The organism is Methanonatronarchaeum thermophilum, from assembly GCF_002153915.1.
In the GTDB taxonomy this organism is placed as follows: Archaea; Halobacteriota; Methanonatronarchaeia; order Methanonatronarchaeales; family Methanonatronarchaeaceae; genus Methanonatronarchaeum; species Methanonatronarchaeum thermophilum.
On record NZ_MRZU01000003.1, the window covers coordinates 57,204 to 114,874 of the forward strand.

61 protein-coding genes and 3 tRNA genes (2 of these 64 cut by a window edge) are annotated in these 57,671 nt (G+C 36.5%); 26 read left to right on the forward strand and 38 right to left on the reverse strand.

Annotation, left to right across the window (positions count from 1 at the left end; translation table 11 throughout):
• The 3 genes in view from AMET1_RS07970 to AMET1_RS01435 are tightly spaced (at most 58 nt apart) and all read right to left on the reverse strand, a layout consistent with a single transcriptional unit that may run on beyond the window.
• Positions 1-591 carry the 5' portion of a DNA-directed RNA polymerase gene (locus AMET1_RS07970; protein ID WP_086636712.1) on the reverse strand. 327 nt of this gene lie to the left of the window's left edge, so only the first 591 of its 918 coding nucleotides appear in the window; its start codon is at positions 589-591; its stop codon lies beyond the left edge, outside the window.
• 16 nt (positions 592-607) lie between these two features.
• The gene (locus AMET1_RS01430; protein WP_143406797.1) at positions 608-1,075 is read right to left on the reverse strand and encodes a type II toxin-antitoxin system VapC family toxin; all 468 of its coding nucleotides are present in this window, start codon (positions 1,073-1,075) and stop codon (positions 608-610) included.
• A gap of 58 nt (positions 1,076-1,133) precedes the next feature.
• Positions 1,134-2,360: a translation initiation factor IF-2 subunit gamma gene (locus tag AMET1_RS01435; RefSeq protein WP_201721232.1), complete on the reverse strand. Its 1,227-nt coding sequence runs from the start codon at positions 2,358-2,360 to the stop codon at positions 1,134-1,136.
• Positions 2,361-2,603: 243 nt separating this feature from the next.
• On the opposite strand from AMET1_RS01435, the gene ilvD reads away from it, so the two are divergent.
• Positions 2,604-4,247, forward strand: coding sequence for a dihydroxy-acid dehydratase (gene ilvD / locus AMET1_RS01440; RefSeq protein ID WP_086636715.1), 1,644 nt, complete (start codon positions 2,604-2,606; stop codon positions 4,245-4,247).
• Positions 4,248-4,282: 35 nt separating this feature from the next.
• Positions 4,283-5,128 carry a methanogenesis marker 8 protein gene (locus tag AMET1_RS01445; protein ID WP_086636716.1) on the forward strand — a complete coding sequence of 282 codons (846 nt, stop codon included), beginning with the start codon at positions 4,283-4,285 and terminating at the stop codon, positions 5,126-5,128.
• Positions 5,129-5,202: 74 nt separating this feature from the next.
• On the opposite strand, the gene AMET1_RS01450 is transcribed toward AMET1_RS01445, so the two are convergent.
• Positions 5,203-5,400, reverse strand: a complete 198-nt coding sequence (locus AMET1_RS01450; RefSeq protein WP_201721233.1) for a hypothetical protein — start codon at positions 5,398-5,400, stop codon at positions 5,203-5,205.
• Between the two features lie 332 nt (positions 5,401-5,732).
• Between AMET1_RS01450 and AMET1_RS01455 the strand changes: the two genes are divergently transcribed.
• The gene (locus tag AMET1_RS01455) at positions 5,733-6,281 is read left to right on the forward strand and encodes a hypothetical protein (RefSeq protein ID WP_086636718.1); all 549 of its coding nucleotides are present in this window, start codon (positions 5,733-5,735) and stop codon (positions 6,279-6,281) included.
• Positions 6,282-6,519: 238 nt separating this feature from the next.
• Positions 6,520-7,659 (forward strand): tRNA (guanine(10)-N(2))-dimethyltransferase, encoded by a 1,140-nt coding sequence (locus AMET1_RS01460; RefSeq protein WP_086636719.1) that lies wholly within the window; start codon positions 6,520-6,522, stop codon positions 7,657-7,659.
• 5 nt (positions 7,660-7,664) lie between these two features.
• Here the strand turns inward: AMET1_RS01460 and AMET1_RS01465 are convergent, their stop codons facing one another.
• Positions 7,665-9,890: an amino acid permease gene (locus AMET1_RS01465; protein WP_086636720.1), complete on the reverse strand. Its 2,226-nt coding sequence runs from the start codon at positions 9,888-9,890 to the stop codon at positions 7,665-7,667.
• 586 nt (positions 9,891-10,476) lie between these two features.
• On the opposite strand from AMET1_RS01465, the gene AMET1_RS01470 reads away from it, so the two are divergent.
• From AMET1_RS01470 to AMET1_RS01480, 3 genes are all read left to right on the forward strand, one after another.
• A complete protein-coding gene (locus tag AMET1_RS01470) occupies positions 10,477-11,088 on the forward strand; it encodes a hypothetical protein (RefSeq protein ID WP_086636721.1) in 612 nt (203 codons plus the stop codon).
• 36 nt (positions 11,089-11,124) lie between these two features.
• Complete coding sequence (hxlB, locus tag AMET1_RS01475) at positions 11,125-11,685, forward strand: 6-phospho-3-hexuloisomerase (protein WP_201721234.1); 561 nt, start codon at positions 11,125-11,127, stop codon at positions 11,683-11,685.
• Between the two features lie 61 nt (positions 11,686-11,746).
• Positions 11,747-12,868 carry a pyridoxal phosphate-dependent aminotransferase gene (locus tag AMET1_RS01480; protein ID WP_086636722.1) on the forward strand — a complete coding sequence of 374 codons (1,122 nt, stop codon included), beginning with the start codon at positions 11,747-11,749 and terminating at the stop codon, positions 12,866-12,868.
• Between the two features lie 166 nt (positions 12,869-13,034).
• On the opposite strand, the gene AMET1_RS01485 is transcribed toward AMET1_RS01480, so the two are convergent.
• A tRNA-Gln gene (locus tag AMET1_RS01485) sits at positions 13,035-13,107 on the reverse strand.
• Positions 13,108-13,231: 124 nt separating this feature from the next.
• The gene (locus AMET1_RS01490) at positions 13,232-13,957 is read right to left on the reverse strand and encodes a hypothetical protein (protein ID WP_086636723.1); all 726 of its coding nucleotides are present in this window, start codon (positions 13,955-13,957) and stop codon (positions 13,232-13,234) included.
• 161 nt (positions 13,958-14,118) lie between these two features.
• Here AMET1_RS01490 and hemG point away from each other — a divergent pair, with 161 nt between their 5' ends.
• The gene (hemG, locus tag AMET1_RS01495; protein WP_086636724.1) at positions 14,119-14,658 is read left to right on the forward strand and encodes a menaquinone-dependent protoporphyrinogen IX dehydrogenase; all 540 of its coding nucleotides are present in this window, start codon (positions 14,119-14,121) and stop codon (positions 14,656-14,658) included.
• Positions 14,659-14,707: 49 nt separating this feature from the next.
• On the opposite strand, the gene AMET1_RS01500 is transcribed toward hemG, so the two are convergent.
• The 15 genes from AMET1_RS01500 to AMET1_RS01575 form a co-directional block, all read right to left on the reverse strand.
• Entirely contained in the window at positions 14,708-15,733 is a 1,026-nt protein-coding gene (locus AMET1_RS01500) for an NAD(P)/FAD-dependent oxidoreductase (RefSeq protein ID WP_086636725.1), read from the reverse strand.
• Positions 15,734-16,167: 434 nt separating this feature from the next.
• Entirely contained in the window at positions 16,168-16,509 is a 342-nt protein-coding gene (locus AMET1_RS01505; protein ID WP_086636726.1) for a hypothetical protein, read from the reverse strand.
• A gap of 88 nt (positions 16,510-16,597) precedes the next feature.
• Positions 16,598-17,209, reverse strand: coding sequence for a 7-carboxy-7-deazaguanine synthase QueE (locus AMET1_RS01510; protein WP_086636727.1), 612 nt, complete (start codon positions 17,207-17,209; stop codon positions 16,598-16,600).
• A gap of 7 nt (positions 17,210-17,216) precedes the next feature.
• On the reverse strand, positions 17,217-17,552 hold the full coding sequence (locus tag AMET1_RS01515) for a 6-pyruvoyl trahydropterin synthase family protein (protein ID WP_086636728.1): 336 nt from the start codon (positions 17,550-17,552) through the stop codon (positions 17,217-17,219).
• Positions 17,553-17,595: 43 nt separating this feature from the next.
• Complete coding sequence (locus AMET1_RS01520) at positions 17,596-18,240, reverse strand: 7-cyano-7-deazaguanine synthase (protein WP_161490710.1); 645 nt, start codon at positions 18,238-18,240, stop codon at positions 17,596-17,598.
• 298 nt (positions 18,241-18,538) lie between these two features.
• Positions 18,539-18,748 carry a TRAM domain-containing protein gene (locus tag AMET1_RS01525; protein WP_086636730.1) on the reverse strand — a complete coding sequence of 70 codons (210 nt, stop codon included), beginning with the start codon at positions 18,746-18,748 and terminating at the stop codon, positions 18,539-18,541.
• Positions 18,749-18,930: 182 nt separating this feature from the next.
• Positions 18,931-19,015: transfer RNA gene (locus AMET1_RS01530), tRNA-Ala, on the reverse strand.
• 7 nt (positions 19,016-19,022) lie between these two features.
• A complete protein-coding gene (truD, locus tag AMET1_RS01535) occupies positions 19,023-20,339 on the reverse strand; it encodes a tRNA pseudouridine(13) synthase TruD (RefSeq protein WP_086636731.1) in 1,317 nt (438 codons plus the stop codon).
• Between the two features lies 1 nt (position 20,340).
• Positions 20,341-20,688: a peptidyl-tRNA hydrolase Pth2 gene (pth2, locus tag AMET1_RS01540; RefSeq protein WP_086636732.1), complete on the reverse strand. Its 348-nt coding sequence runs from the start codon at positions 20,686-20,688 to the stop codon at positions 20,341-20,343.
• A gap of 137 nt (positions 20,689-20,825) precedes the next feature.
• Positions 20,826-21,242, reverse strand: coding sequence for a DUF126 domain-containing protein (locus tag AMET1_RS01545; protein ID WP_086636733.1), 417 nt, complete (start codon positions 21,240-21,242; stop codon positions 20,826-20,828).
• Positions 21,232-22,401, reverse strand: a complete 1,170-nt coding sequence (locus AMET1_RS01550; RefSeq protein WP_086636734.1) for an aconitase X — start codon at positions 22,399-22,401, stop codon at positions 21,232-21,234. The genes AMET1_RS01545 and AMET1_RS01550 overlap by 11 nt, the downstream gene beginning before the upstream one ends.
• Positions 22,392-23,690: a UbiD family decarboxylase gene (locus tag AMET1_RS01555; RefSeq protein WP_161490711.1), complete on the reverse strand. Its 1,299-nt coding sequence runs from the start codon at positions 23,688-23,690 to the stop codon at positions 22,392-22,394. Before AMET1_RS01555 ends, AMET1_RS01550 begins: the two co-directional genes overlap by 10 nt.
• Positions 23,687-24,253 carry a UbiX family flavin prenyltransferase gene (locus AMET1_RS01560; RefSeq protein WP_201721235.1) on the reverse strand — a complete coding sequence of 189 codons (567 nt, stop codon included), beginning with the start codon at positions 24,251-24,253 and terminating at the stop codon, positions 23,687-23,689. The genes AMET1_RS01555 and AMET1_RS01560 overlap by 4 nt, the downstream gene beginning before the upstream one ends.
• 78 nt (positions 24,254-24,331) lie before the next feature.
• Positions 24,332-25,501: an HD domain-containing protein gene (locus tag AMET1_RS01565; RefSeq protein WP_086636736.1), complete on the reverse strand. Its 1,170-nt coding sequence runs from the start codon at positions 25,499-25,501 to the stop codon at positions 24,332-24,334.
• A gap of 205 nt (positions 25,502-25,706) precedes the next feature.
• Positions 25,707-26,093, reverse strand: a complete 387-nt coding sequence (locus tag AMET1_RS01575; RefSeq protein WP_086636738.1) for a secondary thiamine-phosphate synthase enzyme YjbQ — start codon at positions 26,091-26,093, stop codon at positions 25,707-25,709.
• Positions 26,094-26,177: 84 nt separating this feature from the next.
• Here AMET1_RS01575 and cofE point away from each other — a divergent pair, with 84 nt between their 5' ends.
• The 4 genes from cofE to AMET1_RS01595 all read left to right on the forward strand — a co-directional run bounded on the left by cofE (position 26,178) and on the right by AMET1_RS01595 (position 29,100).
• Positions 26,178-26,918, forward strand: coding sequence for a coenzyme F420-0:L-glutamate ligase (gene cofE, locus AMET1_RS01580; protein WP_086636739.1), 741 nt, complete (start codon positions 26,178-26,180; stop codon positions 26,916-26,918).
• A 58-nt stretch (positions 26,919-26,976) separates the two neighbouring features.
• The gene (locus tag AMET1_RS01585; protein ID WP_086636740.1) at positions 26,977-27,330 is read left to right on the forward strand and encodes a hypothetical protein; all 354 of its coding nucleotides are present in this window, start codon (positions 26,977-26,979) and stop codon (positions 27,328-27,330) included.
• A gap of 245 nt (positions 27,331-27,575) precedes the next feature.
• A complete protein-coding gene (locus AMET1_RS01590) occupies positions 27,576-28,268 on the forward strand; it encodes an RAD55 family ATPase (protein WP_086636741.1) in 693 nt (230 codons plus the stop codon).
• A 583-nt stretch (positions 28,269-28,851) separates the two neighbouring features.
• On the forward strand, positions 28,852-29,100 hold the full coding sequence (locus AMET1_RS01595; RefSeq protein ID WP_086636742.1) for a hypothetical protein: 249 nt from the start codon (positions 28,852-28,854) through the stop codon (positions 29,098-29,100).
• A gap of 58 nt (positions 29,101-29,158) precedes the next feature.
• On the opposite strand, the gene AMET1_RS01600 is transcribed toward AMET1_RS01595, so the two are convergent.
• Genes AMET1_RS01600 through rd form a run of 3 tightly spaced genes read right to left on the reverse strand, consistent with a single transcriptional unit; the run spans position 29,159 to position 31,574 of the window.
• Positions 29,159-30,244, reverse strand: coding sequence for a histone deacetylase family protein (locus tag AMET1_RS01600; RefSeq protein WP_086636743.1), 1,086 nt, complete (start codon positions 30,242-30,244; stop codon positions 29,159-29,161).
• A complete protein-coding gene (locus tag AMET1_RS01605) occupies positions 30,181-31,374 on the reverse strand; it encodes an FprA family A-type flavoprotein (RefSeq protein ID WP_086636744.1) in 1,194 nt (397 codons plus the stop codon). Before AMET1_RS01605 ends, AMET1_RS01600 begins: the two co-directional genes overlap by 64 nt.
• 23 nt (positions 31,375-31,397) lie before the next feature.
• Positions 31,398-31,574 (reverse strand): rubredoxin, encoded by a 177-nt coding sequence (rd, locus tag AMET1_RS01610; protein WP_086636745.1) that lies wholly within the window; start codon positions 31,572-31,574, stop codon positions 31,398-31,400.
• A gap of 192 nt (positions 31,575-31,766) precedes the next feature.
• Between rd and AMET1_RS01615 the strand changes: the two genes are divergently transcribed.
• Positions 31,767-33,158 carry an NAD(P)/FAD-dependent oxidoreductase gene (locus AMET1_RS01615; protein ID WP_086636746.1) on the forward strand — a complete coding sequence of 464 codons (1,392 nt, stop codon included), beginning with the start codon at positions 31,767-31,769 and terminating at the stop codon, positions 33,156-33,158.
• 348 nt (positions 33,159-33,506) lie between these two features.
• On the opposite strand, the gene scpB is transcribed toward AMET1_RS01615, so the two are convergent.
• The 5 genes from scpB to cysS all read right to left on the reverse strand — a co-directional run bounded on the left by scpB (position 33,507) and on the right by cysS (position 40,328).
• Positions 33,507-34,028 (reverse strand): SMC-Scp complex subunit ScpB, encoded by a 522-nt coding sequence (gene scpB, locus AMET1_RS01620; protein WP_086636747.1) that lies wholly within the window; start codon positions 34,026-34,028, stop codon positions 33,507-33,509.
• Between the two features lie 3 nt (positions 34,029-34,031).
• Entirely contained in the window at positions 34,032-34,820 is a 789-nt protein-coding gene (locus AMET1_RS01625) for a segregation/condensation protein A (protein WP_086636748.1), read from the reverse strand.
• Positions 34,810-38,346 carry a chromosome segregation protein SMC gene (gene smc / locus AMET1_RS01630; RefSeq protein WP_161490712.1) on the reverse strand — a complete coding sequence of 1,179 codons (3,537 nt, stop codon included), beginning with the start codon at positions 38,344-38,346 and terminating at the stop codon, positions 34,810-34,812. Before smc ends, AMET1_RS01625 begins: the two co-directional genes overlap by 11 nt.
• Before the next feature lie 15 nt (positions 38,347-38,361).
• Positions 38,362-38,757, reverse strand: coding sequence for a hypothetical protein (locus AMET1_RS01635; RefSeq protein WP_143406798.1), 396 nt, complete (start codon positions 38,755-38,757; stop codon positions 38,362-38,364).
• Between the two features lie 143 nt (positions 38,758-38,900).
• Complete coding sequence (cysS, locus tag AMET1_RS01640) at positions 38,901-40,328, reverse strand: cysteine--tRNA ligase (protein WP_086636751.1); 1,428 nt, start codon at positions 40,326-40,328, stop codon at positions 38,901-38,903.
• Positions 40,329-40,800: 472 nt separating this feature from the next.
• Between cysS and AMET1_RS01645 the strand changes: the two genes are divergently transcribed.
• A tRNA-Ile gene (locus AMET1_RS01645) sits at positions 40,801-40,875 on the forward strand.
• A gap of 295 nt (positions 40,876-41,170) precedes the next feature.
• On the opposite strand, the gene AMET1_RS08075 is transcribed toward AMET1_RS01645, so the two are convergent.
• Entirely contained in the window at positions 41,171-41,293 is a 123-nt protein-coding gene (locus AMET1_RS08075) for a hypothetical protein (RefSeq protein ID WP_269087986.1), read from the reverse strand.
• 62 nt (positions 41,294-41,355) lie between these two features.
• On the opposite strand from AMET1_RS08075, the gene nadA reads away from it, so the two are divergent.
• Together nadA and nadC are read left to right on the forward strand one after the other, a co-directional pair.
• Positions 41,356-42,285, forward strand: coding sequence for a quinolinate synthase NadA (gene nadA, locus AMET1_RS01650; RefSeq protein ID WP_086636752.1), 930 nt, complete (start codon positions 41,356-41,358; stop codon positions 42,283-42,285).
• Positions 42,272-43,114 carry a carboxylating nicotinate-nucleotide diphosphorylase gene (gene nadC / locus AMET1_RS01655; RefSeq protein ID WP_086636753.1) on the forward strand — a complete coding sequence of 281 codons (843 nt, stop codon included), beginning with the start codon at positions 42,272-42,274 and terminating at the stop codon, positions 43,112-43,114. The genes nadA and nadC overlap by 14 nt, the downstream gene beginning before the upstream one ends.
• 318 nt (positions 43,115-43,432) lie before the next feature.
• Here the strand turns inward: nadC and AMET1_RS01660 are convergent, their stop codons facing one another.
• Positions 43,433-43,795, reverse strand: a complete 363-nt coding sequence (locus AMET1_RS01660; protein WP_086636754.1) for a carboxymuconolactone decarboxylase family protein — start codon at positions 43,793-43,795, stop codon at positions 43,433-43,435.
• 360 nt (positions 43,796-44,155) lie between these two features.
• On the opposite strand from AMET1_RS01660, the gene AMET1_RS01665 reads away from it, so the two are divergent.
• A complete protein-coding gene (locus tag AMET1_RS01665) occupies positions 44,156-44,770 on the forward strand; it encodes a class I SAM-dependent methyltransferase (RefSeq protein WP_161490713.1) in 615 nt (204 codons plus the stop codon).
• Positions 44,771-44,811: 41 nt separating this feature from the next.
• Here the strand turns inward: AMET1_RS01665 and AMET1_RS01670 are convergent, their stop codons facing one another.
• From AMET1_RS01670 to AMET1_RS01680, 3 genes are all read right to left on the reverse strand, one after another.
• Positions 44,812-45,165 (reverse strand): winged helix-turn-helix transcriptional regulator, encoded by a 354-nt coding sequence (locus tag AMET1_RS01670; protein WP_086636756.1) that lies wholly within the window; start codon positions 45,163-45,165, stop codon positions 44,812-44,814.
• Positions 45,166-45,868: 703 nt separating this feature from the next.
• On the reverse strand, positions 45,869-46,510 hold the full coding sequence (locus AMET1_RS01675) for a cobalamin B12-binding domain-containing protein (RefSeq protein WP_086636757.1): 642 nt from the start codon (positions 46,508-46,510) through the stop codon (positions 45,869-45,871).
• Positions 46,511-46,709: 199 nt separating this feature from the next.
• The gene (locus AMET1_RS01680) at positions 46,710-47,714 is read right to left on the reverse strand and encodes a uroporphyrinogen decarboxylase family protein (RefSeq protein WP_161490714.1); all 1,005 of its coding nucleotides are present in this window, start codon (positions 47,712-47,714) and stop codon (positions 46,710-46,712) included.
• Positions 47,715-48,097: 383 nt separating this feature from the next.
• Between AMET1_RS01680 and AMET1_RS01685 the strand changes: the two genes are divergently transcribed.
• On the forward strand, positions 48,098-48,328 hold the full coding sequence (locus AMET1_RS01685) for a hypothetical protein (protein ID WP_086637358.1): 231 nt from the start codon (positions 48,098-48,100) through the stop codon (positions 48,326-48,328).
• 22 nt (positions 48,329-48,350) lie between these two features.
• On the opposite strand, the gene AMET1_RS01690 is transcribed toward AMET1_RS01685, so the two are convergent.
• The 3 genes from AMET1_RS01690 to AMET1_RS01700 are packed head-to-tail and all read right to left on the reverse strand — an operon-like array spanning position 48,351 to position 49,855.
• Entirely contained in the window at positions 48,351-48,821 is a 471-nt protein-coding gene (locus AMET1_RS01690) for a Zn-ribbon domain-containing protein (protein ID WP_086636759.1), read from the reverse strand.
• A 25-nt stretch (positions 48,822-48,846) separates the two neighbouring features.
• On the reverse strand, positions 48,847-49,209 hold the full coding sequence (locus tag AMET1_RS01695; protein ID WP_086636760.1) for a DUF2073 domain-containing protein: 363 nt from the start codon (positions 49,207-49,209) through the stop codon (positions 48,847-48,849).
• Positions 49,210-49,213: 4 nt separating this feature from the next.
• A complete protein-coding gene (locus tag AMET1_RS01700) occupies positions 49,214-49,855 on the reverse strand; it encodes an Era-like GTP-binding protein (RefSeq protein ID WP_086637359.1) in 642 nt (213 codons plus the stop codon).
• Positions 49,856-50,139: 284 nt separating this feature from the next.
• Between AMET1_RS01700 and AMET1_RS01705 the strand changes: the two genes are divergently transcribed.
• The 8 genes in view from AMET1_RS01705 to AMET1_RS01740 are tightly spaced (at most 25 nt apart) and all read left to right on the forward strand, a layout consistent with a single transcriptional unit that may run on beyond the window.
• Complete coding sequence (locus tag AMET1_RS01705) at positions 50,140-50,712, forward strand: CBS domain-containing protein (protein WP_086636761.1); 573 nt, start codon at positions 50,140-50,142, stop codon at positions 50,710-50,712.
• Positions 50,712-51,491 (forward strand): CBS domain-containing protein, encoded by a 780-nt coding sequence (locus AMET1_RS01710; RefSeq protein WP_086636762.1) that lies wholly within the window; start codon positions 50,712-50,714, stop codon positions 51,489-51,491. The genes AMET1_RS01705 and AMET1_RS01710 overlap by 1 nt, the downstream gene beginning before the upstream one ends.
• On the forward strand, positions 51,488-52,447 hold the full coding sequence (locus AMET1_RS01715) for a CBS domain-containing protein (protein ID WP_143406799.1): 960 nt from the start codon (positions 51,488-51,490) through the stop codon (positions 52,445-52,447). The genes AMET1_RS01710 and AMET1_RS01715 overlap by 4 nt, the downstream gene beginning before the upstream one ends.
• Complete coding sequence (locus AMET1_RS01720) at positions 52,444-53,325, forward strand: CBS domain-containing protein (RefSeq protein WP_086636764.1); 882 nt, start codon at positions 52,444-52,446, stop codon at positions 53,323-53,325. The genes AMET1_RS01715 and AMET1_RS01720 overlap by 4 nt, the downstream gene beginning before the upstream one ends.
• A complete protein-coding gene (locus tag AMET1_RS01725) occupies positions 53,322-54,116 on the forward strand; it encodes a CBS domain-containing protein (RefSeq protein ID WP_086636765.1) in 795 nt (264 codons plus the stop codon). The genes AMET1_RS01720 and AMET1_RS01725 overlap by 4 nt, the downstream gene beginning before the upstream one ends.
• Positions 54,106-55,233: an RNA ligase gene (locus AMET1_RS01730; RefSeq protein WP_086636766.1), complete on the forward strand. Its 1,128-nt coding sequence runs from the start codon at positions 54,106-54,108 to the stop codon at positions 55,231-55,233. Before AMET1_RS01725 ends, AMET1_RS01730 begins: the two co-directional genes overlap by 11 nt.
• A 25-nt stretch (positions 55,234-55,258) precedes the next feature.
• Entirely contained in the window at positions 55,259-56,656 is a 1,398-nt protein-coding gene (locus tag AMET1_RS01735; protein ID WP_086636767.1) for a single-stranded-DNA-specific exonuclease RecJ, read from the forward strand.
• A gap of 17 nt (positions 56,657-56,673) precedes the next feature.
• Positions 56,674-57,671, forward strand: partial view of a hypothetical protein gene (locus AMET1_RS01740; protein ID WP_086636768.1) — the 5' portion only. It continues 241 nt past the right edge of the window; the window shows 998 of its 1,239 coding nt (coding positions 1-998); its start codon is at positions 56,674-56,676; the stop codon falls past the right edge of the window.

Below are 57,671 nucleotides of genomic sequence, written 5' to 3' on the forward strand. Positions count from 1 at the left end.
CGGCTTTTTGTCTTCTCCGATTACTTTTCGTATTTGGACTTCTGTTTTCTCTGCTTTTTCTTCGTCTTTGTCGATTTTTCCGAGTACTGGTTGTCGCATTGTTAGGCCGATTTTGGATTCTTTGGGGTCTTGTTCGTTTAGGCTTACTGCTATTATTCTTGCTGTTACGTAGTCTCCTTCGTCGAGGGAGAAGTCTGATTCTTTTCCTACGAGTCTTGCATTTTTTTCGTCGTATGAGACGTAGTCGGAGGTGATTTGGCTTACGTGTAGTAAGGCGTCCATCGGCCCTATGCCTATGAATGCTCCGAAATCTACTATTTCAACGACTTCTCCTTCGATTATTTCTTGCATTTCAGGTCTGTAGGTAATGCATTTAAATGTGACGTTGTAATATACGCCGGCGTCGTTTGGGATTAATTTTCCACCACCGGCTTCGGTTATTTCTGTTACTGCGACGAACATCCCGAGTTTTCGGTCTATTTTTCCTTCGATTTTGTTCTCTAGCATTTCTTTGATGACTTTGTCTCTTGGTTCATCCAGCCTTGTTGGTGGGACTCTAACTGTATCGATAGCTTCTAATTCTCTATACAAATCTAATCACTCCAGCTCAAAAATCTTTAATTAGGTGGCTACCCTGTCTTAAGTATATTAGGGGTATGCCTTTTTTTCTTAGTCTTTCTTTAAGTTCTTTATCGTTTGTGGCGACAACTGTGTTTTCCTGTGAAACTGCGGCTTCTATAACTCCGTTGTCACCAGTTGCTTCTGTGTCGACAATGCTGTGTTCTTTAGCTAACAATAAACCTATTTTTGCTGCTCGTTTGTCGACACCACTACCTGTATCTGTTATTTCTTTAAGTTCTTTAATCACTGTACTTGGAATTAAAATACTGTAGTCACAGTTAAGTATTCTGTCGATTTCTCGGAAAACATCTACTTTAAACTGTTCGGGAACCATTAAGATATTCGTGTCTAGGATCACTTTCATCTGGTTCTTCTTGTTTGGTCGACTACTCGACATTATGATCGACACTGTTTCACTTCCCGACCTACAGTATTCAACTTCATCATGTACCACGACAAGTTACCATTAGGAAAATAATGTGGGGATTATTCTGTATTTGTTTTATTTTATTTTATTTTTGTTTTAGTTTTCCGACGCCTATTAATCTCCATCTGGCTCCAATTCTACGGCTTATAGCCATGTTGGATCCTTCTTCTGCGCAGACGGGTCTTTTTAATTTGACTTCTGCTTCGTTTTCTCGGGCGCTTGTGATGACACCGACGGTTGTAGCTGTACCTAGGTTGAGCATTAATGGTTCGTTGGTTCGTAGTCCTTCAACTTCTGATTCGTCTTCTACGCCTACGACTCTGTCGAGTAGGTCTACTTCGACTATAAATTCATTCCAAACTGGTGGTAGTTCGTCTGGCCTACCCATTATTTGGCCGACTAATCCGTCACTTTTTGTCATGAATGGGTCGAGTTTTGTTCCGATTCCAGCCAATCCACCGGGCGTGATTTTATCTCGGTATTCACCGCCTGAGAATATGCTTACGGTTTCGGTTATTATGGGTTCCCACCATGTTTTTCCACCTGAGTCTATTTTTTTACCTGGTTTTATCTCTATTTCTGTGTTGCTGGTTATGCTTCCCTGTTTGATGGATCCACCAATGATACCGCCTTTGATGTTGTCTATCTCTGTTCCGGGTTTATTAACGTCGAAGGAACGTGCTATCGGCATTAAAACTGGTTTATCTTGGTCTCTTTCAGGGGTGGGGATTACATCTTCTACTGCTGTGATAACCATGTCGATGTTTGTTCTCTGTTGTGCGGAACATGGGATGATAGGAGCATCTTCAGCTACAGTGCCTTTAACAAACTCTTTTATTTGGTTGTAGTTGTCAACAGCTTCTTCTTTAGAAACTAAATCAATTTTGTTTTGAACAACTACAATATCTTCAACACCAATGATGTCGAGAGCCATCAAATGTTCTTTTGTTTGAGGTTGAGGACAATCCTCATTTGCAGCTATTACAAGAACAGCTCCATCCATTATAGCTGAACCGGACAACATAGTGGCCATTAATGTTTCGTGGCCAGGGGCATCTACAAAAGAAATAGCCCTAGTTATCTCAGTCTCACCACCACACTCACAAACTTCCTTGGTAGTATATGCCTCAGGAGGTTCACACCCACTGCACCTCCTAAACACAGTGTCAGCGTAACCAAGCCTTATCGAAATACCTCTTCTCAGCTCTTCACTATGCTGATCTGTCCACGTACCACTGAGGGCCTCAACCAAGGTAGTTTTCCCATGGTCTACATGCCCAATTAATCCAATGTTTACTTCTGGCTGTTTCAAAGTGACACCCTTACTAATAATAAGAACCTTGAGTATTCTATGCGATACTAATCTAAAAACCTTTCCACCAACAAACCGTTTTTTATCCACATTATAGTGCAACAATACCTTAGCCATTAGTTAGTGTACCTAATTAACCAAGTATGTTCAAATCCTAAACCAATAAAACCAATAAAAAACAACTATATATAAAACCACTTCAAATTACCGAGAACAATACATCTTTATTTAGGATTGTTATAAATGAGAAGCAATACTGTTAAAAAAGGACTTAAACGTACACCAACAAGAGCATTACTCAAAGCAAACGGAGTAACAGACAACGACATGAACAAACCATTCGTCGGAATAGCTAACGCATGGAGCGAAATAGTCCCAGGACACCTACACCTAAGAGAGCTAGCAAAAGAAGTAAAACACGGAGTTTCCTCAGGAGGAGGAGTCCCATTCGAGTTCGGATCGATAGGAATATGCGATGGAATCGCAATGGGACATAGAGGAATGAGATATTCATTACCCTCCAGAGACCTGATAGCAGACTCCATCGAAGCTATGGCAGAAGCCCACCAATTCGACGGCCTCGTACTACTAGCAAGCTGCGACAAAATACTACCAGGAATGTTGATGGGTGCACTTCGAATAGATATACCTACAATAATGGTTACCGGCGGACCAATGCTCTCCGAAAAAATGGATAACCAAGACCTCACACTGATATCAACCTTTGAAGGAATCGGAAAATACAAATCAGGCGAAATCGACGAAAACAAAATACTCGAAATGGAAAACAAAGCCTGTCCATCATGCGGAAGCTGCCAAGGAATGTACACAGCAAACACATTCTCATGCCTAATTGAAACAATGGGTCTATCACTACCAAAATGCGCAACCTCCCACGCCTGTTCATCAGAAAAACGACGTATAGCACGTGAAAGCGGCAGCCAAATAATGAAACTAATCGAAAACAAAAAAACAGCTAGAGATATAATCAGCGAGACCGCAATCGAAAACGCAATCAAAGTCGACATGATGTTAGGAGGCTCCACAAACACAACACTCCACATACCCGCTATCGCTGCAGAAGCAGGATACAACACAACATTAAAACAGTTCGATCAAGCAAGCAATAAAACACCATACCTAGTATCGATGAGACCTGGAGGAAAACATGTCATGACCGACCTCCACAACGCCGGTGGAATACCAGGACTTATAAAACAAACCAAAAACCTACTAAAAAACACAGAAACAGTAAACGGAAAAACACTATTCGAAAACACAGAAAACACAACCATAAATCAAGAAGTCATAAAATCACCAGAAAACCCATTGAGACAAACAGGAGGCATAGCCATACTCTACGGCAACCTAGCTCCAAATGGCTCAGTCCTAAAAGTAAGCGCCGTAGAACCAGAAATGTATGAATTCACCGGAAAAGCCAAAATATATGAAAACGAAGACCAAGCAGTAGACGCAATACTCGATGGAGAAGTAAAAAAAGGCGACGTAGTAGTAATAAGATACGAAGGACCAAAAGGAGGACCAGGAATGCCAGAAATGCTAGCCCCAACCTCAGCACTAACCGGAATGGGACTCGAAAAATCAGTCGCACTACTAACAGACGGTAGATTTAGCGGTGGAACAAGAGGACCATGTATAGGCCATATCTCACCAGAAGCAGCAGATGGAGGCCCAATAGCCTACATCAAACCAGGAGACAAAATCGAAATAAACATACCCAAAAAACAGATCAACGTAAAACTAACACAAAAACAACTCAAAAAAAGAAAAAAAGAAATCAAACCCAAAAAAACAAACGAAACAGGCCTACTCGGAAGATACGGAAAAAATGCAGAATCCCCAGACAAAGGCGGACGAATAACCTAAAAAAACAAAAAAAATAAAAAAATTAGGTGATAAAAATGGAAAAATCACGACACGTACTTGAACTACTTGGAAAAACACGAGTAGTAGTCGAAAACGGAGAAATAATAGAAATAGAAGAAGGAGAAGTAGACTACTGTCCATTATGGCACAAAATGCACGGCGTAGAAAAACTCAAAGAAGGAGCAAAATGGCAAGTGAAACGATTGATGGATGAAATTGGATTCTGCACCGAAGACAGAGAAATAGAAATGGACGAAAGAATAGTAACATTCGGAACCTCCGAAACAATAATGACAGCACTAGAAAACAACGAACTCGACATATCAATAACTGTATGCGACGGAGCAGGAACAGTACTAACATCAAACCCCAAAATAGTTCAAGGAATCGGAGGAAGATTAAGCGGAATAACCGAAACAACACCAAACAAAAAAATCATCAACAAACTCGAACAAAAAAACGCTCAAACCCTAGACAAACCAAGAATAGACCAACCAGCAGGGTTAAAAAAAGCAATAGAACAAGGATACAAAAAACCCGCAGTAACAGTGAGCACCGTAGAAGACGCAGTAAAATGTCGAGAAATAAGCAAAGAAGCAGTCATATTCGGAGTACACCTCACAGGCGTTAACAAAAAACAAACCCAAAAACTAATAGAAACATGCGACGTACTATCCGGATGCGCATCAAAAACAATACGAGAAATAGCCGGCAAGAAAGCACTACTCCAAGCAGGCCGATCAATACCAATATTCGCATTAACAAAAAAAGGAAGAAACCTAACACTAGATCAAGCAAAAAAAGTCCAAGGACCAATCTACATAACACAAAAAAACCTACCATACCTCAAAGACGGAAACCCACCAAAACCACTCCAATAAAAAAACTAAAAAACACACCAACCAACAAAACACCGATATTATAAAAAGAAAAAATATAAAACCAGAAATAGTTTTCAATCGTTTTCGTTAAAAGGAATCGGTTCATCCGGTTTAACACCATAATACCGATATCTAGCTCTACCAAAAGGACATCCTTCCTCACCCAATGCCTTAAGCTCTAAACCCTGAAGCCATTGAAAAACACTATACCCAGCTCTAGCCGGCCTACAGACAGGACAATATTTTTCACAAAAAACTGGTTCCTCACCCAATTTAAACACCTACCTAAAGATATCTACACAACCCTATTATTTTTTAACCAAAACCCACAAACGAAAAAACCAGTATATAAACCTAAAAAAACAAATGAATTGTTTTAAGAACACTTTGTCTCTAAATGATTTTTTAGATAGCTAAATATGAATAATTAGGTTTTTTGAACAAAGAAATTAATTCAATAATACTATATGTTTTCTCTAATCTTCTAATTTTAATTGAAAGGTTATCAATCACATTTTACTTAAAAAAACAGATTAAAACCACTCAAAGCACACAAAGCTTAAATATGATTAATTAGATAATGTTTCAATCGAAGTGGGGAAACATGTTAGGACTAGAAGAAGTAATAATTTTATTGGCAGCAGCATGGTTCGTTGATTTCGCGGCCTTATTCCCAGTAGGTGCACACCTAATTGGATGGGGCAAAGGAAGACCAGTATGGACAATCCTATTTATCGGTGGACTAATACACTTTGTACTAGGAATTTCAGCAGCTACCGTTGGCGGAGACCCATTAACAGGTTTCGCAATAATGGTATTCGGATGGATCTTCGTTGGCATAGGATTCATGGTCCACAGAGGCTATGACCCAGTCGGCGTAGGACATCTAGCACTATTCACAGGAATAATCTTCTTGGCGTATGCTGTATACTACGGAGCAGTATACGGTGGAACCTACGGATGGCTGTGGGCATTAATAATGGTCACAATCTTCCTGATACTACTTATCGTCGCAATGATGGATTACGGGAAAGTATCAGAGAGGTTCTGTGGTATAGCACTGATGGTGTTTGCGCTAGAAGCATTGATTATCGGTACCGTACTCATCTTAGGAGTAGGACTAGAAACATTCGGTTGGATTACAGGAATTTGACCGGTAAGTTGACCAATAAGAACAAGAAAATATTTGTGGGTTAAAACCCACATAAAACCCTTTTTTTCTATTTTTATTTTTCTTAGATTATTCTAGTAGAAAAACTAATTTGCAATTTTATTATATTTTGAATCGTTTTGCTAGTTTTGGTTTCATAAAAAATAAAAAAAATGAGTGGTTTTTAGGTTTGGTTTGACTAAGAGTAATGTTGTTTTAGATATATTTTTACGTGGTTTTTATGGTTCAGGATTTTCATGTTGTTTGTGAGGGTGGTGTTGAGTTTTTTGTGCCCTCGGTTGAAGGTGATGTGGATTCTAGTATGGATGTTTTTTATAATCCCGTGATGGAGTCGAATAGAGATATATCTATTGCGTTTATTGAGGCTGTTTCTGGTGTTGGTGACCGATACCTTGATTGTCATGGTGCAACCGGTGTAAGGGGGCTTAGGATGGCTGACAGGGTTGGTGAGCTTGATGTAATGGTTAATGATTGGTCACGTGATGCAGCCGGTTTGATTGAAAGGAATAGGGATTATAACTCTCTAGATGTTGAAGTATGTTCAGTTGATGCAAATGTCCTTATGTCGAAACGTAGGTTTGATATAATAGATATTGATCCATTTGGGTCTCCTGTTCCTTTTTTAGATTCAGCTGTCCGTTCCCTAACCCCTGGTGGTGTTTTGTGTATGACTGCTACAGATACTGCACCGCTTTCAGGTGCTCATAAAAAACCGGGTATACGTAGGTATAGTGCAATACCTTTAAACACACCTTATCACAAAGAACTTGGAGCACGTATTCTTGTTGGAAAAACTGCTTTAATTTCCGCTCAATACGATATTGCAATTAACTCTATTTTCACTTACTACAAAGACCATTATTTCCGTTCGTATCTATCCACTGATAAAGGTGCGAAAAAAGCTAACAAGACTATGGAAAAAATAGGTTTTTTACACCATTGTTTTAACTGTGGTAGCAGGGAGATGGTATTGGGGTTGGATAGTCCTGGAGAACTTTCTGAGAAATGTAGTTGTGGCCACCCTATGTCTTTCTGCGGCCCCCTTTATCTAGGTGAGTTGATGGATAGTAAGGTATTATCCCAGGTTCTAGAGAACTTGAATAAGGATGTTTATGGAACCAAAAAAAACTCTATGAAGCTGGTTGAGACCTGTATTTCTGAAGCAGGTTTTCCTCCCACTTATTATGATATACATAATCTATGTAAAATGGAGTCTATTCGAGCGCCTAAAACACAGGAAGTTTTGGTTGGGTTGCGTGAGAGAGGTTTTATTGCCACTAAAACACATTTCAATCTCTTAGGAATTAAAACAGATGCTGATGTAAGTAATATTAAGGAGGTTCTTAACGAACTTGCTTGAAAGTTTTAGTATTCTATCTTTCTAGTAATCCATCTTAAAATGCCGGAGATTTTTATTTTTATTTTCGTTGTTGTTTTCGGCCTTCTTGACTTCTTTTCTTGGACGATTAGTACTGAGGTATCTGTTTTATCCGCTACTTCGTTTGGTATCGTACCGAATAAAAATCCTTTTAATGCTGATTCTTGACTGGCGGACATTACGACTAAATCGAATTTTCTTGATTCATTGATTAAGGCTTTCGTAACATCTTTGGATTTTATTATTCTCGAAGAAGATTCCTCTTTAATTCTTTTTTCAGACCTTTTTTGGAACTCTTTTATTTTTTCAATTTCGTTTGAAGAGGCTCTTGGGTTGATAATTCTTAATAATTCAATGAAGCCGTTTCCTTTTCTTGCTATAGCAGAGGATAGGTCTAGCGTTAACCCTATTTTTGAGGAAAGTCGTGTTGGTAATAGTATTTTGTTGTGTTTAGTTGGATTGAAACCACGATCTTTGAATACAGCTACGTCAGATTCCGCATTATGTAGTATGTAGTCAACTGAACTTCCTAGTAGTTCACTATGGCTAAATTCATCGAGCCATTCAAGTAGTATTAGGTCTGCGTCTTCTTTTTCAGCTAAATCTACTGTGGTTTTTTTGAAGCTGTGTGTGTAAACTATTACTTCTTCCTCCATTATGTCGTATTCAGCGTTTTCTTCAATGATGTTTAGTACAGCTTCTTCAAGCATCTCACGTTTTTTAGCGTATTTGTTTTTATATGCATATAATGGAGTTTGGTCTGGTATTTCAAGAATTATAGCTGGTATTATACGTCCTTTTTTATCTTCTGCAATCTCCATAGCTATTTTAATAAGGTTTTCAACATGTTTTATATCGGTTATTGGAACCAGTACACGGTAATCTTCAAAATCTTTAGTTTTTTCATCAAAGTTATCAAGTGCTTTAGAGGCTTTTCTTTGAGTTATAGCACCTCTAACTTCGCTTTCATCTTTTACGTTATCTTTTACAAGGTAATACCAAACCAACCCCAAGATAATTACTGAGAAAGCGAAAACAATAGGCATTAACTCTCCCATACTGAACAACATACCCAGAGATCCGAAGAAACCGATTGCTGGAAGGTATGGATATAATGGAGCTTTAAATTCTGGCCGATACCAATCGGTTTCAGCTTCTCTCAAAACTATTAATGACAGGTTTACAAAAGCAAAAACAAGTATATTGAGGGCACTGGTCATCTCTGCCAATCTCTGGACAGGGAAAATCAAGAGCATTACAGTTAATACAAAACCACTTAAAACAATAGCTTTAACTGGTGTTTTAAATTTTTTATTAATTTTAGTTAACCAATCAGGCATTAAACCATCTTTAGCCATAGCAAATGGATATCTAGCAGAAGACATCAAAGAAGCATTTCCAGTGGACAGTGTAGCAAAAACTCCAGCTAAAACCATAACTGTAACTCCTAAAGAACCTAAAAAATCCTCAGCGACATCAAGAATTGGTGTTGTCGAATCAGCAAGCTGTTCATATGGATATGCACCGACAACGACAACCATAATCAAAGAATAAAGCAAAATAACAAACAAAATAGACCCAATTATAGCTCTAGGTAAGTTTTTACCAGGATCCTTAACCTCTTCAGCAATAGCACTTGCTTCAGCAATTCCAACATAAGAAACAAATACAAAACCAGCCGTAGCCAACGTCTCACTCACACCAGTATCAACCCATACAAACTGACTTAATTCAACATGCCCCATACCTAAAAAGATAAATAAAAACAACAGGATAGTTAAAAAAAACAACATAAGGTTCTGAATACCACCAGAACTCTTAACACCCACAATATTAATCAAAATAAATAAAACAGAAGCAATAACAGCTAAAAAAATCTCATTAACCGCTATCAAAGCAGCAAGATACCCACCAAAACCAACAAAAGCAAAAGAACCTTTAATCAAAAGACCAAGCCAAGTAGCGATACCAACAGAACTACCAACAGCCGACCCCAAAGAACGCTTCATAAACACATAAGTACCACCAGCCTTAGGAATAGCAGTCGCCATCTCCGAAATACAAAAAGCAGTAATCAAAGCTAGAACACCAGAAAGAATAAAAGAAATAATCGACCCAGGACCAGCCATAGCAGCAGCCATACCAGGCAAAACAAAAATACCAGCACCAACCATAGTCCCAACACTAATGGAAAAAACCGAAAGGAAACCCATATTCCTTTCAAGCTCAACTACTCTCTCCGAATCGCCACTAACACCTGATATACAAAACCCTCCTAAAAAACCAAATTATTTGCAAAGTAAATTCGAAATCAAACCTTAAATAAACAAGTGGTTATTCATACTACTAACAATAAAAAAACATTTTCCCTAAAAAACAAAAAAACACTACAATATCCACCCCCAAAAAGAAAATACAAAACAATCAATCAAACTATTTTTCGAACACAAATTCCAAAAACATAATATAAATTTAAATCTAATTCATTGGAGCAAATCTAAAAAAACAACAAAAAACTAATAAAATAAACATTCTAAAAACCTTAAAAATACAAAATTATTTTTCATCAATCAAGGAATCAAGTTTTTAGCAAAATAAACCCAAGTTAAAAACTATTAAATACATCCTGCTTGAAATAACTAAATTACGAAGAAATACCAAAAAATAATGCAACAAGTAATCCAAAAACCCAATAAAAGACAACATCAAATACACAAAAAACAGAAAACCAGTTATTTCAATATAACTACCTAAAAACTCCTAAAAATTCGTATAACACTAATACATTGGTTTGGAACAATGAACCGTTATAGAAAACACCTAAAAATACAGCAATCCGAGGTATCAAACCTTGGTTTATACTACCTATATAAAAAAATCAGAAACAAGGTAGATGTAAACATATATGAGATGAAGCTTTCCAAAAATAACAACAAAATCGTAACAACACCTGGAAAAATAGAACTCAAATTCTGTCCAGACCTAAATTGGGAATCAATAGCAAGAACACTAAGCATCATAAGCGAAATCGATAACAACGCACACCACGAGATAACAGTCAAAATGAAATACAACGAAATCGAAAGATATGAAAAAGAAGGATATGTATTAGTCTCATACGGCAAAATAGAAGGAGACCAATACCGCGTAATATTCGAAATCCCCTTCTCACGAACATCAGCACTAAAAAAATTCGCCCTATCCATATACAACTCAAACAACCAACAAAACAAAGACGTAGTTTGGAATGGAGGAAACAAAAGAATCGCAACCCTCTACGACGAACTAAACCAATACAACTGGAAAATCGAAAAACTACAGCTAATGGGAGAAAAAGACATAAGAATCGAATTCACAGACAAACCACAAAACAAAGAAATAGATAAAATAATCGAAAAAAAAATAACCTAAACACATTTTTTAATAAAATAAACTGGAGTGTCACCTGTGAGCAAAATAACAAAAAACTCTATGAAAGTAATAGGAAAACACCTACAAGAAGTAGGAAACGAAATAAACGAAGAATCAATCGATAAAGCAGTTCAAGAAATAACAAACGCAAACAAAATATTCGTAGTCGGCGCAGGCAGATCAGGCCTCGCAGCAAAAATGTTTGCAATGAGACTAATGCATTTAGGATTAAATGTATACGTAGTCGGAGAAACAATCAACCCAGCCCTCGAAAAAAACGACCTAGTAATAGCAATAACCGGATCCGGAGAAACCTCATCAACAGTTGAAGTCTCCAAAACAACAAAAAAACTCGGAGCAAGACTCGTATCAATAACCAGCTCCCCAAACTCAACAATATCAAAACTATCAGACGACTCAATAACAATAAGAGACGAATTCTCAAACACAGAAATAACACAAAAAGAAATAGCACCCCTAGGAACACTATTCGAACTAACAGCAGCAGTCCTAATGGACTCAATAATCTCAGAACTAATGAACGTCATGAACAAAAACGAAGAAGACCTATCAAACAAACACGCAACACTCGAATAACACACACCCCAAAAATAAACCCCAAACCAAAAACAAACCAAAAAACAACAAAAACAGGAAAATGAAGAAATATTCAAAACGAATAGAAAAACTAAAACCCTCTGGGATAAGAGAACTATTCGATCAAGTTGGTCCAGAAACAGTAAACCTAGGTATTGGAGAGCCAGACTACCAAACCCCAGAATACATAAAAAAAGCTGGTATAAGAGCAATAAACGATGGCTACACAACATACACACCAAACAAGGGACTACCAACTCTCCGAAAAGCAATAACCAACTATCTGACCAAATACGATATAAAAACAAATCCAGAAAGAATAATAGTCACCTCCGGAGCAAGTGAAGCACTACATCTAGCAACGCAAACATACATCAACAATGGAGACCACGTACTAATACCAGATCCAGGTTTTGTATCATACCGCCCATTAACCAAAATAGCCGGAGGGAAACCAAAACCCCTACCATTAAAACCTCAAGACAACTTTAAAATAAACCCAGAAACATTAAAAGAAAAAATAACACAAAAAACAAAAGTCCTATTCCTAAACTCCCCATCAAACCCAACAGGTGCAATAAACAATCCAAAAGACATCAAAGCAACAACAGAAATAGCAAAAGACCACAACATAACAATAATCTCAGACGAAGTCTACTCTGAAATCATATATGAAGATAAACATACAAGCCCAGCCAAATACAACCCAAACATAATCACAATCAACGGAATGTCAAAAACATACGCAATGACAGGATGGAGAATTGGATACATAACCGCCCCAAAACAAGATATCAACCAAATGCTAAAAATACATCAATACATCCAAGCCTGCGCACCATCAATCTCCCAAAAAGCAGCAGCAACAGCACTAAACAAAGACACCAAATTCATACAAAAAACCATTGAAAAACTGAAACAAAAAAGAAACCTAATATACGAAGGCCTAAAAAACACAGAAATAAAACTAAACAAACCAGAAGGAAGTTTCTACGCATACCCCGACACATCCAAAAAAGGAACAGACAAACAAGTAACCAAAAAACTACTGGAAAACAACATAATCACAATCCCAGGAAGAAACTTCGGAACACAAAAAACAAACCAAAACCACATAAGAATCTCATACGCCACAAACAAAAAAGATCTCAAAAAATTCATCAAAACCATACAAAAAATCTAAAAAGACCATATAAATTCAACCCAATTAAATTAAACCAAATCAACTTGTCTGGTTTTTATTTTTAATTCCTTATTTTAAATCTACAGATAAGACAATTTCATAATTATAAATTTAGGCAAGGAAGGATTTGATACAAAATTTTTGGAAAAACTAGATTTTTAATGGATAGCCCCGAGCGGATTCGAACCGCTGTCGTCGGGTCCAAAACCCGATAGGATTGACCACTACCCTACGGGGCTACATTAAATAGAAACCAACTTAATAGGGTGTTTCTAAAACTGCATCCAAAATCATTCTTCCATAGATATAAATTTTAGGCACAAAAACTCTAAAAAAACTCTGGTATATTAATTTAGTATTTATTTAGATTTTGATACAGTTTAGTATTCCATGACAGCTACATGAAGTTCCTATAGATAATGTAGCACCACTTTCTAATTGGTGTATATCTTTGATTAGTTTCTGTATGTCACTTCCTTCTATGTATCCCGCTCCATTTATTCCATGGCTGATTAAAACATTATGATAATCGGAAAAACCTTCAATGGCTTCGTCAAGTATATCACTCATCAAGCCGTTTTTATTTTTTTGTGTTGCTGTACAGATATCTATTGGTTGTGGACAGTTCTCTGAACATTCACCTTCTTGCATATACGAAGTGATTAAAACTCCATTTTCATAATCTTTTGTTAAAATAAGGTCATCCGGCACTTCATTAACTATTTCTTTAAAAATTGAAGGCTCTATACTTTTAACTTCAAAACCGTTGTTTGTCAAAATTTTTTTAGATATTCTACCTAGAAAATGTCCTGGAATAGCTGGAACAACAATTTTTGGAAAAACTACCTCGGTTAGTTCGATAAAACAGTCGGTTGCATCTCCTTTTAAAAAACCTATTACCCCTGAATCTATTTCGCTGTAAGCATTAGATATATCTACTTCAATGTCTACAAAATCTATGGCTTTTTCACGGTCTATATCTACTACCAATACTTTTGCATCACGATCCTTGAACCATTGACTAGCTTTCTTACCAAAAAAACCGCCTCCAGCAACAAAAACAAGGGTATCTTTAAAATTATTTTTCATTAACTATAGATACGTTTAAAAGAACAAAAATGGTTAAGGCCTTATTAAATTGTTTTTATTAAACCAGAGGTTAAGACATCTATTTTTTGTCTGACGTTTTTTTTTAATTTAATATAAAAAAAGAAATCCATATCTATTTATCGAACTAACTTAATTGATTGATGTCAAAAGTAGTTTTGTTGTATGGTTCTTCTGAAGGACAGACTGAGAAGATAATTCAAAATATATCTGAAAAATTAAATGAGTTTGGACATAAAACGGATGTCTACGATCTGAAAAATTCTAAGATTAAAATAGATTTATCTGGGTATGATGGAGCGATTGTTGGAGCTTCAATCCATGTAGGAAAACACCAGAAATACGTTGTTAATTATGTAGATAGAAATGTGGAAAGGTTGAATCAAATACCTACAGCTTTCTTTACTGTTAATTTAACCGCACACGATAAAAGTGAAGAAGCAAAGCAAAACGTAGATAAGATGATTGAAGAGTTCCTTACTCTAACAAAACTTGAACCAGAGATGACAAAAGCATTTCCTGGAGCCCTTAAGTTCAGCCGTTATGGTTTTATTAAAAGATTATTCATGAAAATTATATCTAAAAAATTAACGGATGGAGATACATCTGAAGATATTGAGTTTACCGATTGGGTTGAAGTCGATGAATTTGCAAAAAAATATTCAGAACTCCTATATACATAAATTTAAAGTGGTTTTGTTGATTTCTAATAAAAAGGATATAGTTTTAACACTATTTCTTGATCTGTGTTTTATAGTACTGGTATTCTAGTTTTTTGTAGGTCCCTATTAAACGGTTTTTAATGGCTGTTTCTCCAAATGCCATTAATCCGTTTTTACCGAACTGAACAAATAGGCTTTTTATTTCACTGGCTTTTTTTCTTTTATTGTTGGGGTCAAGGTTGTTCGCTAGGGCTTTACTCTGTTTAAATGCATTGAAACCGGTTTTATATGAAAAGTTTATGCAGTCACCTACTCCATAAATATCTTTGTATTTTGTTTTGAGATATTTGTCAACTTTTATTCCTTTTTTATCTGTATTAAAAATTTTTTGAATGATTTTCGAAGCCTGGATCCCACCTGCCCAAACAATAAGTTGTGAATCTATTTTTTCACCAGTATCTAGAGTTATAGTGTTTCCATCGATTGAAGTGACTTTTTTGTTCCCAATAAAATCTATTCCTTTAGTATTAAACTGTTTAATGGCTTTATCACCAGCTTTTCTAGAAAGATTTGAAAGCGGTTTTTCACTTGAATCAACCACTGTAACGTCAAGCCCTATGTTGTTAAGTTCGAATGCTAATTCAACCCCTACATACCCACCGCCAACCAAAACTACTTCACTACTATTAAACGCTTTTTTACGTAATTTAAGAGCATCATTCCAATTATAAAAACGTTCAACATCTGATATATCTATACCATGGGTGTTTACGTCGCTACCTAAAGCTAAAACAAGTTTATCATAACCTATTTCACTTGAACCCAGTTCTACTGTTTTTTTGTCTGAATCTATATCGATTACAACATCATTTATATAATTAATTTCGGTTTCGGCTATCAGATTCTCTATTTCAAACCGATACCTATCATAATCTTCGTTTCTAAAGAAATATTTTAAACCCGGAGTGTAAACATGATGTTTATCTTTAGAAACTAAAGTTATATCTAAGTTTGGATTGGATGAAGCATATAAAGCTGTGTTTAATCCACCAAACCCCCCACCCAGTATACATACCTCTATACTATTTTTAGACATCAATATCGATTAATTAACTTATATACGTGACATACTTCCCGCCCTGAAGGATAGGGCTTCCAGAGAAGGTTGTTGGTTTAACCTGAACCTTATTCTCTGTGGTGTTGCCACAACACCACTAGTCTCCATTCCCAATTTGGTTTCAAGCATACCTATACCTGCCTTGTTTTGTCCATACTTGTTGTTTTGTGGACATGTTTTGGTCAAGCAATAGTCTACTGCTATCTAAACAATCATTATCTATGGCTATTATATCTATCGGGCCTGTATCCCCTTCCTAAAGGAAGAGGGTCTTAGCCCTGTTTTAAGATAACAATGTTGGGACTCTTTCTGCACTTTTTTGATGTTTAATTGGATTTTGATATCTAAGGTTTTGATGCCTAAAATCCTATTTTATAGATGTAAAGGAAGGTTTTTTGGTTTGTTTTTTTTGTTTAGACGTGGTATACGCTGTCGAAGTCTTTTTGGTTTGTTTTTTCATCTGAGCTGTCTGAATCCTGTATTTTTTTGAATCTATCGATGTGGTTTTTAAGCCAGTTGTGTAGTGATATTGCTTGGCTGGGTGTCATTCTTATAGTGCATTCTTCTATTTCGTCGAAGATTATTTCTTTGTCTTTACTTTCGTTGTGGTTGATTTGGGAGGAAATAACTATCATTTCTAGTTTGTCTTTTGATGTGAATCCACCTGCTGCTTTATCTAGGTTGATTACTCTATATTTATCTGAACGTTTTTTCCTTACGACTTTGTTTCCTTTCTTTTTTTCCTCATTAGACATAATTATCACTTGTTTTTTAGTAGAAAATGCTTTAAAAATACATTTTTGTTTCTTCATTCATATTATTTTTTAAAAAATTTGGGTTGTTTTAATGTTTTTTTAGTTCTTTTTCTTCTCTATCACGCCATACATCTATGTGGGCTCGTGGTGAGTATTGTATGTCTTTTTCAATGCAGTATTTCCAAACTCTTTTTTTACATTTCATGTCCCTTTCTTGATTTCCGGTTGTAAGAGGCATTAGGATTGATGCGTATTCAATTAGGTTTGTTCCAACCTCATTGAGGTCAGTTACCACCTTTACATCATACTCGGTATCCAGTTTAGATCCATGTATCTTTTCTGCGTCCACTTTTTCTTTAGGCGAAAAAGCAATGTAGTCAAATTTTTCTAAAAAAGAGTTTTCTATGTTGGTGGCGTTTGTTTCAAGATGGTTATTTCTATCTATTTTATCGATAACTTCAGATATTGGTTTATTTTGAAGTGTTGGTTCACCCCCAGTCCAAACAACAGTATTTTTGGTTGAATCTTTTATGACTTGAGTTAACTCTTCAACCGTTAACTCTTTTTTTATTTTTATATTTGTGTCACACCAACTACAGGTTAGATTGCAACCACTTGTTCGTATAAAAAGACTGGGTGTACCGATATAGCGTCCTTCTCCTTGTATCGATTCAAAAATATTATTGACCCTAACTTTCATAAATCAATCAATATCCATCTGTTTCTATTTCTGCATAAGATTTCGGAGATTCGTAGACACGTATTTTAAAATCAAGGTCTGGATAATCAGTTCTAAACCTATCCAGTATATATAGAGATATGTTTTCAGCTGATGGGTTGAAATCTAGAACCTCATTTAAATGAGTATGATCAAGTTCCTCTATAACCTCACCTAGATTTCTGAAATCCCATAAAACATCACCATCCATCTCTCCTTTAACATAAACCTTTACTTTCCATCTATGTCCATGCAAATTACCACATTTACCCGCATTCTCTAAAAAATGTGATGCGTCAAAAGTTCCTTCAGTTTTAATTTTCATAAAAAAACCTCATTCCAAATAACATAACCATGCCCATAAAAGGCTATAAGACAGGGTCTATAACTCCAGCTTCTTTAAATCCTTTTTCCCTTTCAACACAAGCTGGACACTCCTTACAAGGAGTTCCATCAACCAATTTATAACATGAAATTGTTTTCTCAAACGGAACACCAAGTCTGTCTCCAAGCTTTATTACTTCAGCCTTACTCTTATCTATTAATGGAGCTTTTATCTTAATGTTATTTCTTAACGTAGATTGATCGATAGCCTCCTCGGTAGATTGGAGAAAACCAAGCCTACAGTCAGGATACAACTCCTCATCATCCAACTGTGCTCCGATATATAGATATATCTCCCTGTTGGAGTATTTTGAGTCAGCTATCGCCCCCGTTGTTGAAAGCAACAACAGATTCCTCATATGAACGTAACCTGTTGATTGACCATGACTGTCTGAAGCTTTATCTGAACCATAATCTTTTTGTTCCATAGTTCCCGAACAAAAATTATTGAATACCTGCCTAACGTTAAGCTCCAATAAATCAATACCAAAATAATCCGAAAGCTCTCTAGAGTTATCAAGCTCCTCCTCATGAGTAGATTGACCATAATCGAAATGAACACCAATAACTTCTTCACATTGATCTTTAGCTAAGGCAAGAGACACTGCAGAATCTATTCCCCCTGACAACAACACGACACCAATCATATATCCATGAAACCTCCAGTTTAATACGAATTAAATCCATCTAAACTTCTATAATATAGAAACATCTTATAAAAGATAAAATATACTGATTTGATTAAAAGTTGCTAAAATAGCTCTAAAAAATAGAAATAATTAAAAGAAAACGGAGTAATGCATTAGGCATTGTAACTCCGACCCTTTTTTTTAAACCGTATCCACTTTACCGTTATCTTAGATTCAAAACGAAAACCTTAGTTAGTAGGGTTTGTCGCTGTAAATCCAGTGGAGCACTATATTAACGTTATTCCACAATCTTAGCGATACCGAATGTACTTTTTACGGTTTCTATCTCGATTTTTACTTGTTGACCGACTTTACCGCCAGGAACAAATATCACGAAGTTCTCTATCTTTGCTATTCCATCGCCCTCTTTTCCTTCATCCTCGATTTCAACATCGTATACTTCTCCCACTTCAATAGGTGTAGTGGGACCTGAAAAACCTTCATTCATTTTTAAAACACCTGATCTAAATACGCTTAAAACGAAAAAACGTTCTCAACGCGAATATAGATATCTTGTCAAGGTTCTTAAATCTTTTCATCTAAACCTATCTAAATAGAATCTAATCAAAAAAATTTAGAAGAAAACCCACCAGCTTACTAAATTTAGTAGTTTGATAAATGTTATATATATGGACCTGCTGGGATTTGAACCCAGAGCCTCCACCTTTTTCGTATAGTTTGCGAAGGTGGCGATCTACCGTTGATCTACAGGCCCTTTTTTGTTAGTTGTATCCGTTTTTCATGTATTCTCTTGTGATTAGTGTTGCGTAACATCCTTTTGGTAGGAAGAATTTTAGTTTTAGTCTGTTGTTTTTTGTTTGGGCTTTGATTTGGGTTTTTAGTGTTATTTCTCGTCGTAGGCCTTTGGAGGTGAGTTCTGGCATGCTTTTTATTTTGAAGTCTCGTGGTTTAGTTCCTTCTTTGTTTAGTATTTTGTCTTCTATTTCTCCCATTTTACCGAATGCTCTTTTTGTTTGGGTGCCTATTAGGGGGGCGGTTATGAATGCTTTTTCTACGTCTATCATCTCTTGTATTTTTTGTTTGTTGTGTGGTTCGACTCTTTCTGTTGCATATCGGTTGAGGATTCCTGTTTCTAGGTCTGTGTAGCATACTACGTCTCCTTCGGTACATTGGTTTAGAGGTATTTTTTGTTTTATTCTTTCGTTTATCATTTTGTGGTATAGGTAGGATTGGTATGAGTGTACGAACATCTGCAGTAGGTTTTGGGGTAGGTTTCTTAATGCGCCTATGTAGTCGTTTGGATGGGAGTGGAGGTGGTCTAGCATTGCTCGTTCGTATCTTAGGTGGTTTGGTAGTTTTTTCAGTCCTTTGAGGTATGGTTTGTTGTCCCAGTTGTCCCAGATTTCTTTTCTGGCTTTACGGGTTTGTTCAGGTTCTTGGGGATATGATTTGGCTATGTAGTTTTTTACGGCTTTTTCGGGTTTTTCTTGAACTATTTTTTTACCTACTATGTGTGTGTTTGGTCGTTTTGTTCCGAATCTCTGTATTCCGAAATAGTTGATTATGCCGTTTTTGTTTAGTTTTTTAGTTATTTTGGAAATGTTTTGTGGGTTTATGATGTCGTGGATTGTTATTTCGAATTTATTTCCGATGAGGTTTCCTAGGCTGTTTCTATCGTTTGTTAATCCATAGTTGGTTAGTTCAACATCTTTGATTTTAAGTTTTTCAAGTTGTTTTTTCTTGATGTTGTATATTGTCATGTACTGTTCGGTGATTGCTTTTTTGTCTTTGGTTCCGGCGAAACCTACTCTGTTTTTACTAACTCCTAATCGATCTGAGATCTCTCTAATCAGGTTGTTTGTTTCCCAGTTTTTTGCTTTAACTTTGAAGGCGGTATGTTCATACTCGCTAAACTTTTCTTCGTTGTATTCTTCGTATTGGTTTGAAATTACTTCACGAACGATGAAGTCTTCTGCAGATTTCTTTAAATTGCCTTCAACTCCGTCTTCCATTGAACTATAATATTTGATTCCAACTTTTTTCTCTACACTGTTTTCGGTTTCTCTCATTTTAACCATTTTAATAAACCTTGAGATCTCCTGTTATACGGTCGATTATCTCATCTCTGTCGGGACCGACTCCTAAAGCTGTAACCGTACCTGATTCTATCTCAGTGTGACCTGCATCTCTAACCAATGAGGTTGATACGTCAAGTGCTCTAGCTATACTCATCAGCTCGAAAAGTTGGTCTTCGTTTTCCCCTTTAAGCACTACTTTTTTAGCGCCATTATCCATCCAACTATCAAAATCAGTTTTAGAGTGGTTCATGACTTTTAGAGAAGCATTTAACGAAGCATGAGCTACTTGTGCAGCGGATTTACCCTTAGAAAGTTTTATATCGCTTCTAAGCACTATTACTTGTTTCAAATAAACACCATCCAAAATAAACGGAAAAACATAATCTAATAACCAAGTAAGTATTGATTTACTTTTTTTAAATAATGAACCAGTTTGATAGTTGGTTCAATAACCATATTTATGTTATTTCTGGTACTTTTTTTGTTTTATTTTTCTGGGTTTTGGTTTTGGTTTTGGTTTGTTTCTATTGTTCCTTTGTTGGCGTTTATTTTTGCTTTTCCTTTGTTTGGTATTTTTTGTATGTTTATCTGGTCTATTAATGGGATTTTTGATATTACTGCGCCTACTGCTACTATTGGCTCGGTTTCTATGTTAATTATTGCTTTTGGGGCTTTATTGTTTTTCTTTAGTTGGTATATGACGTATGAACCGACGGTTGAGCCTTTTCCGCCTGGGAATACTAGTATTTTGTTTTTTATTTTTTGGCCTAATAGTTCGTGGTTGGGGTCGGTTATCTTGCTTGTGTTGGGGTCGACGCCTCCTAGGAATGATATTTCTTGGTTTGTTTTTAGGATTTCTCCGTGGGCTTGGCCTTTTGTTATTCCGCGTCCTTTAATTTTCATTGCATGCTACCTCAATACATTCTTTTAGGTTTGAGTAGGTTACTTCGGCGTTGCACATACTGGGTATGTAGGTTGCTGCTTTGCCTGAATCGACCATTATTTTTTTGAATCCTATTTCTTCGAGTGGTGAGACAACCATGCATGTGTCTGTGATTATTTTTGCTCCGGATTCTGTGATGTTTTGTACTGTGTTTTGCATTTTGTTTTTTATTTCTCTTGGTAGGAATATCCAGGTTTCTTTTTTGGTTTGACGGTTTTTTAGTAGTTTTTCGATTGTTTTTAGTTGGTTTGGTGATAGGTGTGGGCATCCTAATGCGACTAGGTCTATGTTTTCTTTTGATCCTTGATATTCGTTTTCTATTTGTTTTTTAGTTACGTTGATGGTGTTTTTGGGTTTTTTGAATTGGCTGTTTTCTGGTGTTTGGTTTTCTATGTGGTATAGGGCTACTGCTCCTGTTGCTGCCATGGCTGCTCCTAAACCTTTTAGTTCGTCTTTGTTTGGTTTTGATTTTAGTATGTAGTATGGTACTTGATTTCCTACTTCTCTACCTATTATTCTGCCTAAGGCTCCGTAGTCTGAGTTTTGTAGTTCTTTTTCAACTTTTATGGTTATGTCTGGTTTTCTGTTTTCTTTTAGGTGGTATCCATAGTTAGGGGTTTTACCGATTAATGCGGCTGCTAGTGCTGAAGGCCCTCCTTCCCGGTTTGTCCTTGCTCCGATTACTGAGTTTACATAGCTGACGGCTGATGATTCGGACCATGCTAGGTGTTGGCCATAGCCATGGGGGAGTCCTGTTAGGTATGGTGTGCAGGTGCATTTTATGTTTATGTTCATTTCTTTGAATATCTCTAGGATTTGTTTTTGTTTTTTTGCGAATTTCTTGGGGACTCCTTGTTTTTCCCAGTGTTCTAGGTCCATTCCGGCTGGATTTAGTTGTGTTGGGACTCGAACCTTTTCTCCTTTCATGTCGTTTAGAAATTCTATTCCTGCGTCTCCGATTGTTTTGTAGGAAACACCGGCTACTTGGACGGATTGTATTTCGATTAGTTTGTCAGCGTTGTATATATCGCCTAAGGTGGCCAGTATTTCCATTGCTTTTTGACAGACCTCTCCTTTCTCTCCATCTAGGGTTTTTTCTTCAGATTTGGTTAACTGCATTTTTTTAGGCCTTTTATTGTTTTTGTTATTTTTTCACTGTCTTCTTTAGGTACTTTGGCTCTTGTGAATTTTTTTTCTTCTCCAAGTTTTTTTGTAGCGTCTACTCCGGTTTTGCAGACTGTTCCATCTGGTTTTCCTCTTGGGTCTAGGGTTGATCCTCTTACTTCGGGGTAGATATAGATATCTTCGTCTCCTTTGACTCTTGTTGCGATTGCGTATTCGAGGTCTGTTGGGCTGTATATATCTATGTCGTCATCAACGACTATACAGTGTTTCATGCTTTTATGTGCTTTCATGGCTGCTTTTATTGCTTTAGCTCCGTCACTTGGGTTTGTTTTATTTATTTGGACGACACCGTGGAGGTAACAACTACCTCCTTCGGTTAGTATTGCGTTTACGGCTTTGCAGTGTTTATCGACTTCTTTTATGATCAAAGGTTCATATGGCATTCCCATAAGGAGTTTATGTTCGCTTCCAGCGGGCAACAAACCATGGTATACTGGGTTTTCTTTTAAATGCATGCCGGTTAGCTCTATAACTGGTTGTTGTCTGACACCATCGTAAGTACCGGTTATGTCAACGAATGGTCCTTCAGGCTCTCTTTCTTCTGGCAATAAATAGCCTTCTAAAACGACTTCTGCATCAGGAACTTCTAAATCTATTGTGTCACATTGGTTTAATTCGATAGGCTGTCCTTTTAAAGCACTTGACAGTCTTAACTCATCGAAACCACCTGGTACTCGAGTGCAAATACCAAGCAGTACACTTGGGTCTAACCCGATAACTACTGCAACCGGTAGTTTTTCACCACGTTTTTCAGCATCACTATATATTTCATGAAGGTGCCTCTCAACAATCCGTATACCCAACCTATCTCTATCCTTAACCAACATACGATGTATAGAGGCATTCCTCCTACCATCACTGTCTTCAGCGATTACAACCCCTGAAGTGATATACCTACCTGCATCTTCCTTGAAATGTTTTAATACAGGTATTTCATTTAAATCAGGTTTTCTAGCCGTCAAACTACCTTTCGAAACGGTTTTACCAGGACTATCAATACCTTCCTGGATTTTATATGGAATTTCATTCACATCACAACCGATATCTATAGCAATATTCCTACGACTACCAACTACATTGATAGCTACAGGCATATCGAAATCTAATACATTTTTAAACAGAATCGTCTCATCTGTTTTCCTCGCCATCGCCGGAATCTCATATAAACTTGAAAACTCCTCCTCAACGACAAAAGGATCTATTTTCTCTAAAAAATCTCTCAACCTCTCCACCTCCTATAAAGATTATGCTCAACATCCAATTGATCCAGTGTACGGCCTACAACAAAATCCACCATGTCATCCACGGTTTCCGGATTACTATAAAAACCCGGAGATGCCGGTAAAACTGTTGCTCCAGCTTTAGACACCTTAACCATGTTTTCCAAGTGAATTAAATTCAATGGAGTTTCTCTAGTAACCAAAACTAACTCCCTACCCTCCTTCAAACATACATCGGCAGCTCTTGTAACCAAATTATCAGTAACACCACAAGCTATCGAAGACAATGTTTTAGTACTAGATGGAACCACACACATACCATCTGTTCTAAATGAACCACTAGCTATAGGGGCCTCCATCTCACCACTACCATAAGAAAAATCAGCCATATCAACAACAGATTCAAAACTATAGCCTGATTCAATCTCAATCAACTTCCTACCAGCATCCGAAACAACAAGATGGATCTCCACATCCCTAAATTCACTTAAAACCTCAAGAAGACGTGTCCCATACCTAATACCACTGGCACCAGTCAAAGCTAATATCAATCTAATAAAAATCACCTAACAACACTATAGAATACCTCAATATACAAACTTCTTTTCAATAAAAAACCAAATAAACTAAAAAACATCGTTCTACTAATCAAATTTAAAATCAAGATGCTCTTTAGCCACCTCATTAACTACATCAATCGAACCACCAGGTGAATAAACCCTAAACTTCCATTGATCCGACTGCGCATCATCAAGTATATCAACTATACGAGAAACCTCCTCAAGACTCTTAACAACACCACCATCCAAAACCTTAGTCTTCAACTCCTCCATACCAACAGTAGGAGGAACATCAATAATCACGTTTTCAACACCGGCATCCCTAGCAATAACATCCTCCATCTCCCTCCTAAACCCAACATCTTTCTCAAGCCTATCAACACAACCACCACCAATATAAAAACGATCAACCTCAACAGCCCTCTTATACAAATCCCTATCCAAAACACGCCTAACCATCTCACCAGGAAAACCACCAACCTCACGAAGCTTCAACAAAACCTCAAAATCAAACATACGCCTAAACTCATCACCATCCAAAAAACCATTTTCCAAAGCAACCTCAACCGCAGACATAACCATCTTCTCAGCAATACGAGACGCATGATGAAAATAAACAGTCGGCTGCATCAAAAACCTAGAAACAAGCAAAGACTCAGCTGCCTGCAAACCCCCTTCCTGAACAATCAAATCACCATCAACAAAACTCATCTCATTGATAAGCCTTTCATAATCAATAGTACCATAAGCAACTCCAGTATAATGCGCATCCCTCACCAAATAATCCATCCTATCAACATCAAGCTCACTAGCAATAACCTGACCATAAACACCCTCACCACCAATCAACGACACCACCTTCTCCGCATCAACACCAAAACTATCCAAAACACCAGAAATCTCCGAACCAAAAACAACCTCCTCAGCAAAATCCTCATGGCTCGTATCAAACCAACCAACCAACACCTCCTCACTAATATGAGAAAAAGGCCCATGACCAATATCATGCAACAAAGCAGCAGCTCTAACCTCCCTACTAGAAATACCCAAACTCCCACACATACTACAAGCAAGATGATACGCACCTAAAGAATGCTCAAAACGAGTATGATTAGCACCAGGATACACCAAATAAGAAAAACCAAGCTGCTTAACCCGCCTCAACCTCTGAACAACAGAAGTATCAATCAAATCCAAAACAAAATCCTCAACAGATATATACCCATGAACAGGATCCTTAATAATCTTACTCATAAACAAACCACACAAATTAACCAAACAAACACAAACACAAACAATCAAACAACTATACCAAACCCAAAACAACAAACACAGATAATCACCACAACACCAATCTTAATTTACCACCCAACCAACTTATTACTTATCTCAAACCAAAACCAACACACCCACACCCTCACCCACCAAAACCAAAAAACCCACCTCAAACCAAATTAAATTAAGTAATTTGTATTAATACTTCTCTTGTTCTAGGTCCGTCAAGTTCTACTAAAAATATAGATTGCCAAGTTCCAATCAACAACTCTCCATCTTCAAAAGGAATAGACAGACTAGAATCCAGTAACAAACCTCTTAGATGAGAATCAGCATTATTGTCAATACGATCGTGAAGCCATCCATCTGAATCCACCAATGAAGACAACATAGACTCCATATCTTCAACCAACCCAGTTTCATTCTCATTGACAGTTAAACCGGTTGTTGTGTGGCCAGAAAAAACAACTACGACACCATCATCAAAATCACTTACAACCTCATTAACACGATCAGTAATGTCAACAAACTCCAATCTTTTTTCCGTTGAAACCTTAACCCTATAAACCAATTCAAACACCAATAATACAAACGTACTTCTAATAAAAGAAGATATCGAAATAAAACAAAAAAAAGGATATAATATTAGATAAAAATGAAACTCGAGATAAAACCAATCAAACTTCCATTAATAAAAAAAGGCGATAAACTACCCTTAATAATACATAAACACATAGAGAAACATAAAAAAACAGATATACTAGTCGTGAGCCAAACAATAATATCAAAAGCTGAAGGCCGAACGAAAAATCTAGAAACAATAGAACCAACAAAAGAAGCCAAAAAAATAGCAGAAAAAACAAACAAAAAACCTGAGATATGTCAACTGATACTCAATGAAAGTGAGATAATAGCATTAGGTGAAAACTACATAATCACAAACAAAAACGGGTTAATCTGTGCAAACGCCCAAATTGACCAATCAAACGCAGGACCTAACAAAGCAATACTACCTCCAAAAAACCCAGAAAAAACAGCAAAAAAAATACACAAGAAAACAAAAACACCAACGATAATCACAGATAGCATAGGAAGACCATTTAGAAAAGGAGCCGTAGGAACCGCAATCGCCTACTCAGGAATAAAACCTATATCAAACTACACAAACAAAAAAGACCTATACAACCAAAAAATGAAAACAACAACACAATGCGTCGCAGACGAATTAGCAAGCGCAGCAAACATTGTAATGGGAGAATCTAACCAACAAACACCAATAGCAATAATAAAAGGATTTAAACATCACGGAAAACCAACAAACAGAAAAATAAACCGAAAACCAACAAACATGATATTCACACCAAAAACACCATACAAAAACAAAAACCAAAAATAAACACAAAAAAATAAAGAACTCAAAAACTAATGACAACATAAAGAAAGAGGAACAAAAAATGGTAAGCAGACTGGGGAAAGCAGTTGCAGTACTGATAGCAATAGGATTCGTAGGACTCGGATTCAGCATGGGAATGACAGCTGACCAACCAGATATCCAAATTACAAATTACGAACAAACCGAAGAAGGATTACAAGTGGAAATAACAAATCAAAATCCAGGTGAACCAGTAGAAGTAAAAATATCCCTAATAGACTGGCCTAATGATAGTGAAATAACTAGTGAAACAATAACTATACAAGATGGAGAAGCAACAACCACACTAGCATTTGATGGCGAACTCGACCCAGATCAACACGCACTAACCCTAGAAATAGACAACAGAGAAGTACAGAGAGATAGAATAGGTTAAATAATAGATATAACAATACCAAGTTCACTACCTACCAGTTAAAATCGTAAGGTTAGGAAAAAATTTAATTTAAACTAACCTAACCTAACCTAACCTAAATCCTTTCATATTTAAAACAAGCAGTTTTATTCTGTTATGTCTGTTGGATAAAAGGCAAAATCTTTAAACAGCTGTTTATTATTATAGTGATGTAGTTGCTTTAAAATAATTAACAAAATAAACTTAATATACGAGGACCTTCCTAAATGAGTGGTTTCGATACTGGTATAGATGGAATTAAAACGTTAATCCCTTTAAGCTCTAGTGTAGTTTTTCAAGGCCCTCCTATGTCAGGAAAAAGCATTTTTGCAAAAAATTTTTTCTATAAAGGTCTTGAAAACCAAGAATCATCAATATTAATCACCTCAAATGAAAGCGCTAAAAAAACCATAGACTGGTTCTCTAAAAACAAAATGTCCTTAGAAAAACATAGTGATCGATATGGAATCATAGACTGTATCTCCTTGAGCCAAGAACTTGACAAAGCAAGCTCTGACAAAAATGTTTCATACGCATCCAACCCCGCAGACCTAACAGACATAGGAATAAAAACATCTGAATATATACGAGACCTATACAAAAAAGGGAAAGAAGAAAAAATACGCATATGCATAGACTCCGTTTCAATAATGATGATGTACTCAGACACAAAAAACATATTCAGATTCCTACATACATTCTCAGGCCGAATAAAATCAATAGACGGAACACTACTAATACTACTTGAAGAAGGAAGCCACGAAGAAAAAACACTAAACATAATCAAACAAATCATGGACATACAAATAAAATCAAAAATACAAGACGAACAAAAACAACTTAGAATAAACGGAAACGGAATAGAAACAAACTGGAAAAACTACGAAATAAAACAAACAAAACTCAAAATACAAAAATAACCTTAACTAAAAACGTAAAGCTTATCTACTTAACCAACGACCTAACTATTACTAAAGTCATAGTTAAGTTGAGGGCATACTGAGTGTTTCAAAACCTAATTTCCCTAAAAAGGGTTAGAAGGGTTTTGGAAAAAGCCTAAAAAACCAAGCTTTCCATAACCTGGATAGCGAGGAAAAGGCGGCGAAAGGAGAACCAAGACAACCTACTACCCATCCAGGGTAAAAGGCCAAGTAGTAGACTGCCCCAAGTGGTCTACGAACTCTAAACAAGAAAGAGCCGTGAAGGTTGCAGAAAACATATCCCACTCAGGCCCACATCAACCCTTTCTAATCGCTTTTCACTATTGATTTATTTTCTTTTGGATTTTTTGTATCTATGTTCTAATTTGATTCAATTTATTTAATATATTCAGTCATATCGAAATTAAATATGTTTTTATACATAGGTTACTTGTTGTTTTTTTAATTATATTTAAATCTAGTTTTTTTGTTTATAGGGGAAGGGTATATTAGTTTTGATTTGTTTATTGGTATATGGGGTTTTTAGTTTGGTGTTTGTATTAGTGTTTGAGGAGGTTTATTAATGGTAAGTGTTTTGGCTGCTTTGATGAGTTTGGCTCGTTTCTTTAAGCCGATATTCGATTTGGTTGTTAAGTTGTTGTCTTGGCTTTTTTATGCAATGATGGTTATGTTGGCTGTAGCGAGTTGGGTGCTTAAGAAAGCTAGATCTGGGGAGCTTACTGAAGAATTGGTTAAGAAAATTAGATTGTTTTTGGATAAAATATTAGGTTTTGAAGAAGATTTTGAAGAAGGTTTTGAAGATACTGCTTGAATACCTTCTATATTTCTGTTTCTTATTTTTCGGTTTTATTTTTGGTTTGGATGTTGTTTTAGATTTTGTATATTTTGTTTATTTGTTTGGTTTTTTCTTTTGTTGTTTTTGATATTTTTTGGTTGTTTTTGTTTGGTTTTTTTATGGGTTTTTTGTCAAGTAGGGCGTTTATTGTTTGGTGTGTTGAGTTTGCAAGGGCTGTTTTTTGGTATCCTCCTTCTAGTGTTAGTACTATTGGTGTTTGGGTTGTTTTTAGTTTTTTTGTCATTTGGTAGTATGCGTTGGAGGTTAGGTTCATGTTTGCGAGTGGGTCGTTTTTGTGTGCGTCGTATCCGGCTGAGATTAGTATGAGTTTGGGTTTGTATTGTTTGATTTTTGGTATGATTGTTTTTTCCATTATGTAGTTGTAGTCTGTGTCTGTCATTCCTTTTGGGAGCGGTATGTTTATGTTGTATCCTTTTCCTTTTCCTTGGCCTGTTTCTTTTGTTTTGCCGGTGTTTGGGAATAATGGTGTTTGGTGTATTGAGATGTAGAGTGGGTTTTTGTTTTGGTAGAATATTTTTTGTGTTCCGTTTCCGTGGTGTACGTCCCAATCGAATATTAGGATTTTGTCTAGTTTTTTTGTTGCATGTTTTGCTGCTACGGCTATGTTGTTGAATATGCAGAATCCCATTGATTTGTTTGGTAGGGCGTGGTGTCCGGGTGGTCTATTTAGTGCTATACCATCGTTTTTTTGGGTTACTGCGTTTTCCACTAGTTTTTTTAGTGCTCCGCAGGCTCTTAAGGCGGTTTGGTATGAATCAGGGGTGATTGTGGTGTCTGGGTCGAGTTGTCCACCTCCGTTTTTTGTTGTTTTTTGTATGTTTTTTATGTGGTTTTTTGTGTGGACGTTTTCTAGTGTTTTTAAATCGATTTTTGGTGGGTTTATTTTGTTTACTTCGCTCCAAATATTGTTTTTTTGAAGGGTTTTTAGGATTGTTTTGAGTCTTTCTGGGTTTTCGGGATGGTGTTTTCCTGTTTTGTGGTTTAGAAAATCTTTGTGGTATGCTATGTTGAGGGTCAGTTGGATCGCCTTGTTGTTTAGTTTATTTTGGGGTCGTTTTTGTGTTTTTCTTTGATTTTTTCCGCCATTTCTTCGATCAATTTAAGGTCTTTTTTGGTTGGTTTTCCTTTGATTATTTTTGGTTCTATTAGTTCGAGGTTTAAACTGCTTACTGTGTCAGCTATTTGGTCGACTATCTTGCTTCCCCAGCCGTATGAACCAATTATTGATGCGTAGTTTGCTTTCGCTTTAAGTGCGTTTGCTAGGTATGCTATATACAGTGCTTTTGGGTGAGCTCCGCCTAATACTGTTGGGGAACCTATTATTATTGTTGCAGTGTCAACAAGCTCTTTTGCTATGTCTCCGATGTCTGTATTTGTTATGTGCATTGGTTTTACTTCGATGTCTCTTTCAGTTAATGCGTTAGTTAGGTGTTGAACCATTATTTCAGTGCTACCATGCATCGATACGTAAGGGATTATAACTTTGTTTTCTAGTTTATCAGAGGTCCATTTTTCGTAATAACCTATGATTTGTTCTGGTTGGTTGTGTAGGGGTCCATGGCTTGGTGCTATCACATCGACGTCATGCTCGATTTCTTTGATTTTTTGTAGGTTTTTACGGGCTCTTGATTTGAACGGCATCATTATTTCTGCAAAATATCGTTTAGCTGAGTTTTCATAATGGCATTTATCGTTATTGAAAAGTTGTTCGGTAGCGTAGTGATGTCCTAAGAAATCGCATGTAAAGAGTGTTTTTTCTTCTATTGCAAGTGTGTATTGTGTGTCGGGCCAATGTACCCATGGAATTAAACCGAACTCGAGAGTGGTTCCACCTAAATCGATTTGGTCTTTGTCTCCAATGATTTTGAATCGAGCTTCATCGAGTTCAAGATGCTCGGTCAATATGTCCTCAGCTTTACTGTTTGTTACTATACGACATTCTGGATATTTTTCAAGTAATGATGGTAATGTTCCTGAGTGGTCTTGTTCACCATGGTTTACAACAACGTAATCAAGTTTTTCTACACCTGCATTCATTAGGTTGTTGAACAGTGTTTCTTTTTTAGTTGGATCTACTGTGTCTATCAAAGCAGTTTCTTCGTTTCCTTTCACTAGATATGAGTTGTAGGTTGTTCCATCTGGTAGTGGTATCAATTCATCAAATAGACGTCTGTCCCAATCGATTGCTCCAACCCAACTTATTCTATCAGTTATTTTTTTAACCGTCATAATCAATCATTCTTTATATTTAATTATTCCATTTTTTCAAACATGTCTTTACCAACACCACAATCAGGGCAGACCCAGTCTTCAGGAAGTTTTTCAAAAGGAGTTCCTGGTTCAACACCACCTTCAGGATCACCTTCTTCAGGATCGTATACATATTCGCATACTGTGCAGATATATTTAGCTAAATCATTTCCATTCATAGTTACCTAATAATAATTTAAACACATTCAATATAAGAGTTTTATTTTAAAGTATAAAAAAAAGAAAAAACCTATTTAATCAGGTAGTTTAAGTAGAAAGTTTGGACGTGGTTTGGGTTTTAGAATGAAAAACCACTAAGGTTAAAATAGCTGTAAAATAATCATTGTTCGGACTATTTGGTGATTGTCTTTATGGAATTTGATGTAGGAATAATTGGTGGCGGACCTGCTGGACTTTCTTCAGCAGAGATACTATCGAACTCAGGACTTTCGGTATGCTTGATAGACAAAGGTAAAGCACCTTTAGAGAGAATAGAGTCAAATGATATTTTATTCGGTATAGGTGGTGCTGGAGGGCTTTCAGATGGAAAGCTTAATCTAACACCCGATATCGGAATGGAAATTGAAAACCTAAATATTGATCGAGATGAGGCTTCGGACCTAATCAGTTATGTTGACAGTGTCTGGATTAGAAACGGTGTTGACAAGGAATACTACGGAGAAGGCGATAAAGAAAGAAAAAAGAAAGTAAGAGAAATGAAGAGAAAAGCCGCTTCTAAAGGCGTAGAGCTTGTTTACGGACCACAAAAACACATAGGTTCCGATAAAGTTCCTACAGTAATGGACAACATGATGCGGGAGCTTCAAAGCCGTGGCGTTAAATTCTATATAAACACAGAAGTTAACGAAATAGAGAAAAAAGAAAGCACCGGAGAATTTGTTTTAACCACAGATGACATGGAGATTAAATGCAACCAACTTATAGCTGCACCTGGAAGAAGTGGAGCAAACTGGTTTAGAACACAAGCCCAAAAACTCGGTATTGAAGTTACATACGGCCCTATAGACGTTGGTGTTAGAGTCGAACTACCAAAAGAAGTTTATGACCCAATGACCGACGTGATTTACGATCCAAAATTCAGGTGGAGAAGCAAAGGATACGATGACTTGGTTAGAACATTCTGCACAAACCCAGAAGGATACGTAGCTACTGAATACTATGAAGACATGCTTTTGGTGAACGGACACGCTAAAAAAGACTCAAAAACAAACCTAACAAACTTCGCATTGCTTGTAAGAATTCATTTAACCGAACCCGTTGAAGATACAAAAGCGTATGGAAGAAAGATCGCTGAACTAGCAAACAAAATAGGTGGAGACAAACCAGTAGCTCAAAGGCTAAAAGACCTAAGGGACTGGAGAAGAACCGATCAAGGAAGAATAGACAACCTACCATACAAACCAACATTAAAAGAATTCACACCAGGCGACATCTCCCTAGCATTACCACAAAGAATAGTAATGAACATAATACACGGCCTGGAAACACTGGGAGAGCTTGTACCAGGTGTAAACCAAGACCACACGTTACTATACTGTCCAGAAATCAAGTTCTATGACTCAGTATATCCAACCGAAAACTACCTAGAAACAAACCTTGAAAAACTAAGAGTCGCTGGAGACGGTGCAGGAAAATCAAGAGGAATTGTTGGTGGAGCGGTGTCTGGAGCTATAGCTGCAGTAGGCGTGCTAAAAGAAGAAGGAAAAGAACAATACATCCCTCCAGAACTAAAGGAATTATAACCAACCATCAACTAAAAAACAATAAAAAGTGTTGGTGTGCCGGGTAGGATATCCCGGCCAAAGTTTACTATTTTTCTCTGTTATTTTTTTGTTTATCTATTTTTTTGTTCATTAAACGATTTCAAGGTCTTAATGTTTTTTTTGTTAAATTAATATTAGGCCGACGATAACGATGAGGAGTGCAATCATAATAACAAAGGACACAAGTCCAGAGGTTCTCATTTGCTTTTTGTTCATACACTTCACCCCTCAATTAATATTATATCTTTCACCCTATATATCGCTTATTAAAAAAATAGATTTGAACTGAGTTGATTTAAGTTTAAAAAACCAGGTTTTGGGTTGGTGTTAATCTAGGAAGTCTTCGAGTGTTACTGGGTCGAATTTTTCTGTTAGTGCGTTTCTCACTTCTTCTGGTGTTTTTCCTTCTATTCCGAAGTATTCTGAGAATCCGTTTGTTGTTTGTAGTAGTTTTGTTCGGCCGTATGGTTTTGCGTTGACGAATCCCATTTCTGTTAGTTCTTTTATGTGGTTGTAGGCTTTGTTTCCTCGTATGTCTACTATTTCTGATTGGCTTACTGGTTGTTGGAATGCTATTACTGAGAGTGTTCTTAGTACTGGTGTTGATATTTCGATTGGGGCGAGGTTCATTACTTCTTCGCTGTATTTTGGGTTTATTTGCATTACGTATTTTTTGTTTACTGATTTGATTTCTATTGCTGTGTCTCTTTCTTTGTATTTTTGGGTTAGGTTTTTTAGGTGTTTTTTTACTTTTTTGGTGGGGATTCCTGTTGTTTTTGAGATTTCTTTTGCGTTTAGTGGGTTTCCTGCTGTGAATAGGGCTGCTTCTACTATTTTTTGTTTGTCCATTGTTTATTCTCCTGTTTTGTCGTTTGTTTTGTTGGGGTTGCGTAGTTTTATTTCGATGTCTTTGTTGATTTCTGTTTGTTTTATCCATATTTTTTTTCTTGTGGCTAGAAAGAGGAGGGGTATGTATTTTGATATGATTTCTTTTGGGTTTTGGTTGTTTAGTATTTCTTTGAATTTTATTTTTTCTTTTTTTTCGTTTTTGAATTTGGTTTTTAGTAGTTTGTGGACGTTTTTTATGTCTTGTTCTATGTCTTCTTCGTGTGCGAGGTTTCGTACTTTTTCTTGGGTTTTTTTGTTTTCTTGGGTTTGTTGTTTTCTTCGTTTTTTTCTTTTTTGTTTTGTTTCCATTGCGTTTTCGAATTCGTCTATGAGGTCTATTAGGGTTGCTGATCTACTTGATTCTCTTCTTGCTGGTAGTTCTAGTTCTGGGAGTTCTTGGTATTCAAGGTCATAGAAACAGGGGGTCCAGTCTTGGTCGTCGTACATTACTTCTTCTTCGTGTTCTTCTTCGTCGTTTACTAGCATCTCGCTTTTTTTTCTTAGAAGTATGGAGGAGAATAGTAGTGTGTTTCCGGAGATTTTTAGGTTTTCTCGTTCCATTTTTTCTACTTTGGTTAGGAATTTGTCTGCGACTTTTATGACGTCGAGGTCCCATGGGTCGATTTCGCCTTCATCGATCATTTCTAATAGCATTTCTATTGGCTGGCTTTCTTTCCAGTTTTCATCGAGTCTTTGGTGTAGTCTGTTTTCGATTTGGTGTGGGATTGCAGTGTTATCTTCTTTAGTTGCCATTTAGTACCACCCCTGTTGCTTCGGATACTCCGTTTTCTTGCATTGTTATTCCTATTGTTTGGTCTGAGGATTCGATTGTTGGTTTTCGGAGTGATACGACTATGAATTGGGCGTTGTTTGATAGTCTTTCTATCATTTTGGCCACTCTTTCTACGTTTGCTCCGTCCAGGAACATGTCGATTTCGTCGAAGGCGTAGAATGGTGCTGGGTCGTATCTTTGTATTGCGAATATGAAGGATAGTGCTGTGAGGCTTTTTTCTCCTCCGGACATTGCGTCTAGTCTTCTAACTGTTTTTCCTTCTGGGATGGCTTCTATTGTGAGTCCGCCGTCGAATGGTGATTTAGGTTTTTCCAAAATTAATTCGGCTTGGCCGCCGGGGGATAGTTTGCTGAATACTTCTTTGAAGTTTTTGTTTATTTCGTTGAATGTTTTCATGAATACTTCGGTTTTTCTTTCGTCGTAGGTTTCTATTCTATCTATTATACCTTCTCTTTCTTCTGTTAGTGTGTTGATTCTTTCTTCGAGTCTTTCTTTTCTTTTTTTAACTTCTTCGTATTCGTTTATTGCTTTCATGTTGACTGGTTCTAGCTGCTCCATCTCTTTTTCTATTTCATCTAATTCGTTTTCTATTTCTTGTGGGCTTGGTAGTTCTTTGTCGACTTCGAAGTCTTCTAGTTCTCTTTCAACTTCTTTTATCTGTTCTTGTTTTGTCTCTAGGTCTTCTTTTAGTTCTTTGATTTTGGTTTCTATTTGTTCGAGGTTTTTTTGTGTTGCTGATTCTTTTTTTTCGAGTTCACTTAGGTTTTCTAGTAGTTTGTCTCTTTGTTTGCGGAGTTTTTTTAGTTTTTTGTTGATTTCTTGGTCTTCTTGTTCTTTTTCTTCTAAACGTGTTTTTAAGTTATTTATTTCTTGTTTTTTGTTTTCTATATCTTTGTTTAGTTGTTGTTCTTTTTGTTTTAGTTCTTTTTTCTTTTCTTTCTGTTCTTTTAGGTTTCTTTCTGCGTACTCTATTTCAAGTTCTTTTTGGTTTAATTTGTTTTCGACGTTTCCTGTTACCTCTCGAAGCCGTTCTATTTCTTCTTTTATTCTATCGATTTCATCCATGTATTTGGGTATCTCTGTGTTTTCAACTCTTTCTTCGAGTTTTTCGATTTTTTCTTTTTTGTTATTGATTTCGGTGTCGAGTTTTTTGATTTTTTCTTCGAGTTCTTTGATTTCTTTTTGTTGTTCCTTTTTTTCTTGGAGTATTTTTTCTTTTTTCTCTTTTTTTCGCTGAATCTCTTCGTTGTATCTTTCTATGTCTTTTTGGTTTGTATCCAGTTTTTTCTGGAGTTTTTCGATTTTGGTTTCTTTGTTCTTGATTTTATTGTTTACTCTTGACAATCCTTCATCGAGGTTCTGGATCTCTGATTGTTTTTTATCTATTTTTTGTTTTATTTTTTTGATTTGTTTTTTGAGGTTTTTTACTTCTTTTTCGTCGTCAACTGTGAATTTGAATCTTGATTTCTTTTTTGATCCACCTGACATTGCTCCGCCTGGGTCCACTAGGTCTCCGTCTAGTGTGACCATTCGGACGCCACCCATGTTTTGTCTGGCTGCTTTAAGGTCTTCCATAATCACTGTGTCTCTGAAGACGTACCAAAAAGCTGGTTTATATTTTTCTTTGAAATCGATGAGGTTTATTGCGAGGTCTACTGAGCCTGAGGAGTTTAAGGCTTCTTTAGCTCTACTTCTAGGTGGTCTGTATCTTATTTTGTTGATAGGTAGGAATGTGGCTCGACCTAGCTTGTTTCTTTTTAGGTAGTTTATGCATTCTTGAGCGTCTTTATCTGTTTCTACAACGATTGATTGCATTCTACCACCTGCTGCTATCTCTAGTGCTGTTGAGTATTTTTCCTGTACTTTACCTAACTCTGATATTGTGCCGTATACTCCGTTTAGAACTCCGTTGCCTTTTGCTTTTAGTATTTCTCGAACTGGTCTTGAGTAACGGTTGTCTATCTCTTCGGCTGCCTGCATTTTTGCTTCTGCCTTAGCTATCTTTGTTTGTCTGTTTCGATGTTTTTGTTCAAGTTCTTTGAGTTCCTTTTTTTTGTAGAGTTTGTCTCTTTCTAACTCGCTTTTGGAGTCTTCTATTTTTTCTTTGGATTTTATTAATCTGGATATCTCTTTTTCTAGTTCGGGGGTTTTTTCGTTTATTTCTTGTTTCTTGGATTTGAATTGTTTTATTCTGTCATCTATTTCATGAATTTCGTCTTCTTTCCGTCTTAATGAATCTAAAACTCTGTCTTTTTGTTGAAAAAGCCTGTTTTTGTTGTTTCTTTTTTCTTCAAGTGCTTTTTTTAGTTCTGATACTTTTTCTTTTACTTTAAAGGATTCGTCATCGATTTCTTCTATTTTGTTTTTGAACTTTGTTTTTTCGTTTTTTTGGCTTTCTATCTCGCTTTCGATGTTTGTTTTTTGTATTGAGAGTTTTTCTTTTTCTTGTTTTAATGAGTTGATTTTTTCTTTAAGGGAACTTCTTTTTGTATAGATTTTCTTTTTGTCTTCTTGAAGTTCTTTGATTGATTCTTCCATCATAGATATTGAGTCATGTCCTCTGGATATCTCTCCTTTTATCTCCTCAATCTCTCTTTTTATCTCTATCTGTTCTTCTTCTCCTTTCTGCGAGATCTCTTTGTTCAGTTGTTCGAGCTCACTATTTAGTTCTGTTATATCGTTTTTTAGGTTGATGAGTTTGGATGAATATTTGTCTTTTTCTTTCTCTTTGTTTTCAAGGAGTTTTTCGATTTTCTGTATATCTTTCTCGATTTTATCCTTCATTGAGGCGATTAGGTATAGTTCGAGTTCTTTTTTACGGTCTTTTAGTTTTTTATACTTTAATGCGTCTTTCCTTTCATCTTCAACTTCGTTGAGACGGTCTTTAATTTCTTTTAAAATTATCTCTACTCTATCTATCTCTTGTTTTACTGTGTCAAGTTCGTTAAAAGCTTTTTCTTTTTTCTTTTCAAACTCTGAAACTCCGGCTATCTCATCTATTATTCTACGTCGCTCAGTACTACCTACATCTGTTATCCGTGTTACATCACCCTGCATCACGATGTTGTATCCTTCTTCAGATATACCTGCTTCAGAAATAAATTCATGGATCTCTGTTAACGTTACAGAGTTATCATTGAGATAATAATAGCTATAATATCCTTTATCAGTACGCTTGACTTTTCTTTTAATAGATACGGTGTCTTCAGAGGTTGGTAGTTCTCCATTACTGTTATCCAACTTCAATGTGACTTCAGCGAAATTAGGGTTTTCACCATTATCACCCTGGAAAATCAAGTCTGTTAGGTTATCTGCACGTAAATCTTTAGTCGTAGATGTACCTAAAACAAAACAAAATGCATCTATTATGTTGGATTTACCTGAACCATTCGGCCCTGATATCGCGTTGAATCCATCTGAAAACGGTATTTTGGTTTTCCTTCCAAACGATTTAAAGTTGTTTAGAACGACCTCCTCGACCTTCAAAAAAATCCCTCAAGACTATTCAATGATGATTATATCATCATCCTCTTCCTCTAGCTCACCGTTTCCAGTTTCTTCGGCACAAGCTGATTTAATCAAATTATCCTCTGACTCCTCAGCAATCGGTGAACCACCAGTTTTTTCTGCATCTGCTGGGCCAGTGAAAATCACACAATCCTCTTTATCTTTTTTTATTGATGTAGAACCCTCTACAATATCTTCATCGCTACCATCGTTTAGATTCCCTTCTAACTCCATAGAGTCTATTCCATGGCCAATTTCTTCCACTTCTTTATCGCTACCAACTTCTTGCCTTAATAAATAGTTCTCTTCTTCCAGTTGTTCAATCTCATTTTCTCGCCTTTGAAGCCGTCTTCTCAATAACGCGATTTTCTTCTCCAACCTATCTATCACGTCTTCAGTGTGCTCACCATTCCCGCCGGAAGAATCAATAATCTCGTTCATACCATCCCCTCCACCTCTAACTATCGTCGAGGAACTTATATCTTTTATGGTGTGGTTTATATCGAAATCAAATAAACAACAAACTTAGAATTTTATTTTTTCAGTTTCCAAGTTGGATCATCACAATCCTCTATCTCTACACCAGCTTTGTTAAGTCTATCTCGAATTTCGTCGGCAACGTCATATTCTCCCTGCTCTCTTAACTCTTCTCTCAAATCCAATATCTCATCAAGTATCTCTTCAACCACATCTTCTTCAATGTCCTCATCAAAATAGTTTTCAGGAACAACTCCAAAAATACCTAATAACTCCTCTAAACGTTCAATAACATATTCGGGGTCGGCTTCACCATAATCATTGTTGTCAAGTTTTTTATTTGCCTCTTTAATAAACTGAAAAATCAATGAAAAAGCTTCAGGAGAATTGAAATCTCTATCCATCTTCATTTCAAAATCAACAACAAGCTTATCAACAAGCTCAGACAACCTACCCTTTACACCTTCACCTTTATGTCTATGAAGCCTTTCAAGGAAATTTAAAATCCTATCCAACTCAGTTCTAGCCTCCCGAATCTTATCTTCAGTATAATCAACGGGAGATCGATAGTGAGAACTTAAAATCCAAAGACGCAATACCTCAGGACTATGTTCATCTAAAGCCTCGCGAACGGTAATGAAATTACCTTTACTTTTAGACATCTTCTCACCACCAACATTAAGTAACCCGGTATGCACCCAATAACGAACCGGGTCCGTACCACACAAAGCCTTACCTTGAGCAATCTCATTCTCATGATGCGGAAAACCCAGCTCTATAGCCCCACCATGAATATCGAATTTCTCACCCAGATATTTAGTCGACATAACCGTACACTCGATATGCCAACCAGGAAAACCCTCACCCCAAGGAGAAGGCCAACTCATCAACTGATCCTCACCAGCCTTCTTCCATAAAGCAAAATCCCTTGGATCCTTTTTATCACCAGACGACTCAACACGCCCAGACTCCTCAAGATCATCAAAAACTATATTAGAAAGCTCTCCATACCCATCAAGCTTAGAAACATCAAAATAAACCGAACCATTAACCTCATAAGCAAAACCCTTCTCCACCAAATCCTCTACAGCCTCAACCATATCAATAAGATGGCCAGTAGCCCGAGGCATTATATCCGGCCGCTTAATCTTAAGGTCATCAACATCCTCCAAATGCTTACGCATATAATACTCAACAATCTCCATAGGATGCGTACGCTCCCTCTTCGCACGCTTCTCAACCTTATCCTCACCCTCATCAGTCAAATGACCAACATCAGTGATATTCTGAATATACTTAACATCAAAACCCTTCCACTCAAAATAACGAACCATCATATCATAAGCAACATAAGTCCTCGCATGCCCAAGATGAATATTATCATAATCTGTAGTCCCACAAACATACATACCAACCTTACCTTCTTCCAAAGGCTCAAAAACCTCCAACTCACCAGACAGCGTATTATAAACCTGAATTGTCATAATTATCACAAACCCAAAATCAACAAACAATTATCCTCAAACTCTTTATTTCCTACCCCTCAAAAAACAACCAAAAAACAAACCGACAACCAAAAAAACAAAACAAACCGACAACCAAAAAAACAAAACAAACCGACAACCAAAAAAACAAAACAAACCGACAACCAAAAAAACAAAACAAACCGACAACCAAAAAAACAAAACAAACCGACAACCAAAAAAACAAAACAAACCGACAACCAAAAAAACAAAACAAACCGACAACCAAAAAAACAAAACAAACCGACAACCAAAAAAACAAAACAAACCGACAACCAAAAACTACCTAACACCAATATATTTATGTATAACAGAAACACACTATATTCGGTCTTAGCACACAACAAAAACCCAACAAACGATAGAAAACAAAACAAAAACTACATCCAAGACCACAAACTAATTAAAAAAATAAAAAACTAAACTAAATCAAGGGCCCATAGCTCAGCTAGGTTAGAGCACTCGGCTCATAACCGGGTTGTCGAGGGTTCGAATCCCTCTGGGCCCACTTAAAAAACCACTGTCTTTTTTACGAACAGATTAAATATATTCAGTATTTATAAAAACGTCCTACAATCTATAAAAGACTTTAATGTATTCCTTTTTTTAAATTTGTTTTAATGCTTAGGTTTTGTTTTTTGTGAAGTGGAGTTAGCAGTTTTTTTTAGGTTATCCAGTTCCTGCTTATATAGATTATTAATGCAGTGATTTTATCGAGAAGGTTGTTTTTTGATGTGGGGTTGTATTTAGTTAATCAAAAACGTTTCCTAATTCACGGAATAATTCTATGGAAAAGATAGCGGTTATCTAAATTTTTTGTTTTCGTCTTGTATTTTTATTGTGTTTCCACATTTTGGACATTGTGTTGTTTTTTCTTTAGCTTCGATTAGTATGGCGTTTCCACATTTTGGACATTCTTTTAGCAATTTTATATTCCTCCCTAGTGTTTTTTCTTTTTTAAACAAAATATTTAGTTTGAGTGTTTTTGATGGAATGTGATTTGTTTGAAGAGATTTTGGATTTGAAAAAAGAGATGGATGCTGTTGTTTTAGCTCATAATTATCAGGTTGGTGAGGTCCATCGGGTTGCGGATTTCGTTGGTGATTCATTAGGTCTAGCTTTGAAGTCTAGGTCTGTTGACGCTGAATATGTTGTTTTCGCTGGTGTTGATTTTATGGCTGAGACGGCTGCTGTTTTGAATCCGGATAAAAAAGTATTGTTACCTTCTAAGGAAGCAAGTTGTCCGATGGCTGGTATGTTGTCTCGTGAGAGTTTGTGTAAGGCTAAGGAGAAACATCCAGATGCAGAGGTTGTGATGTATGTTAATACGAGTGCTGAGGTACGGGCGGAATCAGATGTTACTTGTACTTCATCTAATGCTGTTGAGGTTATAGATAATTTGGATTGTGAAGAAGTTATTTTTGGACCTGATCGGAATTTAGGGTGGTATGTTGAAAAGGAGACTGATAAAGATGTTTTTGTAGTGCCTGATGATGGTCATTGTTATGTTCATAATGTCTTTCAGCCTCAGGATGTAGATGAGGTTAGGGATCGTTTTTCTGATGCGGTTGTTTTGGTTCACCCTGAATCTAAACCTGTTGTTCAAGAAAAAGCCGATTATTTGTGTAGTACTGGTCAGATGATAGATTTTGTAGGTAGTTCTAAGAAAGATAAATTTGTTATTGGTACTGAGGTTGGTTTGGTTGAACGTTTAAGGTTTTTGTTTCCAGATAAAACTTTTATTCCACTTTCGGATAAGGCGGTTTGTCGTGAGATGAAAAAAAATAGTTTGAAAAAAATCTTGTGGTCTTTAGAGAATAGGGGGTTTTTGGTTGAGGTTTCAGATGTGGTTGCAGATAAGGTTAGGGTTAGTACTGAAAGAATGTTTGAATTGACCGGTGTTGATGATGTTAAGTGAGTTTGATATGGATAAATTGAGGATGATGTTGGATGAGGATTTGGGTGATGGTGATGTCACTACTGAATCTATTATTAGTGAGAACGATTTGGGAGTGGGAAATGTTGTTGTGACTGAACCTGGTTTTATTTTTGGTTGTTCTATGGTTGAGTTTCTTTTTAATGAAATGGGTGTTGTTTTTGATTCAGGTGTGGAGGATGGGGATCGAGTTAGTTCTGATGAAGTTGTTGGTGTTGTTGAGGGATCGGTTAGAGATATCTTGATGGGTGAAAGGGTTGCTTTGAATTTATTATGTCATCTAAGTGGTGTTGCAACTGCAACTAAAGAGATGATTGATATTGTTCGGGATGTTAATGCCGATGTTGATGTTGCTGCTACCAGGAAGACCACTCCTTTGTTGAGGAGTTTTGAAAAAAAGGCTGTTAAGGCTGTGGGTGGTGAACCCCATCGTAAAAATCTAGGGGATTTTGTTTTGATTAAAGATAACCACCTAAGGTATGTTGAGTCTATAAGTAAGGCTGTTGAAATGGCTCGTGCTGGTGGTTCAAAAAAAATTGAAATCGAGGTAGAAAATTGTGTAGAGGCTTTAGAGGCTGTATATGCAGGTGCTGACATTGTAATGCTTGATAATTTCAGTCCAAAAGAAGTTTCTAAAACGGTTGGAGTTATTGAAGAGAATGGTTTATTAGATGAAGTGGTGATAGAGGTTAGTGGTGGGATAGAACCTAGTAATATCGGTAGTTATGCAATAAAAGGAGTTGATTTGATTTCATCAAGCTACATGACTATGAAGGCGCCAGCTCTTGACATTAAACTAGATTTAATTTGAACTGGAAATTGGGTTTTTTTGAAAATTAGTTTTCTATCTGTGTGTTTCTTTGTTTTGATGTATTCATCCTATTAGCATTTCGAACTATTTTCTTCTTTTCATCTGTTTCGTTCGGTTTTTATTTGAGTTGTTTGTTTTCTATTTTTTCTATTCTTTTTGGTAACCTATTTATTGTTTCAAGTTTTTCTATTAGGGATTTTGTGGGGGGTTTTAGAGAAATGGGTTTTGGGAATTAGGTTTTTTTGGGTTGTTGGTTTTCGGTCAAATGAGGGCCCAAAACCCTAGACATGGACTGTGTTTATTTTTTGTTTGGTGGTTTTATTCTTGTTCTTTTAGTAGTTTTAATGCGTCTTTGCATGCTGCTACTGCTGGTGCTCCTGATGTTATGAATATTACTTCCATCAGTTCCATTATTTCTTCTTTGGTGGCTCCGTTGTTTAATGCGCTTTTCATTTGGGATTCGGTGCATGGTTCGCATTGTTTTGAGGCTACTACTGCTAATGCAACCAATATTTTAGTTTTGGCTGGTAAAGCTCCGTCTTGAAGTATTTTGTTGTTACACCTTCTATATCGACCTAGGTTTTCAGGCTCTATATCTTCTATTGTTTGTAATACTTCTGGTAGGAAACCCATCTTTCCTTCAATGTCGTTCAGTAATTTTTTATGATTCTTTTTATCCATGATGTATACACCTTACTATCTTTTTTATTTGTTTTTTTAACTATTTAGGATTAATGATATTGTTTTAACTTAGATGGTAAGGGATTTTCAATCCTTTTAGGATAAAACCTTTTTCAAAGGTAAGTTTATGGTTCTTCGTTTTTATTAATCCTTTTTTTTTGAGTTGATTTGTATGGGTGATTATGTTTATTACGGTTTTTTGGTTTGGGTGTGTTTATTTGTAGTTTTAAAAGGGTTGGTATTTGGTTTGTTTGGGTTTTTTTGGGTTTGTTTGTTGGTTAGGGGTGTATGTGTGTTTGTGGGGGTTTTGTTTGGAAAATAAATATATTGGATGTTTTAATTATAGTTATTTGGTTGATTATGGTTAGTAGAACTGAAAGGGGTTATGATTTAGTGGCTCCTGTGTATGATTTTGCTGAGAGTCCTTTTGAGGTTTTTTATTTTAGGGATATGCGGAAGGAGATTTTGTCTATGGTTTCTGGTAGGGTTCTTGAGGTTGGTGTGGGTACTGGCCGTAATGTGCCGTTTTATCCTGATGGTGTTGAGATTGTTGGTATTGATTTTAGTGAGAATATGCTTGAGAGAGCGCGTGGTAAAGCGGTTGAAAGAGGTTTGTCTAATGCTCGGTTTATTAGGATGGATGCTAGGAATATGGTTTTTCCTGATGATTGTTTCGATACTGTTTTTTCTACTTTTGTTTTTTGTGCTTGTTCTGATCCTGTTGTTGCTGTGAGGGAGATGGTTCGTGTTTGTAAGCCAAGTGGTAGGGTTTTGTTGTTGGAACATATGGGTTCGACTGGTTTGCTTGGTAGGTTGTTTATTGGTTTTATTAATCCTTTTATGCAGGTTTTTTTAGATGAGGATCTTAATAAGAGGTGGGATGTTGAGTTGAGGAAAGAGGGGTTTAACATCGTTAAAACAAGAGATGTTTTGGGAGATTACATTAAATTAATAGAGTTGGAGGGGACCCATTAACCCTTTATTCCTATTTAGGGTATTTTGGGTTTTTTTGTTTTTTAGTTGTTTTGGTTTGAGCCATTTGAGTTATGTTTGTCTAGGTAGTTGAATAGTGGTTGTAGTGCTTCGTAAAGTGCCCATCCTTCTTCTGTTAGGATGTATCTTACTTCTGGTGGGGCTTTTGGTTTTACTTCTCGTGAGATGATTCCTTCGTTTTGGAGTTCTTTTAGTCTCATTGATAGGGTTCTGGAGTTTATGTTGCCCATTGAGTCTTTTTTGATTTCATTGAATCTTTTGCCTTCTTCGACTCCGAGTATGTTTATTATGCACATTGTCCATTTTTTGTTTATTTTGTTTGATAGGTCTGATTTTGTACATATCATTAGTTCGTTTTCTTGGTTTGTTTCTTTCATTTTTTTAAACACCTTAAATGTGATTTTTTTTATTTTTAGTTGTTTTTTTCAAATTGGTATATGTTTATCTCTAGATAAATATATGTTTTAGCTTCATTTTATCTTTGTTTTTGTTTGTAAAAAAAGCTTTGAGGTTTTTAATTGTTCACACCGTAAATTAAACTTGGTTATTTTGGGTTTAACACTGTAAATTTTTTTGTATTTTGTTTTAGGGTTTTTATTTTTATTTTTTTGTTTCGAAGTTTTTATAGGTTTGATCTATTAAATTTATTATTGATGGATTTTTTGTAGTTGTTTTTTTGGATATTGTATGATCTGAATTGTATAGATGTTACATATTGATATTTCTTTATTTGGTTTTAATGTTTTTAATCACTCTATTTAGTAATAAAAACAATAAGGTATGTTATTTTTAATTAAAAAACAATTAAATGGTAAATAGTATTTTTTAAATTATTTTTTAAACAAAATAGAATAAAAAAAATAATTCTTTATTGGGTTAGGTAGCTTTGTGCTGAAATATTTATTTTTTTGGTAATGTTTTATAAAAAACAATTAAATTAAATTTAATTTATTTATTTAAGGTAAACTTGATTTGGGTTCGAAAAAAAATACCTGGTACCAAAACCCAGGTATTTAGACTATAGCTTCACACCATAGTTCATTTAAGTTATCTATGGGAAGCCAGTATCTTTTATTTAATTTATTCTTTTAATAGCTTTAAAGCAACTCTTGCAGCTTCTGTTGCGTCATTTGCGTATCCGTCTGCTCCAAACTCTTGAACTGCGGTTTTTTCATTGATTGGTGCCCCACCGCACAATACTTTAGCGTCTGGTGCGTTCTTGCGTGCATCATCAACTATATCTTCGATGGCTAGCATTGTTGATGTCATCATTGCGGATACAGCTATTATGTCTCCATCTTCTTCTACACATCTTTTTACGAACAGGTCGTTTTGAACGTCTTTACCTAGGTCAACTATCTCCATTCCGCTTACGTCGAACATCAATCTAACTAGGTTTTTACCTATGTCGTGTACGTCTCCTTCTGCAACACCGAGTATTACTTTTCCTTCGACTCCGAGGTCGTCTGCATCAACATGTGGTTTCAGTATGTCGAGGCCTGCGTACAATGCTTCTGAGGACATCAGTACTTCGGGTACGAATTTTTCTCCTTCATCGAATAGGTCACCGACTTCTGATATACCGGATACTAATCCATCCAGTATTGCATCCATTGGCTCTACGCCTTCATCCAGTGCTCTTTGAGCTGCTTCTTGAACTTTCTCTTCATCCATCTCCACGACGCCTTCGTGAAGATCTTTTAGTATTTCTTCTTTAGACATATTATTCTCCATTAAATTTATTTAAACATTTTAGTAGAGACCGATAAAAGGTCTCATTAAAGGTCATGTATCCCATCACTAAAGCCTTATATTTAAGTTTTTTGATTATAGTTGTCTTTAGAAATCAGATTTCTTAAAGTAACTATATTGTTTTCTTTTAATTTGGTTTAGTGATGGGAAATCTTTTTTTTGTGTTTAGTTACCCGATTATTTCTTCTTGCATATCTTCGCCGTACTCTAACATAGCGTCAGTTACTGCACCGATGTTGTCAAATTTACCGTATGTTGGTGGTACTTCACATCCACTGTAAATACCAAACTTTGAGGTATGGTCGTTTTCTTTAAGGCTCTTTAGAACCGTTTCAAGAAGTTGTTTAACGTGTTTTTTCATCTCACTAGGTTCATAGTTGTAGAAATGTTGTGGGTCTATTTGCCCTAACAAGAGAGTGTCATCAGTATATTTTTCTATCATGCCAGGGATATCTGGATTCTCTCCTCTTTCACCATAGTAAGCATAGCTATATGCCATCGGTTTCCACTCAGATATCTGTATATCGAACATAGCGGATTCACCACAGTTGTGTTGAGTGAAGATCAAATCACTTTTTTCACAAGCGTCAATAACTGATCCACAATATTCTGCACCGAACTCTCGATACATGTCAGGACCCATTATCCCTTTGTTTCCATGTAGTTCGTCAAGACAGATTCCAGCAAGTCCTTCAACATTTGCAAAACCTTCTTCAATACACCTAACTACGTATTCCTCTGTTTTCTCCATAGCCTTTTTAACTGCATCTGGAGATCTATATAAGTCCATTAAAACCTGTTCAGTTCCAACTCTCTGTGTTAGTGTTGTGAAAGGCCCTGAAATGAAGGCGAAAACAGGTACTTCGGGTATTTCTTCAACTATTTTTTCAGTATAGTCAATACGTTTTTGAATAGAATCTCCGATACCATCAGGTACAACTATTTTTTCTTCATAATCCTCTGCAGTCCAATCGGTAGGTGGATAATGCATCGGTGTTTTACCAGTTTTAAACTCGATTTCTGCACCAAAATCCTCTGCAGTTCTATGCATATACGTAAGTGGTACAAGCCAATCTAACTGATATCTCTTAACTACTTCAACATTCCCTCTGGCCTGAAGCTCTACACTTTCAGAGAATGTTTCAAAATCTGCTCCAACAAGCCTACGGTTCATACCCCCCAGCAATCGCACTGAAAGGTAATCGATCCACAGGTTCGTCATTTGCAGCAGCTATAACTCTTTCCATTGATGTCATTTTTTTAGTAATATTTAGTCCCCCAGCATTAAGAGTTCAACATACTATATAAAGTTTAAGTAAACATATCAATTTAGGTATACTTTATATATTTAGTGTGGAAAAATAAAAAAACAATTAAAACTACTTAAATACTAATAACAACTACTCAAATACTAATAACATCCATCTCTACCTAAAATTTAGTTAGGTAGATGTCTTTGGGATATTCATTTCCTTAACTTCACTATATTTTATTTTATCTTATTATATCATAGTGTTATATTTTTGTAGGACTAATTTTAATTTGAATTTGGTTTTTATGACTGGGGAAAATGTTGAGAAGGAGGATTTGAGTGGTGGGGATGATGAAAAGTTGTTTATGGTTTGCCCTGTTTGTGGTAGTCCCTCTATCTATCAAGCTCTTGGGATGATTATGGGGCAGCATTATAAGTGTCCTGAATGTAATTACTCGGGTTCTTTGGTGATTGAAGGTAACAAGGAGATGGTTAAGGAAATAAGAGAAAAATATAAAGAGAAAAAGGAGGGTTGAGTTTATTGGTTAAGTTAGGGCTTTATTTTTTTAAGAAGGAGTCTAGGTCGATTATGTATTTACCGTCCTCTCCTATGGATATAACTATTCCTTTTTCTTCGATCAATGATTTTAGGTTGATTTCGAATGAACCGTCGCCTTTTATTCGTAGTGATTCGACATCGTTGTCGGTTAATTCGTTTTTATAGCCTTTTTTGTATGTTGAAGCGATTTTTTCTATCTCTTCTAGTTCTTTTAAGCTGATTCTTTCTTGTTTTCTCTCCCATGTGAACCCGCTTATATCTAAAAGCTCTTCTTTTCTTTCTTTTTCCTCTTCTGGCTCTCGCTTAACTTCTTCGCCTTCGGGGTCTTCGATTGGTGGTGTTTCTCCGTCTTCAAGTTGTTCTTTCGTTAGATATCTAAATCGATTCCAGCTACAGTTTGGGCAGCCTGAAAGAATTTCTTCTGAGCCATTTGGATATATCTCCTGGCAACGTGTGCATTCATGAGGCATCTTTTTCAACCAAATATAACTTCATTTAATTTTTTTTCAATGTCAGTAAGGCTTGAATTGTATCTTTGTTCTTTTTAATTGTTCTAACTTGGTCTGCTGGACCTATAACCGTTAGCCTAGTTGTTTTTTTACCTAATAGTTTATCTAGAAAAGATAGGTTACTGCTGTCACCTGGATATGACTCTATTTCTATCCCACTGAATTCTTCAGGGTTTATTTCTGTCATCGTTCTCTGAATTAATTCAGCTTCTTCTTCAGGCTCTAATCCTTTCTCTAGAATCAATATCTCTCCTTCTCTCACTTTGTCTATTATAAAATGTAGTTTTTCGTTCATGGTTAAGGAGGATACCTTTTCTCCTGAAACCAATGTAATCTGGATTCCGTTCATTTGATCACCCAAAATGTTTAATCATTGTATCATACAGTTTGTTGACGTTTTCTCCTTCCAAAGCAGATATCGGGACCACTGGATGGTTAGGGAAGGCGTCTGCAATTTTTTCTGGATCAGAGTTTTCTTCATCGATTTTGTTGGCAACAATTATAAATGGAATCTTCCTTGCCTCCATGTTGCCAATCATTGTAACGTTAACCTGGTTATAAGGGTCACGGGTTGAATCCATTATCAACATTATTGCATCAACGTCATCAAGCCAGTTAATAGCATCTATCACACCTTTAGTAGCTTCTTTAGCCCTTCGTTTAGCTTCTCCTTCACCTAACTCAAACTCCTGTATGAAGTCCTCGAAATCAATTTTTGTAGCTATTCCAGGCGTATCCAGTATATCCAGATTAAGGGTAGCGCCATCCGACTTGATCTCAATTCCTTTCTCCAACCTTGCTTTTCTAGTTTCGTGTGGTATTTCGGAAACCGGTCCAAGTACGTCTCCAGACCAATCCCTAACTATTTTGTTCGCCAATGTAGTTTTCCCTGCATTAGGGGGGCCATAGAGACCTATTTTAGCGTTATCTTTGTTGAACAGTTTCTTTAAATATCTAGCTAGACTTCTTTTGTAAAACCAATCTAATAATCCCATTTCCTCGACCCTCAACTATCTCTCTATCTTTTTTATAGTATTTGTTCAATCTTACATAGTATTTTTCTATACAACATATATTGGATAGTTCTAGTTAGAATAGTAATTTCTGTAACTATTTAATCGTTTTTAATGTTACCTATGTAATTGCCGTTTTTTTAGGGTTATCTGTTTATTTAACTTGGTGTTTTGTCTCTTTAGCGAGTTAGAGTTTTTTGGTTCATTAATTAAAGGAAAACTATAATTGATTTAACCGAGATATATTCATTTGATTGGTGTCGGTAATGGAAACGAAGATCCCGGTTAAAGAGGTAATGACCCTGGATGTTGTCACCGTTGAGGTTGATGATGATGTCCAAACTGCTAGTAGGAAGATGGCGGATGAAGGCATAGGTAGCGTGATTGCCATTGAAGAAGGGACACCAGTAGGGATTATTACAGAGAAAGACCTTGTACATAAAGTTTTAGCCAAAGGCTATTCTCCCGATAAACTACTTGTTAAAGATGTTATGACTCGCCCTTTAGTTACAATAGAGAAAGAAGAAGAGATTAACACAGCTATTAAGAAAATGCGTAAACTTAAGATTGAGAGACTACCTGTAACCAGCGGTAAGGAACTGGTTGGAATCATCACAAGTAATGACATTATGTCTATTTCACCTGAGATAGTTGAGATATTGACTGAAGCAGCTGAGATTTATGGTTCCAATAAAACACTCCCTGATAACAGAGAGTGGGATACAACTGGTATATGTAATAGTTGTAATACTTTCTCAACAGAACTCGATTTAGTGGAGGGCGAATTGTTTTGTGAACAATGTCGGGAAGAAGTTGAAGCCGGAGGCTATAGAATATAATGAAAGTTAAAAAAGTTATGGAAAACTCTCCATTATATGTTAAGGAGAGCGATTTTATAACGAAAGCAAGACAGGTTCTTAGAGACAACCAACTAAGAGCATTACCTGTAATCGATGACAATGATAACGTATCTGGTGTATTAACACGAGATGGAGTTCTGAAGGTAACTTCAAACAAATCAAACGTAACTGTTAAAGGTTTCACAAAGAACATCGATTTACTGACCCCTGAAAACACCATTGAAGACGCAGGGAAGCTGATTCTTGAGTACAATATAGACTCAATTCCAATAACCAAAACAAGGTCCAACCGGGTTTTGGTGGGAGTTGTCAATATACATGACTTGTTCAACTCAATTTCAAACAAACAATTGAATCCAGAAAAAAAGGTAGTGGACATAATGAACCCTAAAGTAGAGACCGCTGAACATAACGAACAGGTCTCTAGTTGTTGGCGTAGAATGCTAAACACAGGGCTTTCAGGTTTCCCTGTCTTAAAAAACGATAGATTAATCGGTATAATCACTAAAGGAGACGTCATTCAGGCAGGACACGCTAGATTCAGTAGGGGTGGGAAAACAAGTGGAGGTTCAACAGATAAAACCAAAATAACAAGGTTGATGTCCACACCAGTGACAACCGTTTCACCTGAAACACAGGTAAAAAAAGCTTTCGAGAAAATGAAAAACAAAAACATCGGTAGACTCCCCGTTGTCAAAGATGACACTGTAGTTGGCATAGTAGATAGATACGATGTACTTAAACCCTATCTGGGGTGATTAAAATAAGGAGAAATGTGAATAGGAACGAAAGACATGACGATAGGTTTGTAAAAAGATCGATGGATAGAGGGCCGGTTGAATTTAAAACCAGACTCCCAGACCAAAAAAGCGAGATCGTGAGGATAGCTGGTAAAGATGTTGTGACGATACCAAGAACGATCACCATCATTGGTGCAGCAAAAACCATGACCAACTATGGTTTTAGGAGGCTGCCCGTAACAAATCCTGGAAACAGTAAACTAGAGGGAATACTAACCAGCATGGACATAGTTCGGTTCATGGGTGGTGGTGAAAGCTTTAAACTGATTAAAAACGGGCATTATGGAAATTTCCTCTCAGCAATAAACGAAAGCGTCAGCGAGATAATGGTGAACGAAGTGATCTCGGTAAGTGAAAAAGGTAATCTAAAAGAAGCTGTCAAAAAAATGATGGAAAGCGGTATCGGTGGGATACCAATCGTTGACAGCGAAGGCCGAGTTAAAGGCATAATAACTGAAAGAGATATCGTATCACTTATCTCCAAAGTAGACATCGTAACCGGAATGAAAGTAAAGGACATAATGTCTGAAAACGTGATAACAATCTCCCCAGACAGCTCAATAATCGACCTAACAACCACAATGGTTGATGAAGGATTCCGAAGAGTTCCAATAATAGAAGATGGAATATTAGTTGGAATCGTAACTGCAACCGACGTGCTGAGATATCTAGGTAATGGTGGAGTTTTCGAAAAACTTGTAACCGGAGACATAAAAGAGGTTCTGGAAGTACCTGTGACAGAGATAATGGTGTCCGACATCGAAACTGGAAACAGTAACGACGCATTAACAGACATAGCCAAAACTATGAGCCAAGAAAACATCGGCAGCATCCCAATACTTGACAACAGCAGTCTAAAAGGAATTGTAACCGAACACGACTTAGTAAGGTCAATCATTGAGGTTCAAGAATGAAGTTAATAGACCTGGTTTCAGCTCCAGTCCAAGCAGTTAGGCCTGAAGACCCTTTATCACACGCCAGAAACATAATGATAAAAAAAGGAGTCAGCCGGCTAGTAGTAGTAAACGAAGACGATAAAACTACAGGAATGCTAACAAAAACCGATATCAGTCGTGGATTGAGACAAGACGAACCTAAATGGCGGAGACGCCCTATAGACCAAATACAAGTCAAAAACTTCATGACCCCCGATTTGATCACCATAACACCTAACAAATCAATCGAAGAAACCGCAGAAATAATGCTTGAAAACGATATCAGTGGAATCCCAGTTATCGAAGATGGAACCAGCGGAATAACAGAAAACGGTGAATTAATCGGAATAATAACAAAAAAAGACCTTATAGACCACTACAGCAATTCAGATTCCAATACCATAGTATCTAAAATATACACCTCTGACATACTAACAATACACCGACACCACACCCTCAATAGAGCCGCAGAAGTAATGGAAACAGAGGGAGTTAAAAGACTCGTAGTAGTAGAAGAAAACAAAAAACCCACAGGAATAGTAACCATCAGCGACCTCACCTTCGCAAACCAAAACAACCCTAGAGATGAAGGTCTAGCTGGAAAAGACCTAAAAATGGCGAGAAAAGCAACAAAAGGTGGAGATAAAAGATTAAGATCAATCCTGAAAGACATGTGGGTAGCTGAAGACGTAATGTCAAGCCCACTAATAACAATCACCCCAGAACAAAAAGCAAGTAAAGCAGCTAAAATAATGTCTGAAAACGGAATAAGCGGAATACCAGTGGTGGAAAACGACGAACTAAAAGGAATCATAACAAAAACAGATATAATCGCCGACATAGGAGGTCAAAAATGAACAAAAAAAATAAAGACATAATGCAGAAACCGGTCTACATAGACAAAAACCAACCCCTATCGGTAGCCATGGACAAGATGGATAAACACGACCTACATCAAATACCAGTAACCAACAGCGGTGTATACCATGGCTCACTCACATACCAAGACATTGCAAGAGAACTAGGATCAGGAAGCAAATCAGAAAAACCAGCTACAAACCTCAAAGTCTCATCAGCATACCAAAAAACAAGCGCAACAGCAAAAGAAAACGACAAAATAAAACAAACCTACTGTGCATTCACGAAAACAAAACTACACACACTATCCGTAATAAACGACAACAAAATCACAGGCATAATCAGATCACAAGACCTCCTAAAATACATAGACGACCAAACACCAATAAACCAAACAAACCTAACATCCCAAGAAACCGAAACCCTAAAACCCGACGACCGAGTAGTACACGCAAGACGTAAAATAATAGACAACAACTACAACTGCCTACCAGTAATCGATGCAGGAGGCATAGCAGGACTACTAACACCCCGAGAAATAGCAATAGGACTCAGAAACTTTCGAAAGCTAGTTCCAGACAACAAACAAGACTACAGAATAAGAAACCTACTGGTAAAAGACATAATGCAAGTCAACCCATTGATAATCACTAAAACAAACACAATCGAAGAAATAGCACAAAAAATGACAGAAAACAACACAAAAAACGCAGTAATACTCGAAGAAAAACTTATAGGAGTTATTAGCCACCTAGACATACTCAGATACTGGTGTGGTGATGAAAGATAACCTTACCCAAATAACAGAAAAAAACCTTAACATAAACAGAGAAAAAATCCAAGAAGGCCTAAAAAAACAAATAATCATCCCAGAAAAAAACCACTACCGCTTCAACAAAACCTGGGGTGGAATACAAAGAGGAACAACAATATTCAAAGACGGCAGCACAATACATGGCTTTCCCAAAATACGGAGAGCCATGTTACTAAAACCAACAATCAAAAAACACTTCAAAGATTTCCAAAAAATAACAATAGAAGAAAAGATGAACGGCTACAACGTAAGAGCCGCAATCACAAACAACAAAATAGTAGGCCTAACCCGAAGCGGATTAATCTGCCCATACACAACAGCCAAACTAGAAGAAAAAATAGGCTACAGCTTTTTTAAAGAAAACCCCAACCTAGTTTTATGCGGCGAGATGATAGGGCCAGACAACCCATACGTCCCTAAAAACATATACAACGTAGAGTCAGTCGACTTCGTTATATTCGACATAATGGAAAAACAAACCGCTGATTTTCTTAAACTAGAACAAAGACAAAAACTAACCGATAAATATGGGTTGAAAAACGTCCCAAACTTCGGTCAACACCATCCAGAACAAGCCCACAAAAAAGCCAGAGAAATTATAAAGAAACTCTCTAAAGAAAAAAGAGAAGGAATTCTAATAAAACACCCAGAACACAAAAAACCACCCATAAAATACACCACATCACAAAGCAACTGCAGCGACTTAGAGTTCGCATACAGATATTACAATGACTATGGAAGCGATTTTGTACATTCAAGAGTTGTAAGAGAAGGATTTCAATCATACGAATGGAGAGAGCAAGAACAACAACTCGAAGAAAGAGCAAAAAGACTCGGCAAAAGCATACTTAAATCGATAAAAAAAACAATAAAAGAAAGAAACAACAACGAAAAAACCACAGAGGAAGTTTCCATCAAAATAAAAGAACTAAGAACCGCAGAAAAATTCAAAAAACACCTAGAAAAACAAGCAGTTGAATTCGAAGTAAAAGACATCGAAGAACTAAACGATGGATACAGAGTACATATCTCCAAAGTAATGAGACCAACAAACGACAAAACCAAATCACTCTTAAACGGAGACCTCTGGTAAAAACTACAAAAGGAGATGTCAAAACTTGTCAACCGAACAAAAAAACCTACTTAAGCAAGCAGAAAAATGCATAGAACCAATAAAAAAAGCAGAAAAAGCCCTAATAATATCACATATAGATGCAGATGGATTAACATCAGCCGCAATAGCCTCCAAAGCATTAAGCCGAGAAGGAATAAAACACAAAATCGATTTCGTAAAAAGCCTTGAACCCAAAAAAATCAAAGAAATAAAAAAACACCAAATCGACCTAATCCTATTCACAGACCTAGGTTCAAGCCTAACACCACAACTAAAAAAAATCGAGCCAGACATAGTCATATGCGACCACCACCAACCACAACACGAACCAAACGAAAAAATATGGGAACTAAACCCACACCACCATGGAATCAATGGATCAACCGAGATCTCCGGAGCCTCAACAACACACACACTCGCAACAACACTAAACCCAGAAAACCAAGAAACAGCAGACCTAGCAATCGTAGGAAGCGTTGGAGACATACAAGACTCCTCAGGCAAACTAATCGGCATAAACAGAGAAATCCTAAAAAAAGCCCAAGAAAACAACATAATAAAAACAAAAAAAGACATAAGGCTCTTCGGAAAACAAACCAGACCAATACACAAACTACTCGAATATTCAAGCGACCCCTACATCCCAGGCATAACAGGAAAAGAAGAAAACTGCATCAAATTAATAAAAAACCAAAACATCCCGCTCAAAAAAGAAGGCAAATGGAGACGATGGATAGACCTCAACGAAAAAGAAAAAAAAGCAATAGTCTCCAGCCTAATCAACAAAGCCCTCGAAAAAGGCATATCAGAAAAAATGATAAACAGGCTTATTGGAGAAGTCTACATACTACAAAAAGAAAAACCTGGAACCGAACTACGCGACGCAAGCGAATACTCAACCCTACTCAATGCAACAGCCAGATACAACCACTCCAAAACAGGACTACAACTCTGCCTCGGAAAAAGAAACCAAGTGTACAAAGAAGCAAAAAACCTACTCAAAAACCACCGAAAAAACCTCGTAGACGGCATCAAATACATCGAACAAAAAAACACACAAAAACTAGAAAACATACAATACATCGACTGTGAAAACAAAATAAAAGACACAATAGTCGGAATAGTCGCCGGCATGGCATTAGGATCAAACAAAATAAATAGAAACCTCCCAATCATAGCACTAGCAGACAAAAACGAAGACAAAAAAATATCCGCAAGAACAACCCAAAAAATGATATACAAAGGCGTAAACCTCGGAGAAGCTATAGCCCAAGCCGCAGAAACAGTAAACGGAAATGGCGGAGGCCACAACATAGCAGCAGGCGCAACAATACCCAAAACAAAACAAAAACAATTCCTAAAAAAACTAGATAACCTAATAACCAATCAAATCAAAAACTAAAAAAGTAGGAGAAAAAAATGGGTGGAACAAAACCAATATATGAAGTATTATCCGACATACTCGAAATACACCAAATCGAACACGAAAAACAAAACAACAAAATAACATTCAACCAAAACGAAAAACAAAAAACAGACATCATCATATCAAAAGACATAATCGACTACAAAGAACTAAACAAAATACAAAAACAAACAGAAAACAAAATACTCGCAATATCCATGAACGGATTCACCGAAGGCGCCCTAGAACTATCAAAAATAAACAAAATAACACTATGGGACCAAAACAAACTACAAAAAGAAATCGGCAAAGCCGTACTAACAGAACTAGACTTCCAAAGAAAACTAGACCTAAAAACACCAGAAAACATAGAAATAGCACAAAAAATAGACACCAAAACAATAGAAAAACAAAAAAACGAAAAATCAAGCATACTCGACATACTAGGATCAACCAGAACAAACAAAAACCAAAACAAAAAACAACAAAAACCAAAAAAATCCGATAACGGAAGAAAACCAAAACAAAAAACAACAAAAGAAAAACAAACAAAAACCAAAGAAACGGAGACAGATGTAGAGCCAGTGGAACTAAAAAAAGAGCTAGAAAAACAACAAACACAACAAACCGAAGATAAACAAAAAACTAATAACCAGGTTGGTCAAGAAAAACAGCTTGATGAAGAACGTGTTAAAAAAACCGATATAACTAAATATTGCTTAGATATGCGAATTAACAAAAAAGACGCCCTACGGAAATCCGGGATGGTGAAACCGATAAAAGCAAGCATAACACTAGAGCCCTACTATAAATTCCAATACAAAGTCGAGAACTCTGAATATCTAGATGAAATAGAAACCAGTCAAGAAAAAACAATATACGTCGACGGAGATACAGGAGAGTTGACAAACCTACCCAGAGAAAACACAGCAGCCAAAAGACCAATACAAAAAGAAGAGGAAAAAAAATTCAAACCCAACATCAACCCTAAAGAAGCCGAAAAAAAAGCAAT

Coding starts and splice junctions, on each gene's coding strand:
- AMET1_RS01705 (WP_086636761.1), top strand. CDS start 50,140: ATGGAAACGAAGATCCCGGTTAAAGAGGTAATGACCCTGGATGTTGTC.
- AMET1_RS01595 (WP_086636742.1), top strand. CDS start 28,852: ATGGTAAGTGTTTTGGCTGCTTTGATGAGTTTGGCTCGTTTCTTTAAG.
- AMET1_RS01670 (WP_086636756.1), bottom strand. CDS start 45,165: ATGAAAGAAACAAACCAAGAAAACGAACTAATGATATGTACAAAATCA.
- hemG (WP_086636724.1), top strand. CDS start 14,119: ATGTCAAAAGTAGTTTTGTTGTATGGTTCTTCTGAAGGACAGACTGAG.
- AMET1_RS01490 (WP_086636723.1), bottom strand. CDS start 13,957: ATGAAAAATAATTTTAAAGATACCCTTGTTTTTGTTGCTGGAGGCGGT.
- AMET1_RS01685 (WP_086637358.1), top strand. CDS start 48,098: ATGACTGGGGAAAATGTTGAGAAGGAGGATTTGAGTGGTGGGGATGAT.
- AMET1_RS01445 (WP_086636716.1), top strand. CDS start 4,283: ATGGAAAAATCACGACACGTACTTGAACTACTTGGAAAAACACGAGTA.
- AMET1_RS01625 (WP_086636748.1), bottom strand. CDS start 34,820: ATGGCAACTAAAGAAGATAACACTGCAATCCCACACCAAATCGAAAAC.
- AMET1_RS01465 (WP_086636720.1), bottom strand. CDS start 9,890: ATGGGTTTCCTTTCGGTTTTTTCCATTAGTGTTGGGACTATGGTTGGT.
- AMET1_RS01615 (WP_086636746.1), top strand. CDS start 31,767: ATGGAATTTGATGTAGGAATAATTGGTGGCGGACCTGCTGGACTTTCT.
- AMET1_RS01660 (WP_086636754.1), bottom strand. CDS start 43,795: ATGGATAAAAAGAATCATAAAAAATTACTGAACGACATTGAAGGAAAG.
- AMET1_RS01585 (WP_086636740.1), top strand. CDS start 26,977: ATGGTAAGCAGACTGGGGAAAGCAGTTGCAGTACTGATAGCAATAGGA.
- AMET1_RS01515 (WP_086636728.1), bottom strand. CDS start 17,552: ATGAAAATTAAAACTGAAGGAACTTTTGACGCATCACATTTTTTAGAG.
- rd (WP_086636745.1), bottom strand. CDS start 31,574: ATGAATGGAAATGATTTAGCTAAATATATCTGCACAGTATGCGAATAT.
- AMET1_RS01525 (WP_086636730.1), bottom strand. CDS start 18,748: ATGAATGAAGGTTTTTCAGGTCCCACTACACCTATTGAAGTGGGAGAA.
- AMET1_RS01700 (WP_086637359.1), bottom strand. CDS start 49,855: ATGGGATTATTAGATTGGTTTTACAAAAGAAGTCTAGCTAGATATTTA.
- AMET1_RS01460 (WP_086636719.1), top strand. CDS start 6,520: ATGGTTCAGGATTTTCATGTTGTTTGTGAGGGTGGTGTTGAGTTTTTT.
- cofE (WP_086636739.1), top strand. CDS start 26,178: ATGAAACTCGAGATAAAACCAATCAAACTTCCATTAATAAAAAAAGGC.
- AMET1_RS01675 (WP_086636757.1), bottom strand. CDS start 46,510: ATGTCTAAAGAAGAAATACTAAAAGATCTTCACGAAGGCGTCGTGGAG.
- AMET1_RS01565 (WP_086636736.1), bottom strand. CDS start 25,501: ATGAGTAAGATTATTAAGGATCCTGTTCATGGGTATATATCTGTTGAG.
- scpB (WP_086636747.1), bottom strand. CDS start 34,028: ATGGACAAACAAAAAATAGTAGAAGCAGCCCTATTCACAGCAGGAAAC.
- AMET1_RS01500 (WP_086636725.1), bottom strand. CDS start 15,733: ATGTCTAAAAATAGTATAGAGGTATGTATACTGGGTGGGGGGTTTGGT.
- AMET1_RS01510 (WP_086636727.1), bottom strand. CDS start 17,209: ATGAAAGTTAGGGTCAATAATATTTTTGAATCGATACAAGGAGAAGGA.
- AMET1_RS01710 (WP_086636762.1), top strand. CDS start 50,712: ATGAAAGTTAAAAAAGTTATGGAAAACTCTCCATTATATGTTAAGGAG.
- AMET1_RS01480 (WP_086636722.1), top strand. CDS start 11,747: ATGAAGAAATATTCAAAACGAATAGAAAAACTAAAACCCTCTGGGATA.
- AMET1_RS01505 (WP_086636726.1), bottom strand. CDS start 16,509: ATGTCTAATGAGGAAAAAAAGAAAGGAAACAAAGTCGTAAGGAAAAAA.
- AMET1_RS01550 (WP_086636734.1), bottom strand. CDS start 22,401: ATGCAGTTAACCAAATCTGAAGAAAAAACCCTAGATGGAGAGAAAGGA.
- cysS (WP_086636751.1), bottom strand. CDS start 40,328: ATGACAATTCAGGTTTATAATACGCTGTCTGGTGAGTTGGAGGTTTTT.
- AMET1_RS01605 (WP_086636744.1), bottom strand. CDS start 31,374: ATGACGGTTAAAAAAATAACTGATAGAATAAGTTGGGTTGGAGCAATC.
- nadA (WP_086636752.1), top strand. CDS start 41,356: ATGGAATGTGATTTGTTTGAAGAGATTTTGGATTTGAAAAAAGAGATG.
- AMET1_RS01680 (WP_161490714.1), bottom strand. CDS start 47,714: ATGAACCGTAGGCTTGTTGGAGCAGATTTTGAAACATTCTCTGAAAGT.
- ilvD (WP_086636715.1), top strand. CDS start 2,604: ATGAGAAGCAATACTGTTAAAAAAGGACTTAAACGTACACCAACAAGA.
- AMET1_RS01720 (WP_086636764.1), top strand. CDS start 52,444: ATGAAGTTAATAGACCTGGTTTCAGCTCCAGTCCAAGCAGTTAGGCCT.
- AMET1_RS01725 (WP_086636765.1), top strand. CDS start 53,322: ATGAACAAAAAAAATAAAGACATAATGCAGAAACCGGTCTACATAGAC.
- AMET1_RS01665 (WP_161490713.1), top strand. CDS start 44,156: ATGGTTAGTAGAACTGAAAGGGGTTATGATTTAGTGGCTCCTGTGTAT.
- AMET1_RS01695 (WP_086636760.1), bottom strand. CDS start 49,209: ATGAACGGAATCCAGATTACATTGGTTTCAGGAGAAAAGGTATCCTCC.
- AMET1_RS01730 (WP_086636766.1), top strand. CDS start 54,106: ATGAAAGATAACCTTACCCAAATAACAGAAAAAAACCTTAACATAAAC.
- AMET1_RS01455 (WP_086636718.1), top strand. CDS start 5,733: ATGTTAGGACTAGAAGAAGTAATAATTTTATTGGCAGCAGCATGGTTC.
- truD (WP_086636731.1), bottom strand. CDS start 20,339: ATGGTTAAAATGAGAGAAACCGAAAACAGTGTAGAGAAAAAAGTTGGA.
- AMET1_RS01590 (WP_086636741.1), top strand. CDS start 27,576: ATGAGTGGTTTCGATACTGGTATAGATGGAATTAAAACGTTAATCCCT.
- AMET1_RS01470 (WP_086636721.1), top strand. CDS start 10,477: ATGAACCGTTATAGAAAACACCTAAAAATACAGCAATCCGAGGTATCA.
- AMET1_RS01690 (WP_086636759.1), bottom strand. CDS start 48,821: ATGCCTCATGAATGCACACGTTGCCAGGAGATATATCCAAATGGCTCA.
- nadC (WP_086636753.1), top strand. CDS start 42,272: ATGATGTTAAGTGAGTTTGATATGGATAAATTGAGGATGATGTTGGAT.
- AMET1_RS01545 (WP_086636733.1), bottom strand. CDS start 21,242: ATGAAAATTAAAGGACGCGGAATAACAAAAGGCCAAGCCCACGGAGAA.